General features: G+C 31.5%; 53 protein-coding genes and 1 tRNA gene (1 of these 54 only partly in view). 24 read left to right on the forward strand and 30 right to left on the reverse strand.

Annotated elements, in window-relative coordinates; genetic code table 11:
* Nucleotides 1-49: 49 nt before the first annotated feature.
* Together B4H69_RS00825 and B4H69_RS00830 are read left to right on the forward strand one after the other, a co-directional pair.
* A tRNA-Val gene (locus B4H69_RS00825) sits at nt 50-124 on the forward strand.
* Nucleotides 125-205: 81 nt separating this feature from the next.
* Nucleotides 206-742, forward strand: a complete 537-nt coding sequence (locus B4H69_RS00830; RefSeq protein WP_180905027.1) for a hypothetical protein — start codon at nt 206-208, stop codon at nt 740-742.
* A 215-nt stretch (nt 743-957) separates the two neighbouring features.
* Here B4H69_RS00830 and B4H69_RS00835 read toward each other — a convergent pair whose 3' ends face one another.
* The 5 genes from B4H69_RS00835 to ileS form a co-directional block, all read right to left on the reverse strand.
* A complete protein-coding gene (locus tag B4H69_RS00835; RefSeq protein ID WP_180905028.1) occupies nt 958-1,158 on the reverse strand; it encodes a hypothetical protein in 201 nt (66 codons plus the stop codon).
* A 2-nt stretch (nt 1,159-1,160) separates the two neighbouring features.
* Entirely contained in the window at nt 1,161-1,454 is a 294-nt protein-coding gene (locus B4H69_RS00840) for a hypothetical protein (protein ID WP_180905029.1), read from the reverse strand.
* A 122-nt stretch (nt 1,455-1,576) separates the two neighbouring features.
* Nucleotides 1,577-2,221: a lipoprotein signal peptidase gene (locus tag B4H69_RS00845; RefSeq protein WP_038331916.1), complete on the reverse strand. Its 645-nt coding sequence runs from the start codon at nt 2,219-2,221 to the stop codon at nt 1,577-1,579.
* Nucleotides 2,222-2,230: 9 nt separating this feature from the next.
* Nucleotides 2,231-2,617, reverse strand: coding sequence for a TraR/DksA family transcriptional regulator (locus B4H69_RS00850; RefSeq protein WP_115001530.1), 387 nt, complete (start codon nt 2,615-2,617; stop codon nt 2,231-2,233).
* A 4-nt stretch (nt 2,618-2,621) separates the two neighbouring features.
* The gene (gene ileS / locus B4H69_RS00855; protein WP_180905030.1) at nt 2,622-6,029 is read right to left on the reverse strand and encodes an isoleucine--tRNA ligase; all 3,408 of its coding nucleotides are present in this window, start codon (nt 6,027-6,029) and stop codon (nt 2,622-2,624) included.
* A 213-nt stretch (nt 6,030-6,242) separates the two neighbouring features.
* Between ileS and B4H69_RS00860 the strand changes: the two genes are divergently transcribed.
* The 3 genes from B4H69_RS00860 to B4H69_RS00870 are packed head-to-tail and all read left to right on the forward strand — an operon-like array spanning nt 6,243 to nt 9,688.
* Nucleotides 6,243-7,862, forward strand: coding sequence for a DUF4836 family protein (locus tag B4H69_RS00860; RefSeq protein WP_291092388.1), 1,620 nt, complete (start codon nt 6,243-6,245; stop codon nt 7,860-7,862).
* Nucleotides 7,852-8,493, forward strand: a complete 642-nt coding sequence (locus B4H69_RS00865; protein ID WP_291092390.1) for an ATP-binding cassette domain-containing protein — start codon at nt 7,852-7,854, stop codon at nt 8,491-8,493. The genes B4H69_RS00860 and B4H69_RS00865 overlap by 11 nt, the downstream gene beginning before the upstream one ends.
* Nucleotides 8,477-9,688, forward strand: a complete 1,212-nt coding sequence (locus B4H69_RS00870) for an ABC transporter permease (protein ID WP_291092392.1) — start codon at nt 8,477-8,479, stop codon at nt 9,686-9,688. The genes B4H69_RS00865 and B4H69_RS00870 overlap by 17 nt, the downstream gene beginning before the upstream one ends.
* A 76-nt stretch (nt 9,689-9,764) precedes the next feature.
* On the opposite strand, the gene B4H69_RS00875 is transcribed toward B4H69_RS00870, so the two are convergent.
* The 3 genes from B4H69_RS00875 to B4H69_RS00885 all read right to left on the reverse strand — a co-directional run bounded on the left by B4H69_RS00875 (nt 9,765) and on the right by B4H69_RS00885 (nt 14,915).
* A complete protein-coding gene (locus tag B4H69_RS00875; RefSeq protein ID WP_291092395.1) occupies nt 9,765-10,427 on the reverse strand; it encodes a porin family protein in 663 nt (220 codons plus the stop codon).
* Nucleotides 10,428-10,630: 203 nt separating this feature from the next.
* Nucleotides 10,631-11,140 carry a hypothetical protein gene (locus tag B4H69_RS00880; protein ID WP_180905034.1) on the reverse strand — a complete coding sequence of 170 codons (510 nt, stop codon included), beginning with the start codon at nt 11,138-11,140 and terminating at the stop codon, nt 10,631-10,633.
* Nucleotides 11,141-11,330: 190 nt separating this feature from the next.
* Complete coding sequence (locus B4H69_RS00885; protein WP_180905035.1) at nt 11,331-14,915, reverse strand: DUF2723 domain-containing protein; 3,585 nt, start codon at nt 14,913-14,915, stop codon at nt 11,331-11,333.
* Between the two features lie 251 nt (nt 14,916-15,166).
* On the opposite strand from B4H69_RS00885, the gene guaB reads away from it, so the two are divergent.
* Complete coding sequence (guaB, locus tag B4H69_RS00890) at nt 15,167-16,627, forward strand: IMP dehydrogenase (protein WP_291092470.1); 1,461 nt, start codon at nt 15,167-15,169, stop codon at nt 16,625-16,627.
* A gap of 73 nt (nt 16,628-16,700) precedes the next feature.
* Here the strand turns inward: guaB and B4H69_RS00895 are convergent, their stop codons facing one another.
* The 3 genes from B4H69_RS00895 to B4H69_RS00905 form a co-directional block, all read right to left on the reverse strand.
* The gene (locus tag B4H69_RS00895) at nt 16,701-17,408 is read right to left on the reverse strand and encodes a hypothetical protein (protein WP_291092397.1); all 708 of its coding nucleotides are present in this window, start codon (nt 17,406-17,408) and stop codon (nt 16,701-16,703) included.
* Between the two features lie 109 nt (nt 17,409-17,517).
* Entirely contained in the window at nt 17,518-19,116 is a 1,599-nt protein-coding gene (locus B4H69_RS00900) for a SusD/RagB family nutrient-binding outer membrane lipoprotein (RefSeq protein ID WP_291092399.1), read from the reverse strand.
* A gap of 13 nt (nt 19,117-19,129) precedes the next feature.
* Nucleotides 19,130-22,273 carry a SusC/RagA family TonB-linked outer membrane protein gene (locus B4H69_RS00905; RefSeq protein ID WP_291092401.1) on the reverse strand — a complete coding sequence of 1,048 codons (3,144 nt, stop codon included), beginning with the start codon at nt 22,271-22,273 and terminating at the stop codon, nt 19,130-19,132.
* A gap of 102 nt (nt 22,274-22,375) precedes the next feature.
* Between B4H69_RS00905 and B4H69_RS00910 the strand changes: the two genes are divergently transcribed.
* Nucleotides 22,376-22,972, forward strand: a complete 597-nt coding sequence (locus B4H69_RS00910; RefSeq protein WP_291092403.1) for a ribonuclease HII — start codon at nt 22,376-22,378, stop codon at nt 22,970-22,972.
* A 53-nt stretch (nt 22,973-23,025) separates the two neighbouring features.
* On the opposite strand, the gene B4H69_RS00915 is transcribed toward B4H69_RS00910, so the two are convergent.
* The 3 genes from B4H69_RS00915 to B4H69_RS00925 all read right to left on the reverse strand — a co-directional run bounded on the left by B4H69_RS00915 (nt 23,026) and on the right by B4H69_RS00925 (nt 26,771).
* The gene (locus tag B4H69_RS00915) at nt 23,026-25,224 is read right to left on the reverse strand and encodes a M12 family metallo-peptidase (RefSeq protein ID WP_291092405.1); all 2,199 of its coding nucleotides are present in this window, start codon (nt 25,222-25,224) and stop codon (nt 23,026-23,028) included.
* A 108-nt stretch (nt 25,225-25,332) separates the two neighbouring features.
* Nucleotides 25,333-25,794, reverse strand: coding sequence for a pantetheine-phosphate adenylyltransferase (gene coaD / locus B4H69_RS00920; protein ID WP_115001540.1), 462 nt, complete (start codon nt 25,792-25,794; stop codon nt 25,333-25,335).
* Nucleotides 25,782-26,771 (reverse strand): D-alanine--D-alanine ligase, encoded by a 990-nt coding sequence (locus tag B4H69_RS00925; RefSeq protein WP_280045265.1) that lies wholly within the window; start codon nt 26,769-26,771, stop codon nt 25,782-25,784. The genes coaD and B4H69_RS00925 overlap by 13 nt, the downstream gene beginning before the upstream one ends.
* A gap of 91 nt (nt 26,772-26,862) precedes the next feature.
* On the opposite strand from B4H69_RS00925, the gene B4H69_RS00930 reads away from it, so the two are divergent.
* The 3 genes from B4H69_RS00930 (at nt 26,863) to B4H69_RS00940 (ending at nt 30,246) form a co-directional block, all read left to right on the forward strand.
* Nucleotides 26,863-27,831, forward strand: coding sequence for a PASTA domain-containing protein (locus tag B4H69_RS00930; RefSeq protein WP_125348649.1), 969 nt, complete (start codon nt 26,863-26,865; stop codon nt 27,829-27,831).
* An 11-nt stretch (nt 27,832-27,842) separates the two neighbouring features.
* The gene (locus tag B4H69_RS00935) at nt 27,843-28,934 is read left to right on the forward strand and encodes an RluA family pseudouridine synthase (RefSeq protein WP_180905042.1); all 1,092 of its coding nucleotides are present in this window, start codon (nt 27,843-27,845) and stop codon (nt 28,932-28,934) included.
* A 76-nt stretch (nt 28,935-29,010) separates the two neighbouring features.
* Nucleotides 29,011-30,246 (forward strand): DEAD/DEAH box helicase, encoded by a 1,236-nt coding sequence (locus B4H69_RS00940; protein ID WP_180905043.1) that lies wholly within the window; start codon nt 29,011-29,013, stop codon nt 30,244-30,246.
* A 65-nt stretch (nt 30,247-30,311) separates the two neighbouring features.
* Here the strand turns inward: B4H69_RS00940 and B4H69_RS00945 are convergent, their stop codons facing one another.
* Both B4H69_RS00945 and B4H69_RS00950 read right to left on the reverse strand, forming a co-directional pair.
* Nucleotides 30,312-31,472, reverse strand: coding sequence for a dicarboxylate/amino acid:cation symporter (locus tag B4H69_RS00945; protein ID WP_180905044.1), 1,161 nt, complete (start codon nt 31,470-31,472; stop codon nt 30,312-30,314).
* A gap of 170 nt (nt 31,473-31,642) precedes the next feature.
* Nucleotides 31,643-32,317 (reverse strand): YiiX/YebB-like N1pC/P60 family cysteine hydrolase, encoded by a 675-nt coding sequence (locus B4H69_RS00950; protein WP_244957962.1) that lies wholly within the window; start codon nt 32,315-32,317, stop codon nt 31,643-31,645.
* 43 nt (nt 32,318-32,360) lie between these two features.
* Here B4H69_RS00950 and B4H69_RS00955 point away from each other — a divergent pair, with 43 nt between their 5' ends.
* Both B4H69_RS00955 and gcvT read left to right on the forward strand, forming a co-directional pair.
* Nucleotides 32,361-32,723 carry a hypothetical protein gene (locus B4H69_RS00955; RefSeq protein WP_180905045.1) on the forward strand — a complete coding sequence of 121 codons (363 nt, stop codon included), beginning with the start codon at nt 32,361-32,363 and terminating at the stop codon, nt 32,721-32,723.
* Between the two features lie 78 nt (nt 32,724-32,801).
* On the forward strand, nt 32,802-33,878 hold the full coding sequence (gcvT, locus tag B4H69_RS00960; RefSeq protein WP_115001576.1) for a glycine cleavage system aminomethyltransferase GcvT: 1,077 nt from the start codon (nt 32,802-32,804) through the stop codon (nt 33,876-33,878).
* 284 nt (nt 33,879-34,162) lie between these two features.
* Here the strand turns inward: gcvT and B4H69_RS00965 are convergent, their stop codons facing one another.
* The 9 genes from B4H69_RS00965 to B4H69_RS01005 all read right to left on the reverse strand — a co-directional run bounded on the left by B4H69_RS00965 (nt 34,163) and on the right by B4H69_RS01005 (nt 45,158).
* Nucleotides 34,163-34,663: a DinB family protein gene (locus B4H69_RS00965; protein ID WP_038332119.1), complete on the reverse strand. Its 501-nt coding sequence runs from the start codon at nt 34,661-34,663 to the stop codon at nt 34,163-34,165.
* A gap of 89 nt (nt 34,664-34,752) precedes the next feature.
* On the reverse strand, nt 34,753-35,193 hold the full coding sequence (locus B4H69_RS00970; RefSeq protein WP_244957963.1) for a hypothetical protein: 441 nt from the start codon (nt 35,191-35,193) through the stop codon (nt 34,753-34,755).
* Complete coding sequence (uvrC, locus tag B4H69_RS00975; protein WP_180905049.1) at nt 35,174-36,982, reverse strand: excinuclease ABC subunit UvrC; 1,809 nt, start codon at nt 36,980-36,982, stop codon at nt 35,174-35,176. The genes B4H69_RS00970 and uvrC overlap by 20 nt, the downstream gene beginning before the upstream one ends.
* The gene (locus B4H69_RS00980; protein WP_291092413.1) at nt 36,982-40,092 is read right to left on the reverse strand and encodes a UvrD-helicase domain-containing protein; all 3,111 of its coding nucleotides are present in this window, start codon (nt 40,090-40,092) and stop codon (nt 36,982-36,984) included. The genes uvrC and B4H69_RS00980 overlap by 1 nt, the downstream gene beginning before the upstream one ends.
* A gap of 125 nt (nt 40,093-40,217) precedes the next feature.
* Complete coding sequence (locus tag B4H69_RS00985; protein ID WP_180905051.1) at nt 40,218-40,832, reverse strand: porin family protein; 615 nt, start codon at nt 40,830-40,832, stop codon at nt 40,218-40,220.
* Nucleotides 40,833-40,886: 54 nt separating this feature from the next.
* Complete coding sequence (locus B4H69_RS00990) at nt 40,887-42,521, reverse strand: M56 family metallopeptidase (RefSeq protein ID WP_291092415.1); 1,635 nt, start codon at nt 42,519-42,521, stop codon at nt 40,887-40,889.
* A gap of 84 nt (nt 42,522-42,605) precedes the next feature.
* Nucleotides 42,606-42,983: a BlaI/MecI/CopY family transcriptional regulator gene (locus B4H69_RS00995; RefSeq protein WP_038331851.1), complete on the reverse strand. Its 378-nt coding sequence runs from the start codon at nt 42,981-42,983 to the stop codon at nt 42,606-42,608.
* Nucleotides 42,984-43,117: 134 nt separating this feature from the next.
* A complete protein-coding gene (locus B4H69_RS01000) occupies nt 43,118-43,753 on the reverse strand; it encodes a porin family protein (protein ID WP_052217537.1) in 636 nt (211 codons plus the stop codon).
* 148 nt (nt 43,754-43,901) lie between these two features.
* Nucleotides 43,902-45,158: a 3-deoxy-D-manno-octulosonic acid transferase gene (locus B4H69_RS01005; protein ID WP_291092418.1), complete on the reverse strand. Its 1,257-nt coding sequence runs from the start codon at nt 45,156-45,158 to the stop codon at nt 43,902-43,904.
* A 100-nt stretch (nt 45,159-45,258) separates the two neighbouring features.
* On the opposite strand from B4H69_RS01005, the gene B4H69_RS01010 reads away from it, so the two are divergent.
* The 3 genes from B4H69_RS01010 to B4H69_RS01020 all read left to right on the forward strand — a co-directional run bounded on the left by B4H69_RS01010 (nt 45,259) and on the right by B4H69_RS01020 (nt 47,892).
* Complete coding sequence (locus B4H69_RS01010; protein WP_180905055.1) at nt 45,259-46,374, forward strand: DegT/DnrJ/EryC1/StrS family aminotransferase; 1,116 nt, start codon at nt 45,259-45,261, stop codon at nt 46,372-46,374.
* Between the two features lie 96 nt (nt 46,375-46,470).
* Complete coding sequence (galE, locus tag B4H69_RS01015) at nt 46,471-47,484, forward strand: UDP-glucose 4-epimerase GalE (RefSeq protein ID WP_115001563.1); 1,014 nt, start codon at nt 46,471-46,473, stop codon at nt 47,482-47,484.
* 3 nt (nt 47,485-47,487) lie between these two features.
* Nucleotides 47,488-47,892: an NUDIX hydrolase gene (locus B4H69_RS01020; RefSeq protein WP_115001561.1), complete on the forward strand. Its 405-nt coding sequence runs from the start codon at nt 47,488-47,490 to the stop codon at nt 47,890-47,892.
* Nucleotides 47,893-47,946: 54 nt separating this feature from the next.
* Here B4H69_RS01020 and B4H69_RS01025 read toward each other — a convergent pair whose 3' ends face one another.
* Nucleotides 47,947-48,402 carry a copper resistance protein NlpE gene (locus tag B4H69_RS01025; protein WP_180905056.1) on the reverse strand — a complete coding sequence of 152 codons (456 nt, stop codon included), beginning with the start codon at nt 48,400-48,402 and terminating at the stop codon, nt 47,947-47,949.
* An 85-nt stretch (nt 48,403-48,487) separates the two neighbouring features.
* On the opposite strand from B4H69_RS01025, the gene B4H69_RS01030 reads away from it, so the two are divergent.
* From B4H69_RS01030 to B4H69_RS01060, 7 genes are all read left to right on the forward strand, one after another.
* Entirely contained in the window at nt 48,488-48,994 is a 507-nt protein-coding gene (locus B4H69_RS01030) for a methylated-DNA--[protein]-cysteine S-methyltransferase (protein WP_180905057.1), read from the forward strand.
* 39 nt (nt 48,995-49,033) lie between these two features.
* Entirely contained in the window at nt 49,034-49,903 is an 870-nt protein-coding gene (gene lipA, locus B4H69_RS01035) for a lipoyl synthase (RefSeq protein WP_180905058.1), read from the forward strand.
* An 81-nt stretch (nt 49,904-49,984) separates the two neighbouring features.
* Nucleotides 49,985-50,743 (forward strand): GLPGLI family protein, encoded by a 759-nt coding sequence (locus tag B4H69_RS01040; protein ID WP_180905059.1) that lies wholly within the window; start codon nt 49,985-49,987, stop codon nt 50,741-50,743.
* 120 nt (nt 50,744-50,863) lie between these two features.
* Nucleotides 50,864-51,505, forward strand: coding sequence for a GLPGLI family protein (locus tag B4H69_RS01045; protein WP_180905060.1), 642 nt, complete (start codon nt 50,864-50,866; stop codon nt 51,503-51,505).
* Between the two features lie 50 nt (nt 51,506-51,555).
* Nucleotides 51,556-52,815 (forward strand): CinA family nicotinamide mononucleotide deamidase-related protein, encoded by a 1,260-nt coding sequence (locus tag B4H69_RS01050; RefSeq protein WP_180905061.1) that lies wholly within the window; start codon nt 51,556-51,558, stop codon nt 52,813-52,815.
* A 38-nt stretch (nt 52,816-52,853) separates the two neighbouring features.
* Nucleotides 52,854-53,174, forward strand: a complete 321-nt coding sequence (locus B4H69_RS01055) for a hypothetical protein (protein ID WP_180905062.1) — start codon at nt 52,854-52,856, stop codon at nt 53,172-53,174.
* Between the two features lie 16 nt (nt 53,175-53,190).
* Nucleotides 53,191-53,373 carry a hypothetical protein gene (locus tag B4H69_RS01060; protein WP_180905063.1) on the forward strand — a complete coding sequence of 61 codons (183 nt, stop codon included), beginning with the start codon at nt 53,191-53,193 and terminating at the stop codon, nt 53,371-53,373.
* On the opposite strand, the gene B4H69_RS01065 is transcribed toward B4H69_RS01060, so the two are convergent.
* The 4 genes from B4H69_RS01065 to B4H69_RS01080 are packed head-to-tail and all read right to left on the reverse strand — an operon-like array spanning nt 53,370 to nt 55,498.
* The gene (locus tag B4H69_RS01065; RefSeq protein ID WP_180905064.1) at nt 53,370-53,822 is read right to left on the reverse strand and encodes a peroxiredoxin; all 453 of its coding nucleotides are present in this window, start codon (nt 53,820-53,822) and stop codon (nt 53,370-53,372) included. The two genes, B4H69_RS01060 and B4H69_RS01065, sit on opposite strands and share 4 nt — an antisense overlap.
* Nucleotides 53,819-54,229 carry a 6-pyruvoyl trahydropterin synthase family protein gene (locus tag B4H69_RS01070; RefSeq protein WP_180905065.1) on the reverse strand — a complete coding sequence of 137 codons (411 nt, stop codon included), beginning with the start codon at nt 54,227-54,229 and terminating at the stop codon, nt 53,819-53,821. Before B4H69_RS01070 ends, B4H69_RS01065 begins: the two co-directional genes overlap by 4 nt.
* Before the next feature lie 12 nt (nt 54,230-54,241).
* A complete protein-coding gene (idi, locus tag B4H69_RS01075; protein WP_180905066.1) occupies nt 54,242-54,757 on the reverse strand; it encodes an isopentenyl-diphosphate Delta-isomerase in 516 nt (171 codons plus the stop codon).
* A 27-nt stretch (nt 54,758-54,784) separates the two neighbouring features.
* Nucleotides 54,785-55,498, reverse strand: coding sequence for a biotin--[acetyl-CoA-carboxylase] ligase (locus B4H69_RS01080; RefSeq protein WP_125350509.1), 714 nt, complete (start codon nt 55,496-55,498; stop codon nt 54,785-54,787).
* Nucleotides 55,499-55,591: 93 nt separating this feature from the next.
* On the opposite strand from B4H69_RS01080, the gene rsfS reads away from it, so the two are divergent.
* A complete protein-coding gene (rsfS, locus tag B4H69_RS01085) occupies nt 55,592-55,960 on the forward strand; it encodes a ribosome silencing factor (RefSeq protein ID WP_038331822.1) in 369 nt (122 codons plus the stop codon).
* A gap of 22 nt (nt 55,961-55,982) precedes the next feature.
* Nucleotides 55,983-57,671 carry the 5' portion of an ATP-dependent zinc metalloprotease FtsH gene (gene ftsH / locus B4H69_RS01090; RefSeq protein ID WP_038331821.1) on the forward strand. The gene runs 324 nt beyond the window's last position, so only the first 1,689 of its 2,013 coding nucleotides appear in the window; the start codon lies at nt 55,983-55,985; its stop codon lies off the right edge, out of view.

The raw sequence follows: 57,671 nt of genomic DNA on the forward strand, positions 1-57,671 counted from the left end.
TAGGGACCACATAAAGACAATAGAAAGTCTTTCAAATAAAATTCTAAAAGGTCTCTTAGCTCAGTTGGTTCAGAGCACCTGCCTTACAAGCAGGGGGTCACTGGTTCGAATCCAGTAGGGACCACAACAGAACTCCTTTCAAGAAATTGAAAGGAGTTTTTTTATTATAAATAGTTTTTTTGTAATTTCATATAAATCAACTCTTATGAAAACTACCAAATTATTATTTCTAATATTCATTGTTATTTCTAATATTTCCTTTGGGCAAAATAAAAAGAAAACAACTTTAGCACCTCCTAAAATAAAGAAAGTTCCATCTCTTCCAGAACCTCCGAAAGCTAAGTTATATCAACCAACTTTTAACAACGAATACTTTATTTGGAAACTAGAAAAAGACACATTATTACCAGCCGAATCTCCTTATGAAATAATTTTACAAGTCAATGATTATTCTGCTTTTATAAGAACAAATAGTTACCCTGAAGAAACAGAGTATAAATCGAAAATCGTACCTGATGAAAATGGAGATATTATCGCTAGATCTATATTAATGCAAGCTGATAATTATGATGTTAAAATAGTAAATAATATTCTTGAACTGAAAAATCGGAAAACGAATGAAGTTTCAAAATTAAAAATCATCAAGAAGAATGGAAAAATTACAGAATTACAAGATCTAAATTCGAAGTTGATTTACAAAAAAGATGATGATTATACGTATGCTCCGTCTCCTTCGATGTAAAATATTATAATCATCTAAAAAATATTTTGATGAAGGAAAGTTTAGTTTTTATTATTTAATAATATGTCCAGAACAAGTTATTAAAATTTTCGAAATTTAAAAATAAATTCTCCTTCATTTTTTATTAAAATAAGAGAATCTGAATATTCTTTTTTTATTATTACATCTCCTTCTTTTAATATATGATCAAAAGTAATCCCTTTGTTTGTATAAGGTTAAAAAATAAATCTTCTATTATCAACTAAAGTTATTCTCGTACCTCCTGTTCCTGCAGATATAGATTTTTGTTTTGAATTTATTGACGTTGAATAAAAAAATTCGAATTCTTTTTTTCCTACATGTCTATATCTAATTTGTATTAACGCTAATACAGCAATAATAAAAATCACAAATGGTAAATATTTTTTCAATTTCATAATCATTTGACTTTTTCTGAATTGATGATAAACTGATTCTTCAGTTCTTCATTAATATTAGAAATTACTTTATAAACGTAGGAATTCTCAAATAATTCGAAAGGATTATATGTTACGATTAAATCACTTATATCATCTTCCTTTATTACTACAAATATTTCCAAAATATCATATTGAATATTAATAGAATCTTTATTAATGATTGATATTATATTATCTAAAGAAATACTTTTACCTATAAAGCTCTTATCATAAGAACAACTTTTGATATGATAAATCGTGACATATTTAAACAAATCATTCTTGTCACAACTTTCATTTCAGTTAAAAGATTAAACCAACTATTCATAAAAATCAATTCTTGTTCAAATAAATATAATAAAAAATCCCTCAGTGTTTGAACTGAGGGATTATCTTTTTAAAATCTTAATCTTACACCATTTTCGGTTGTAAAGGCTTTTTTACGGAAAAGGAACAAAGTAAGTCCTCCAATAAAAATAGCCGAATCTGCGATATTAAATACAGGCTGAAAGAACTTATAATGTTGTCCACCTATAATTGGAATCCAAGAAGGCCAATCAAACTCCACAATTGGGAAATAAAGCATATCTACGACACAGCCCGTAAACCAACCAGAATAACCAGCAAAGTTTGCTTGTGCGACACCTTGATACCCTACCCAATCCTGAAACATTTCATTGTAAGTAGTTCCTTTATCGAAAATAACGCCATAAAAAATTCCATCAAGCACATTCCCTATAGCACCTGCCAAAACAAGCGCAATCGGAATGATAAAGAAATTATTATTTAGTTTTTTCGACCATGCATTAATATAGTAGATAATCATTCCGATTAGAGCAATTCGTAGAAGTGATAAAACGATTTTACCTGTTTCTCCTCCGAAATGCATTCCATATGCCATTCCAGGATTTTCTACAAATGCTATTTTAAACCAACCCAAAACATCTACGTCTTCACCTAAAAAAAAGTGTGTTTTCACGTAAAATTTTGAGATTTGGTCTATGATTAAAACCAAAATGGTAATGAGTACTACTTTTTTCAAAATACTTGATTAACGTTGCATATTTTTAGCTTCGATGCTTAATGTAGCATGCGGAACTAATTTCAAACGATCTTTGTTAATTAATTTTCCTGTTACACGGCAAATACCGTATGTTTTGTTCGAAATACGTAACAATGCATTTTTCAGGTCACGGATAAATTTATCTTGGCGTGCTGCTAATTGTGCATTTTGTTCTTTCGACATGGTTTCAGAACCTTCCTCAAACGCTTTGAACGTTGGAGACGTATCGTCAGTACCATTGTTACTATCGTTTGTGTAAGCTTCTTTCAATAATTCGTAATCTTTTATCGCTTGATCTAATTTCTCTTGAATTATTGCTCTAAACTCTTCCAACTCTGCATCAGAGTACCTTACTTTTTCATCTGTTGTTGCCATACGCTTACAATTTAGTAATCGCAATTTGCGTCATCAATCCATTAATTTCAACCTCTGACCCATTTGCAACTTGGTCTTGTAAAACAAGATCTTCTGCTAATGTCTCAGAACAAATGTAATCTTTGTTTTGCTCGACTGCATTTACGATTGATTCATCATTTTTTAAGTTAAGTATAATTTTGTCGGTTACTTCTAGTCCGGTTTCTTTACGTAGATTTTGAATTCTGTTTACCAATTCACGTGCAACACCTTCATTAATTAACTCTTCAGTTAATTGTAAATCAAGTGCTACTGTCAATGTAGAATTAGACGCTACAGTCCATCCTGGGATGTCTTTTGTAGCAATTTCAAAATCTTCTAAATCTAAAGTTAATGTTTTGTTGTCAATTAACAAATCTATTTTACCTGATTGCTCTAATTTAACAATTTCTTCATTCGTCAATTCTGCTGTAGCAGCCGAAATAGCCTTCATTTCTTTTCCATATTTCGGACCTAAAGTCTTGAAATTAGGTTTGATAGATTTCACTAAAAGATTTGATGCTTCTTCGTTTGTTAAAAGTTGAATTTCTTTAACGTTAACTTCTTGTTTCAATAATTCTGATACAGCTTCCAAATTAGCTTTCATCGTATCATTCAACACAGGAATCATTACTTTTTGTAATGGTTGACGTACTTTATTATCACTCAACTTACGTAGTGATAAAATCATACTTGTTGCCGTTTGTGCTAAATGTGTTTGCTCTTCTAATTCGGCTTTAATCAATGATTCGTCTGCAACTGGGAAATCTGCTAAATGCACAGATTCTGCTGCATTTTTACCTGTAGCTGCGTTCAAATCTTTGTATAAACGATCCATGAAGAATGGTGCGATTGGCGAACCTAAAATTGAAACAGTTTCTAAAACTTTGTACAATGTTTGGTAAGCTGCAATTTTATCTTTCGAATAATCACCTCTCCAGAAACGTCTTCTTGATAAACGAACGTGCCAGTTTGATAAATTATCAATCACAAATTCTTGAATTGCACGAGCTGCTTTTGTTGGTTCATAATCAGTTAAAAATGCATCAACTTTTTTCGTTAATGTATTCAATTCAGAAATAATCCATTGATCCAATTCAGCTCTTTCATTTACAGGAATTTCTTCTTCCTCAAATGTAAATCCGTCTACATTCGCATATAAAGCGAAGAATGAATAGGTATTGTATAATGTTCCGAAGAATTTACGACGAACTTCGTCAACTCCAGCAATATCAAATTTCAAGTTTTCCCAAGGTTGCGCATTCGCAATCATGTACCAACGCGTTGCATCAGGACCATAAGTTGCCAATGTATCAAATGGATCGACTGCGTTTCCTAGACGTTTAGACATTTTTTGTCCGTTTTTGTCTAAAACCAATCCGTTTGACATTACATTTTTGTACGCTTTCGAATCAAAAACTAATGTACCGATTGCATGTAATGTATAGAACCAACCACGTGTTTGATCGACACCTTCTGCAATAAAATCAGCTGGATACATTGTTCCGTTATCAATCAATTCTTTATTTTCGAATGGATAGTGAACTTGCGCATAAGGCATTGCTCCAGAATCAAACCAAACGTCAATCAAATCAGCTTCTCTTTTCATCGGTTTTCCAGATGCAGAAACTAATGTAATTTCATCTACTACATTTTTGTGTAAGTCGATCAAATCATAGTTTTCTTCTGTCATATTTCCAACTTCGAAATTTTGGAAAGGATTAGAAGTCATTACGCCTGCCGCAATTGATTTTTCAATTTCAGCAACTAATTCTTCTACAGAACCAATTACAGTTACTTCGTCCCCTTCTTCAGTTCTCCAAATTGGCAATGGAATTCCCCAATAACGAGAACGAGATAAGTTCCAATCGTTCGCATTTTCTAACCAGTTTCCGAAACGTCCTTCACCAGTTGCTTTAGGTTTCCAATTGATTTCTTTATTCAATTCAACCATACGGTCTTTTACATCCGTTACTTTGATGAACCAAGAATCTAATGGATAATATAAAATCGGTTTGTCGGTTCTCCAACAATGTGGATAACTGTGTTTATATTTCTCTACTTTGAACGCTTTATTCTCCTCTTTCAATAAAATCGCGATTTCTACATCAACCGATTTTTCAGGAGCAGTTCCATCATCGTAATATTCATTTTTCACATATTTACCTCCGTAACCTTCTGGTAAGTCAGCCACAAAACGACCTTGTAAATCTACTAAAGGAACAGGATTTCCATGCGTATCTAATACCAACATTGGAGGAACACCTGCATCTTTTGCAACACGCGCATCATCCGCACCAAAAGTAGGCGCAGTGTGTACGATACCTGTACCATCTTCTGTTGTTACGAAATCTCCAGGAATTACTTGGAAAGCATTCTCTACATTTTCGTAAGGCAACGCCCAAGGTAATAATTGCTCATAACGCGTTCCAACTAAATCAGCACCTTTGTATTCTCCAACAATTTTGTAAGGAATTGTCTTATTTCCTGCCGCATAAACTTTGAAATCTTCTTCTGTTTCTGCTAAGAAATATGGTTTACCGAATTGTTTAGCAACCAATGGTTTTCCTAAAATTACGCGAATTGGCTCGAATGTATATTGATTGAATGTTTCAACTACAACATAATCGATAGTTGGACCAACTGTTAACGCTGTATTTGATGGCAACGTCCAAGGTGTCGTTGTCCAAGCTAAGAAATACACATCTCCATCAAAATTATTGAATAGAGTCGTAGAATCTTTCTTTACTTTAAATTGAGCAACAATCGTTGTATCCGTAACATCTTGATAAGTTCCTGGTTGATTTAACTCGTGTGAAGATAAACCTGTACCAGCTTTCGGAGAATATGGTTGAATTGTATAACCTTTGTACAACAAATCTTTGTTATAGATTTGTTTCAACAACCACCAAACAGACTCCATATATTTTGGTTTATATGTGATATATGGATCTTCCATATCCACCCAATAACCCATTTTTTCAGTCAAATCATTCCACAAATCTGTGTAACGCATTACTGTACGTTTACACGCTTCGTTATATTCTTCAATTGAAATTTTAGTTCCAATATCTTCTTTAGTAATTCCTAATTCTTTCTCAGTTCCCAACTCTACTGGTAAACCGTGCGTATCCCAACCCGCTTTACGAAAAACTTGTTTTCCTTTCAAGGTTTGGTAACGACAAAATATATCTTTGATAGAACGTGCTAAAACGTGGTGAATCCCTGGCTTTCCGTTTGCAGAAGGAGGACCTTCATAGAACACAAAAGATGGATTTCCATCGCGCGTAGAAATACTTTTCTCGAAAACATTATTTTGTTTCCAATCTTCTAACGTTTCTTTTGAGACTTGTACCAAGTCTAAGTGCTTATATTCTCTAAACTTTTTTGCCATCGAATTCTTTCTTATTTCTTCTAAATCAAGGAGTGCGAATATAAGAAATTTTTACATATTTTTATTGTTATAGAAACGAAAATCATATTAATAATTGCTTAAATTTATCCCGATATTATAGATTTAACAATTCTTGAATAAAAATCAGATGTTTTCAGATTTAATTCAGCATTAACCAAATAATTAACAACAATTTTTAAAGATATTTTTTCGATGAAAAAAGGCTTCAAATATTACTCGATTCTATTCATTATTTTGCTTTTTGCAAGTTGTTCCAAAAACGAAGATTATACGGTTTTGATTCCAACAGATGCAGATTTTGTTGCGTTGATAAATCCAAAATCAATTGCAGAAAAAGGTAATTTTCAGAAATTAGAACAATACAAAATTTATCAATTAGCCGAAGGCGAACTTAAAAATCAAGATCCGACTTTTGATCAATTATTAAATGATATCAAAAACAATCCGACCTCAGCAGGCGTAGATATTATCAGTCCTATTTACCTTTTTGGGCAAAAAATTAATGGAAAAAATATGGTTGCGTTGATTACAAATATGCGCGACAAAGATCAGTTTGAAAAACATTTATCAACCATTTACAAAGGTTTATACAAAAAAAATATTTCGTTTGAAAAGAAAGATGGTTTTACGACGATTTCTGGATTCAATAAACCGTTTATGGCTTGGAATAAATCTCAATTTTTATTGATTGTTTCTGAATTTGGTGTTGGAGAAAAAGCAATTCAAGATTATTTTACGAAAATTATCAACGATAAACATTCACTTGCGAAGGAAAATAATAGTTTTGGAGATTTTGTTAAAAACTCGCAGGATATCAACATTTGGTACACAGGAAATTTCTTGAAGAACTTTTCAAAACATGAAAGTTCTGAAAAGAAAAACCTTGATTTTACAAAAAGTTCTTGGGTTAATTTTATTTCATTTACTTCGGACGGAATTAGTTTTACGCAGAAATTTCATCCAGATGCGATTACAAAAGTTGAATTGCAAAAACATCCGATGTGGAAATCAAAAATCAATACTGATTTTTTTAAATATTTTCCTGCACAAAGTTACATGAATATTGGACTTGGTATTTATCCTGCAAACACCCGTTATGTGTTCGAAAATCAAAATTTCTTGACTACTTTTTTAGAACAATATGACATTGATTTGAACAAATTAGAACAAAGTTTCGAAGGCGAAGCTTTGTTTAGTGTATATGATTTTGAGATCGGAAAAGCATTTAATCCAAATGATTTTTTTGGTAAGAAAGAAGCTTTTATTAAGCAAGTTGTTTATCCGCAATTTGTTTTGGGAGGAAAAATGAAAAACGATCTTTTCTTCAACGAATTTATTAAAGCCCATCAAGAAAATATTCAGAAAATTGGACCTTATTACATGCTGCCAATTTCCACAAATATGAAGATTTATATGACGTACAAAAACAATTTGATGTACATCACAAATAATCAATCGATCATGAATCAATATTTGAACAACATGGTAAGTTCTTCAAATTTTGTTACGTCAGAATATGCTACAAACGCTTCAAATCCGATGTTTGGTTACGTGAATTTAAATTTTGATCAATACCCAAAAGAAGTTCAAAATTATATTTATCAACAAATTCCGTTCGGAAATACGAAAGAAATGCAAACGGTTTTATCCAATTTTGATCACATCGATTACCGCGTTTCGAATGAATACACAAAAACAGGAAAAATACATATGAAAAAGACGGATAAAAATAGTTTGGAAGTGATTTTCTTACTTTTAGACCAAGCTTATTCACTATTTTTCAACCAAGCTGCACAACAAAATGGAAATTAAAATCAGTCAACTTGTTCCGCATCCTTTGAAAGAATTTGGGTTCGAACAATCTGAAATTTGGAAAAATACATACACTTTTTCGAGCGGAAATATTTATCAAATCGTTGCACATTCTGGTGTTGGAAAATCGACGTTGATTAATATTTTGTACGGTGATAGAAAAGATTATGACGGAGAAGTTTTATTTGATGGACGAAATATTAAGAATTATTCTTTGAATGATTGGACAAAAATTAGACGTGAAAAAATCGCCTATGTTTTTCAAGGTTTACATTTGTTTGAAGAATTGACTTTGATGGAAAATATTCAATTAAAAAATGTATTAACGCAACATCAATCCGAAAATCAAATTATTGAATGGATTGAAAAAGTTGGTTTAAAAAGTCATTTACATCAAAAAGCGATTCATCTTTCTTATGGTCAACGTCAACGAATTGCGGTGATTCGTGCACTTTGTCAACCATTTGATTTTTTACTTTTAGACGAACCTTTTAGTCATTTGGACGAAGTGAATCAACAACTTTTGATTGATTTGGTTACCGAAGAAGCTGCAAAAAATAACGCTGGAATCATCTTTACAAGCTTACACGAAATTCACGATAAACGCCTTGCAAATGTCATTCAACTCTAAAACTTTAATCGAAAAATTAGTTCGTAAAAACCTAAGTTTTTTGCGAATTACAACCTTTTGTTTTTTCTCTATTATCGGATTTTTTATCTTGATTTTAGCTGGAACAATTTATTTGGATTATGCCAAAAATTTTGGAGAAGATAGCTCAGTTTGGAAAGCAAATTATGTAGTTTTGAACAAAAAAATATCGTCTTTACAAACGTTAACTGGAGAAAAGCCAAGTTTTAGTGAAGATGAAATTAACGATTTGAAATCGCAAAATTTTGTTGCGAAAGTCGGAACATTCAAAAGCAGTCAGTTTCCTGTAAAATTGCAAGTTGGTGGTGTTGCTGGAATTCGTGGTTTTTCGACTGATTTATTTTTCGAATCTGTTCCAGAAGATTTTATTGATGTCAAAGAATCGGATTGGAAATGGCAAGAAGGACAAGATTTTATTCCGATTATTATTCCGAAAAGTTATTTGAATTTGTACAATTTTGGTTTTGCAACAAGTCAAGGTTTACCACAAGTTTCGGAAGGATTATTTACTAAAATTCCTTTTCAATTGATTTTAGGAAAAGGAGAAAATCAGAAAGTATATCAAGCAAGAATTGTCGATTTTACGACTAAAATTAATACGATTTTAGTTCCTGAAAACTTTTTGGAATGGGCAAATCAAACTTATGCGCCTCAAAAAAATACAGAACCTTCGCGAATTGTTGTTGAAACGAAATCTCAAGGAGATGAAAATGCTTCGACTTATTTTGAGCAACAAAATTATGATATCAACAAAGATGAATTGAAAAATAATGAATTGACGTATTATCTAAAATTAGCTTTTTCGTTGGTTTTATTTATTGGTTTAATCATTGTTTTCGCAGCGATTTGGTTGATGATTATTAACTTTCAATTGATGATTGAAAAGAATAAACACAAAACGAAAGATTTATTTTTGATTGGATATAACATCAATCAATTGGCTCGTCCGTATCTTAAATTTTCAATTATATTCATGTTGATTAGTTATCTTATTTCGATTCCGTTAGTTTATTTTGTTTTAGATATCATCAAAGAAAAAGTCGGAAAATTTATGGCAACAGAAACTTCTCACATTTGGGAAGTGTTCAGTTTTGGATTAATCATCGTGATCATTTTATTCATCATTAATAAAATAATTTTGACACAATCCATCAAAAAAATTGCTTTGAAAGATTAATACTAAATTTTATAAAAACACAAAAAAGGATTCTGAAAATTTTCAGAATCCTTTTGTTTATGCTTAATATTCTCGATTAGAACGAATATCCAACTCCTATAGAAAACGAATGATTTTTTACATCTCCAACTTCTACATTGTTATTGTTTTTATTATCTCCTATTTTAGTTAATCCCATATAATATCTCGCTCCAACATTGATATTGTCTGTTACATTATATCCCAAACCGAAGTTAACACCAAAGTCAAAGTTTTTTACATCATCTTTTACATCAAACTTTTGTTCTGTTGTGTAAACGGTATTATTCGCATATGTACTTGTAGATTGTTTGTTGCTCGCATACAGATTAAATCCAAATTGTGGACCAGCCTCTATATTAAAACGAGATGCAGCAGGATAGTATTTGAACATGATTGGAACTTGAATATAATCTAAAGTCGTTTTGTTTTTACTTTTTACAGTTGTATTTCCTACTTCCATTACTTCATCTTTGTACTTTCCTCCCATTCTTGTAAAATTTACCTCTGGTTGAACAGCAAATTGATCAGTAATTGGAAAATGTCCATAAACACCTGCACTAAAACCAACTTTATAATCATTGTCCTTTACATCATCTCCATTAAAAGAAGACATATTAACACTCGATTTTATACCAAATTGTGACGATGTTGTTTTTTCTTGTGCGCTCAAACTTACAACTCCTAACATTGCAGCAGCAATAAAAAATATTTTTTTCATCTTTTAAATTTTATAGTTCTAATTATGATGTATGCATAATTTCAAGTCTTGTGCCAAATAATGTTAAAAAAGAGTACTACAAATATTAATTAACTCATATTAAATATATTAATCATTTAATTTTAACATTCATAAAAGCATATTAATAAAAAAAAGCTACATCTTTCGATGTAGCTTGTATCAAGTATAAGTTGTTCTTGTTATTAGAATTTATAAGCAAATCCTAAAGAAACTGCATCTGCATTAAACTTTTTATCAAATCCATAGTTATTACTTGTAGCAATTCCTTTATATCCAGCATATACATCAAAGTTAGCTCCTGAATAACCAAATTTTGGTTGCCAGAATAAACCTCCGTCCATATCACTTTTCGTAGCAATTGCATAACCTAAATCTCCACCAATAAATAAATTGTTACTGAATTCGTATTTTGCAGTTGCTGCTAATGGAATAAACCCAAAATCTTCTCCTCCTAAATCTTTAAAATCACTTTTAGCAATAAAATGGTCATACCCGACTTTCGCTCCTAATTTGAAATTATTTGCAATAGGATGTAAGTAAGCTAAGTCTACTCCAAGGTTAAAAGAAGAAACATCTGATGCATTACCTACTGGAATACCCACGTGTACTGTACCTTCTACTCCTGACGTTTGTGCTGAAACTCCTACCATACCTGCTACTGCTAAAGCAGCTGTTAATAATACTTTTTTCATTTTTATAATGTTTTAAAATATTTACAATTTTGTTAAACTTATTTGTATAATTTCAATTTTTGTGCCAAACTCTAAAAATCAATAATGATAAAACATATTAAAATTAACAATTACTTAATATTCAAAACTTTATTATACAAAAAAAGCTCCAAAATAATTTTTGGAGCTTTTCTGTTTTTATTGATTTGACTTATTGTCCGACCATTTTGTATAAAATATTCTGTTGTTGTTTCGCATAATTGGTATCAATTTCTGCTGCTACACCAATCATTTCGTCTAAATAATTAAACTGATTCATGATTTTTGCTTGATCAGCTGCATCAACTTTTCCGTCTGCAACAACTTCTTTATATAAGGTTTCGAATTTCTTCAAAACAGGATTATAAGCAGATTCAAAAACTTTCAATGCTTTTTCTTTGTCACCTCTTTCACCTAAAGCGGAAGCTTCATTGTAGATTGACATCATCAAATCATTTTTAGCCGCGGCTAAATCTGAACCAATTGAATATCCTTTTCCTGAAGGTAACGACTCGAAGAAAGCAATTTTTGCATTCGCTTCTTTACGAACATGTGCAAACAATTCTTGTGCTTTTTTATCCTCACCAGCTTTCAAATAAATTCCGGCAATTCTACTCACTCCATAACCAATATCGTATTTCGCTAAAGCAGGAATTTCTAACATCACTTTGTCTAAAACTGCAATCGCTTCTTTTTTGCGTCCAGCATTCAATAAATCATCTGCCAAACGAACAGCAGTATTTCTATAAGAAGATGTATAATTACGCTCTGTCAAACTAAATGAAGCATCAGGGTTATTATATCCAGACCATTTATACGAATTGAATGTTCTTAATAACATGTCATTATCAGAAGCACCAATAATTCCTCCTTTACCAAAAGGCGTATAAATAGGAACTAATTTATAACTCATTCCAGCATTCAATAAATAATCATTCATGTAGAATGTATTTTCTGGATCAGAAATTCCTCCTCCACTAAAGTAAATAGGACGATCCCAATTGTATTTCGCCATCATTGACAACAACAATAAATTGTTTTTGAACAAACTTGACGCTTTTATATTAATTGTGATTGAATCAACCATTTTATCGGCATCTTTTGCACTTACAATTCCGTATTTTAGAGCGTTTGCTTTATTTACTGGAACTACAATTTTAGAAACAGGTAAATAATTTGCTTGTCCAATTGAATAACCAAAATAATCTGCTAAAGCTTGTTTTTCTGGAGATTTATTATTTAAAATAAAATCCATCGCTTCTTTAGCGGTCATACTGTCTGTCGTTAAATATTTTTGTAAAGGTTTTAAACTTTTATAAACTGACATCACTTGATTTGGATCAATTTCAGGATCAGATAAATATTGAGCAACTTGTTCAATTGGCATTTGACTTAACGTTTCTAATGTTTGATTAGATCCTGGTTTGATGAAACTATTCAATTGATCAAAAATATTTTTAATAGAACCTCCAACAACAAAAATTTGATCGTTAGTTCCAGATTGATAATCTTTCGGTTTCAAATCACTTGGAAGAGGCGCTGCATTGTACGTTCTACGTAACAATTGTTCTAAATTCCATGGAGAAGCAGCCAACGTTAAATTCGCAATTTTTACATCATCACGGAAATTTTCGGTTTCTTGTAATCCCCAAAGTGGATAAGTATCATTGTCTCCATAGACAAAAAGAATAGCGTTTTTATCGAGCGGATTCAGATAATTGTAAGCTAAAGAATAAGCTACAGAACGCTCTGAACGATCGTGATCATCCCAGTTTTGAGCTCCCATTAAAATTGGAATACCAGCTAAAATAACTGTCGTTCCAATTGCTAAAGATGGTTTCAATTCTTGCTTCATCAATTTCTGAAGTAATAAATAAACTCCTTGTACACCCAATCCTGCCCAAATCGCAAATGCATAGAAACAACTTACCAATGCATAATCACGTTCACGAGGCTCGAAAGGTTTTACAGATGTGTAAAAGATGATTCCGACACTTGTTAAAATAAACAATGACAACAATGACCACCAGTTAACAAAATTTCTGTTTAATTGTGTAAATAACCCGATTAAACCTAAGAATAATGGTAACATGAAATATACATTTGTTCCATCATTTCTATATTCATCTGGTAATTTTGATTGATCTCCTAAACGTGGATTATCAATAAATGGAATTCCTGAAATCCAATTACCTTTTGTAATCTCAAAATTACCTTCTAAATCATTTTGACGACCAGAGAAATTCCACATAAAGTAACGAATAAACATATAGTTGATTTGGTAATCAATAAAGTAATTAAATTGTTCACCAAATGTAGGTGGTTCGATATCTAAAATCTCACCATATTTCTTAAGTTCTGCAACTTTTAATTGTCTATTTTGACGCTTTTCTACCAATTGAGCGTACATTTGTTGCGCTTCTTTATCACCAGCATATTGTGCATTCAAAGAGAATTTTGGAAAAGCATAAACTGCCGCATAATTCTCCATTACACCTGGATCTGGACTAAACATTTTAGGGAAAAACTTTACATATTTATCTTCGTATGTATAATCTAAACGATCCGAAACTTTCAAATATTTTCCTGTACGTTGATCCTTGATATATTCAGAACTACGAACTGTACTTTCTGGCGCTCCGTTAGTATCACGTTTGATTCCATCACTTGCAATATGAGCCGTAAAAACTGGTCCGTACATCACAGGCCAAGAACCATATTGTTCGCGATTAAAATAATCTAAAACACCCAAAGCTGTATCAGGATCATTCAAATTCATATGAGGATTTGCGTTTGCACGAATCGGAATAACTAACCAACATGAGAAACCAATCAACATAAAAATCACACACCACGAAATTGTATTCAATAATGCTGAACCATATTTCTGAGTTAATTTAATCGCAAAATAGAAAACTGCAATTAAAATGATAGCGGCGATAATTGTTCCTGAATTAAAAGGCATTCCCAAATTATTTACTACATAAATCTCTGTTCTTCCAAAGAATGTCATCACAACTGGGAAAATTATTTTGAATACAAAAGCTAAAATAATCAACGTAATTACATTTGCGATTAAGAAACTTTTGATTGTAAATCTATATTTTCGAGCATAATATACAAAACAAACTGCTGGAATTGCTAGCATTGCCATTAAGTGAACACCAATCGATAAACCAATCACCAACGAAATAATTACTAACCATTTGTTTCCTCTAGGTGTATCTGCTACTTGATCCCATCTTGTAATCAGCCAAAATAATAGCGCAGTAAAGAAAGATGCCATTGCGTAAACTTCTCCTTCTACCGCAGAAAACCAGAATGTGTCGCTAAACATAAAAATTGCAGCTCCAACTAATCCACTTCCTAATGTTATAATTTTTTGAGAAGCATTTAGTTCAATCGCATCAACATTCATTGGATCTTGCGTTTTTGCAAACATTTTTCGAGCAAAATATGTAATTGTCCAAAACAAAAACATAATTGTTCCTGCACTATACAAGGCAGATGTACTGTTGATTAATATGGCGTATTTGCTTCCGTCACCAAAAGCTAAACCAGACCAAACTGCTCCCATTATTTGGAACAAAGCTGCCCCTGGTGCATGCGTAATTCCCAATTTTGCTGATGATACAATGTACTCACCACAATCCCACAAACTCAGGTAACGCTCCATCGACGCCAAATACAATATTGTCGCTATCAAGAACATCGCAACACCCAAGATGTTGTTCCACTTTTTGAAATTTATATCCATTTTGTTTTAATAAACTATCTTGCGAAAATAAGATAAAAAATTGATATAGCTTAGGATTGAAATGATTAAATTCTGATTAGAATCTCATCTAAACAATATAGATTTATCGAATATTTTAAAATTAATTTTAAATTTTCTAATCGATTCATTTACATATTAACAAAACATCAAATCCTTCAAAATTAAGATACATTTTCTCAAATAGTTTTGATTCTAAACTTTTTTCATCTAAATTTGCAATGCAAAAAGCAATGCCTTTAACAGACAAAATTCTACAAACGGGCTTCACTTTTGACGATGTGTTATTAGTGCCTGCCTACTCAGAGATATTACCGAACCAAGTATCTCTACAAACAAGATTCACAGACAATATCACCCTTAACATTCCGATAGTTTCTGCAGCAATGGATACTGTATCCGAAGCAAGATTAGCTATTGCATTAGCGCGTGAAGGAGGTTTATCTTTCGTTCACAAAAATATGTCGATCGAAGAACAAGCGAATGAAATTGATATGGTAAAACGTTCGGAAAACGGAATGATTTCTGATCCAATTACTTTATCTCGTCATCACAAGTTACAAGACGCAGTAAACTTAATGGAGAAATATAAAATCTCTGGTTTACCTGTTGTTGAAGAGGATAGAACATTGGTTGGAATTATTACAAATCGTGATATTCGTTACCAAGAAAACTTCGATCAATTGGTAGAAGATGTGATGACAAAAGAAAATATCATCACTTCTGATATTGATACTGACCTTAAGAAAGCAAAAGAAATTCTTTCTCGTTACCGTATCGAAAAATTACCAATCGTTGACGAAAACAATAAATTAATTGGATTAATCACGATTAAAGATATTGACAACTTAACAGAATTCCCTAACGCATGTAAAGACACAAAAGGTCGCTTACGTGTTGGAGCAGGTGTAGGAGTTGGTGCTGATACATTAGAACGTGTTCAAGCTTTAGTAAACAAAGGTGTTGATATCGTAGCGTTAGATTCTGCTCACGGACATTCAGCTGGAGTTATTAGTAAAGTTGCTGAAGTTAGAAATGCTTTCCCTGAATTAGATATTGTTGGAGGAAACATTGTAACTGCAGAAGCTGCAAAAGCTTTGATTGATGCTGGAGCAAATGCTTTAAAAGTTGGTGTTGGACCTGGTTCTATCTGTACAACTCGTGTTGTAGCTGGTGTTGGTGTACCTCAGCTTTCTGCTATTCATGACGTGCATTCTTACGCAAAAACAAGAAACGTTTCAATTATTGGAGATGGTGGTATCAAATTATCAGGAGATATTGTAAAAGCAGTTGCTGCTGGTGCAAACTTGGTCATGTTAGGAAGTTTATTTGCTGGTACAGATGAAGCGCCAGGAGAAGAAATTATTTTCCAAGGTCGGAAATTCAAAGCATATCAAGGAATGGGTTCTTTAGCTGCAATGAAACGCGGTTCTAAAGATCGTTATTTCCAAGCTGATGCGAAAAAATTAGTTCCAGAAGGAATTGAAGGTCGTGTTCCTCACAAAGGTTCTATTGCAGAAGTTGTTTACCAATTATGCGGTGGATTACGTGCTGGAATGGGTTACTGCGGAACTCCAAGTATTCAAGATTTAATTGAAAACGGAAAATTTGTACGTATCACAGGTGCTGGTTTACACGAATCTCACCCACATGATGTTGTGATCACAAAAGAAGCTCCTAATTATTCGAATTAAGAATTATCAATATATTAAACAAAATAGCAAGCNNAGCAAGCCAATTGGCTTGCTATTTTGTTTAATATTCATCTTAAAGTTTATTCATATAATCAACAAGTTTAATTTTATCTTTCTCTAAACTTAGATTCAAATTATTCTTATTTACAAAATCTACTAATTCTGGACTATTTTGAATTTTATTTAATTGTTTTTCATTTGTAGGAAAAACATAAAACTTATCTTCTTTATGTCTAATTAAATATAAGTCACTGTCATTCACCAATGAGAATTTTGTATTTGCTTTATTTGCATTATTTTTAAATTCTCCGTGAGTAATAATTTTTTTATTCCTTTTATATAAAGAATATTTTTCTTTATCATAAACTAAAACCTCTAAATACCCTTCAATTTTTCCATTTTTAGTTGGATATTTAAGAAATTGATATTGAGTTAAAGGAAAATAAATCATCAATTCAGGAACTTTTGTTAAATTAAAAATCTGTCCATCTTTTTCAAATTCCATTTCATCTGAATAAGCATTGTATCTAAGTTTAGAAAAGTCTAAATTAAAACCTTTTATTTCTATATCCTCAAAATTTGGATTAAAATACTGGCTACCTTCATATTGAGTTATCACTTCACCTTTATTTCTTAAAGCAATTTCATTTTGAATATTACTTATTTGATGGGATATTCTTTCATTTAAAGTTCTATCAACCCCATCTGTTAATAAATTTTGTTGAGCATTGACACCTAAACAAAAAGAAGCAAAAAAACAAAATATTTTAATTTTTAACATACTCATAATATTTACTATCCAATATACAATTTATTTCATTAAAAATCAATAAAATAAAAAAAGCAGCAAAAATAATTTTGCTGCTTTTATAAAGAAAATGGATATTATATTATTTAGTCATCCACCATAATTTTCCATTAATTGGATCCTTTCCGCCATAAGCTGAAACTGCTTCATTCCAATTTGTAGTATTAAGAGTTTGTTCACCTAATGGATATGAAATTCTATACGGAATATCAGTCATACCTGCTACTAATGGAGTGAATACGTATGGAGTACCATCTATTTCATATCCAGTTTGACCAGGTAATAATAAAATACTACCATTAGGATATCCTGTACGTCTATATTCTACCCAAGCAGTTTGAGGCTGCATATACAAAGCAATATACTTTTGAGTAATTACATTTTCTTTATTTGCAGCTGGTAATGCAGCTACATAAGCATCAATTTTAGCTTGATCTACTCCCCATTTTTGCATAGATGCTATCACACCATTCACATAATTAGTTTGGTTCCAACCATTAGCTTCTGATAACAAGAATTCTACTTCAGAGTATTCCATTAAAACCTCAGCATAATCTGCAGAGAAAATAGTTTTTGAAAATGGAGATACTTTAGATACCTGATTATTTGATGATAAACGATCAGAAGGTAATCCATAAGGAATTCCTTGATATTTTGTAATATCATCCGTTTCTACATAGTTACCTGAACCAGCGTTAGCTTTTGATGTTCCTAAAGGTGCAGCATATTTTTGTAAACGTGGATCAACTCCATAATTACCAGATTGTCCTTTTAATAATCTTATTAATTGATTATTCACATAGAAGTCATTTCTATTTCCTACAAAAAATTCACTCCAAAATGGAGAACCTTCCACAGCCGATGTTCCATAATGTTGCAAAGCATTGTCTTCATTTGAGGTAAAAATTCCTTTTGCAATAGCATCTTGCATTTCAGCTTTCGCTTCAGGATATACATCTTTAATTTGGTTAGCAATTCTTAAACGTAACGAGTTTGCAAATTTTTTCCATTTAGATGCATCTCCAAAATAAATTTGGTCACCAATTTTATTCTCAGGACTTGTAAATACATTCTTTTCAGTAATATCCAATTGCGCTTCAGCTTCTTTTAGCTCTTGTAACAAATTTTTAAAGATAACTTCTTGCTTAACATATTTAGGTTGAGCATACGTATCAATTTGTAAAGCTTGAAAATCTGGATTCTTTGCACCACTTAATGACCAATATGGAACATCTCCGAAATAATTTGTTAAATCTAAGAATTCGTAAGCCATCATAATACGTGCTACAGCAATCTGTGTATCAACATCTCCGTAAGCAGCTTGTTGTGGTCCTAAAACAGGATCTGTACAAATACTTATTACCTTTTTTAAGTTTGATAAAGATCGATAACTTGCGTTCCATGCTTGATCTCCTGTTGTCGTACGATAAGCGTATTTATCCTCTTCTGTATAGTTTCTCTGTGCTGAATATTGTACCCAAGGCAATAACATACGTCCAGACACCCATCCATCTCTCATTTCATCAACAAATATTTTAGTTGCAATTGGAAAGATTGTATATGTAGGCGCATTTTCGGGTGCATTAGGACTAATATTCATTTCTTCAAATCCATTATCGCAAGAAGATAATAAAGCACTTCCTAGTAATGCTGATAATATAATTGTTTTATTGATTCTCATAATAATTTAATTTTTAGAATTGTAACTTAAGATTCATACCATAAGTTCTTGTAGATGGTAAAGACCCTCCTTCAATACCTTGTATATTTCCAGAACCATAAGAAGCCATTTCAGGATCAAATCCTTTTTTATCTAATCCCCATGTAGCTAAGTTTCTACCAAATGCAGATACAGTAACGTTAGCAAAAGGCCCTGCCCATTTTTTAGGGAAAGTATACGATAAAGTTACTTCACGTAATTTGATGTAGTCTGCATCAAAAACATTTCGGCTATCTACACCATTATAATATGCTTTATAATAATCGTAAGCAGAAACTTCAGTTGTATTTTTAACATATGATTTTGTTCCTTCATCCCACATTACACCATCTGCAACAACTCCATTCTCACGCACTCCATTTGCTGCTGTTTCTTCTAACATTCCAGAGTACATTCCCCACATATGTGAAGTAGAGAAGAATTTACCTCCTTTTTGAATGTCAATTAAAGCTGATAAAGCAACACCTTTGTATGTAAATGTATTTCTAATACCCATGTTATAATCAGGAATAATTGATCCTAAGTTTGTTACTGCTGATTTTTCATAAAATCCATTTGCATCAACAACTTTATTTCCATTATCATCATAAACAAAATCTCTACCCATAAGCTGTCCATATTTCTGACCTGATATAGCCCATAATTGAACACTAAATGGTGCAGTTGATAAATTGTATGAATCCATTTCATCAGAAACTTTACCTACTTTATTGTTGTTTTTAGCAAAATTCCACGTTACTTTCCATTCAAAATCTTGATTTCTTAATGGAACAATATTTACTAATGCTTCAACACCTTCGTTACTCATCTCTCCTGCATTCAACCACTTATATCCATTTCCTGTAGACCAAGAGTGCTGAACTGGCACTAATAAATCTGTACGTTTCTCATTATAATAAGTCACATCAAAACCGAAACGATTATTAAACATAGATGCTTCTAAACCAACTTCCCATGTATCTTTAATCTCAGGTTTTAATAACGGATTCATCTTAGTATTTGACTGAATAAATGTAGGCGTTCCATTAAAGTTTATACTTGAACCTAATACATCCCCTGTTTGATATGGAGTTAAATCAGATGAAACTTGCGAAACACCTGCTCTTAATTTACCAAAATTTAACCAACTTGGTTTAAATACTTCAGAGAATACAAAACTCCCTGTGACAGATGGATAAAAATAACTATTATTTATTATAGGTAATGAAGAAAACCAGTCATTACGGCCCGTTGCCTCTAAGAATAACATATTCTTATATCCCAAAGAGATCATACCATATATAGAGTTCACTTCTGAAGTTTCTCTAAAACTCGATGTTGTTGGATTATCTAAACTATTTCCAATAAAATAATAATTAGGAACAACTAATCCACCATTTGTAGAAGATGATAATCTACTTTGTGTTTTGTGTCTTCTGTTCACCCCTGCAAAAGCATTTAAGGAGAAGTCTCCCCATTTTTTATCAAAATGTATACGTCCTTCATAGTTCATCTCAGTAAACTTATAGTACGCTTCAGAATACTTTGACATTGCTTGAGATCCTACAGCAACACGTTCAGACACTTGCATATCATAAGTATCTCCCATTACATTTGCAACAGCATAAAGTCCTGGTGCGATGTCATATTTAAACTCTACATTTCCATAAAAACGATCTCTTTTATCTTTTGATGTATTTTCATACACTACCCAATATGGATTATCAGAATATGCAGGAGTTCCTTCATCCCAAGATGTTCTATTCCAAGAACGTTGGTTACCATTAGCTAATTTATAATCTTTTAATTTATTATAATCCAATTGTCTTTGTCCCCATTGGAACATTTTTTGAGCAACTGAGTTATCCCCGTATCCTACTTCTGGTCTATTAAAACCATCCGTTCTTGTATAAGTTAAATTAGTCGTTACAGTAAATACATCACTAAATTTATTAGATAAGTTAATACCTGCTGTTGTTTTCTTTAATGTAGAATTAGGTACAATACCTGTTTGATTGACATTAGATAATGAAACTCTAAAATTAGTTGATTCATATGATTTTGCAAAGGATACACTATTAGTATAAGCAACACCTGTATTAAAGAATGATTTAGCGTCATTTTTTGAAGCTCTCCAAGGCGTTGTTTTCATGTAATCGCTAGCAAACTCAGGATCAAAAGCATACCATTGTAAAACTTCTTGATTGTTAAATCTTGGTCCCCAAGATTCATCTGTAGCATAATCTACAATTTGATAATCTTTACCTCCAATATTTACAGTTTCAAAGGTATCAGAAGCTCCACCCCCATATAAATTTTGAAGACTTGGAATTTGATTAATTGATTCAAAAGCAACACCAGTATTAACAACGATATCTTCTCTACCTTTTTTACCAGTTTTCGTTTTGATCATGATTACACCATTCACAGCACGAGAACCATATAAAGCTGATGCAGGACCACCTTTCAAGACGTTGATAGACTCTACGTCATCTGGGTTAATATCAAAAGCTCCATCACCATAATCACGTCCTCCAGCACCACGTTGCGTATTACTGTCATTAACATTATTATTAGCTAATGGAATACCATCAATAACTATTAATGGCCTGTTTTCTCCTGTAATAGATCCAATACCTCTTAAAGTAATACGAGTAGATCCTCCTAAAGAAGAAGGTGCTGTAATCTGAGCTCCAGCTACGTTCCCTGATAAAGATTGTAATGCATTACTTCCTCTACCTGCTTGAATAACATCTCCTTTTACCTCTTGAGATGCATATCCTAATGATCTTTTATCACGAGTAATTCCTAATGCTGTTACTACAGCCCCTTCTAACTCTACCGTTTCAGAAGGCTTAAGAGTTACTTTATATTCTGAACCTGCACCAACTGAAAAAGTTTGAGTTGGTAATCCCATTGCTTCTACTGTTACTAAATCTCCTTGTTTAGCTTCAATACTAAACACCCCATTTTCGTCAGTGTAAGCTTCTTTTCCTGATGTTGTTTTTACAACAGCATCAGCTACTGGAAGTCCATCAGAGTCTGTTACAGTTCCTGTAACTGTCTTTTCTTGCGCATATAAAGAAGCTCCTAAAAGAAGTCCTCCTAATACAAACAAGTTTTTTAAATTTCTCCTCATCTGTTAAAACATTTTTAAAACTTTCATAAACTTAAGATTTCTCTAACATTTACAAAACTTTTTTATGCTAAATTTTGATAACTTTGTTAAAAAAATAAAAAATTGTATAAAGTTTTATCAAATCACGAATATGAAATAGGTTGTGATGAAGCAGGAAGGGGTTGTTTGAGCGGTCCTGTTGTAGCAGCAGCAGTTATTTTAGGAAGAGATTTTGAAAATGATATTATTAATGATTCAAAACAATTATCTGAAAAGAAAAGAAATTCGTTGAGAACATTTATAGAAGAAAATGCTAAATATTGGGCAATTGGAATTGTTTGGCCGAATGAAATTGACGAAATAAATATCTTAAACGCTAGTTTTTTGGCTATGCATCGAGCTATTGATCAATTAGATTGTCCGAAAGATTTGATTGTTGTTGATGGAAATCGTTTTAATAAATATCATGATGTCCCACACAAATGTATTATAAAAGGTGATTCAAAATATATGAATATTGCGGCAGCATCTATTTTAGCAAAAACGTATCGTGATGAATATATGGAAAGAATACACGAAGAATTCCCCATGTACGATTGGAAAAAAAACAAAGGTTATCCAACAAAAGCTCATCGTTTAGCAATAAAAGAATTTGGAGCTACTCCTTATCACAGAATGACATTTAAATTATTACCAGATCAATTAAATTTAGATTTATAAAGAGGTTGTTAATAAATTAACAACCTCTTAAAACTTAAAAAAATTAGTACAGTTTATTTCTTAGTCACTTTTTGCGAATAAGATTTTTTATCTGTTTTTATATTTAATAAATATACTCCTTTTGGATATTTAGATAAATCTATTTTTGATTCTTTTTTATCTATCTTATTTGTTTCTACTAACAATCTACCTGACATATCAAAAACTTGATAGCTAACAATTTTTTCTTTACTTGATAGTGTAACAAAATCAGTAGTAGGATTAGGGTAAATATTAAATTCAACTTTATTTAAATCTTTTAATCCTAAAGAATTACAATTAATTTGTGCTGCCCATCCTCTTAATTCTAATCCACCATCTGATCTAAAACGAATAGTAATTGCTCCAGAATCATCCGTAGAAACGAATGGTCCAGGAATTTTATTTCCGTTTAATTCTTTTCCATTTTCAAATAATTTTGAAGCATTACTAGATGTTCCATTATAAACATTCATATAATCATAAACTCCATTTTCATCAGCAGGTTCTACATCAAATTCTGTAAAAGTGATTGACACTTTTTCGCCCGCAACAAGAGGTTTAAATACTTTTATAAAATTCTCATTAGGCGAATAGTTTCCATTTGCTCCACCAGAATCATAATAAATATCTCCATTACAATAATCTCCAGGAATTTCAATAATTGATGTTACAGAAGAAGAATTAGATGTTGCTGTACATTTATTTGCTACTTCAATTCTGTAATATGCATTTCGATCTAAATTTTCAAACTTTAATATTTTTGATGTCGTTTCTTTCCATTGAGCTTCTGTATCACCAATTTTCTGAAACTTATAAATCCAAACAGTACCTACATCATCATTTAACGTATATGTAATATTTTGTCCTTCAAGAGAACCTGTTACAGATTTTATCGTTTGTTGACAAGTCATACTACAATCTGTACTTAAACAAATTTTACCATCAACAGTAGCACGAATTAAATTCCCTGGTTGTTCTCCGAAACCATTAGAAAAGTTAATACCTACTCCACCTACTAAATGACAATAACTCATAATTGTACCTTTATCAGCGTAAGGTATTGGTCCTGTAGGACAAGTCCCTTCTGCTAAACTAGGATCATAAGTTGGAGCACAACCATCTATTGCAGTATTATCTCCATTCCATGAACATGCATGTGTATGAGGCGAACCTAATGCGTGCCCCATTTCATGTGTCATAGCCATAATTGTCCAAGAATAAACAGGCACATTATTATAAGTCATGTTAATTCCTGAATAAGCAAAATGATATTCATTGTTACACATTGAATTTAGATAAGCAACAGAAGTTGTAGATGGATAATTAACCAAATGCGCTAAATCTCCATCAAATTCTGTTCTTGTTGTTCTAAATTTATTTAACTGAGCACTATAATTACCCGTATATGGATCTTGCTCTTTCCAAATCATTACTTTAGATAAAGAAGTTCTGATGTAATCATTTGTATAAAGTGTCGCAATATTATTATGGATAGCTGTTAACCAATTCAGTGTTTTTGTTTCGTCTAAACCATTTTGCTTATATGGAGCATATGCAATCTCATAATAAACACGAACACATTTTTCAGTCATTTCATTCGCTGTTTTTTTTAAGATTTTTGGATCATAATTAGGTTTATAATTTTTATTTTCTTCTAATAGATCTACAGCACACTTTACGTTACTTTTTGCTTCCACATTATATGAAGAATACGTTACATATTCTTCAGAATTTTGTAATTTACCAATAACCACATCTCCTAGAGCAGTAGATGAAGCAACACCAATCACTTGATCTTCAAAAATAGAAATTGCAACAACAGACGTTTTATCTCCTTGGATAATTCCTTGATAATACAATCCTGGTTTGTAATTAATTAATTTATTATTTTGATCGACTGCTTTAAAATTATCCGTAAACAATGCATCATTCTTTACTAATTCTAAACTAATTTGACGCCCTTCAAACGGAACATCTAATGTTAAAGAAGTTGGTTTTGATTGATATAATTTAGTTAATTCTGCTTTTTCTAAATTAAAAACAGAAACTCCTTTTGCAAAGTCTGCAAATTGATTCCCTTTTTGTTGAATTACATCGCTGAATACATCATACGATTTAAAACTGCGACTCGTTAATTTAGCTTGCTCTACTTTTTTAGCAATCGGCCTTTCTTGACCAAAAGTAAGCGTACTAAATACGAACGCAATTAATAGTAAAATTAATTTCTTCATATTTATTTTGTGTTAATTGTTGTAAATATATTGCTTTTCAAATTTTATAGCACAAAAAAAAAGTAGATAAATTATCTACTCTTTTAATATTTAACAGAAAAAATCTTCTTAAATCCTCACAACATCTGGAACTAATATCTCATATTTTCCTCCGTTTCGCATGACATCACGAACAATACTTGAACTGATGTAAGCTTTACCAGAAGATGTTAATAAAAAGATTGTTTCGATATTATGATTTGTAATTGCTCGGTTTGTGTGCGCAATCGCTTTCTCAAATTCGAAATCGGCTGGATTACGAAGTCCACGTAAAATAAATTGTGCATTTACCTCATCACAAAAATCTACAGTTAGACCTTTATAAGCCATCACTTCTACATTTTCGAATTTCGCAACAGAATCTTCAATAAACTTAATTCGTTGCTCCAAAGAAAACATATAATTCTTCGATGAATTTGTTCCAATAGCAACAATAATCTTGTCAAATAAAGGAACTGCACGCTCTATAATATCTAAATGTCCTAAAGTAATTGGATCAAAAGATCCAGGAAAAACAGCTATTCTATCCATGCTGAAGGTCTATTTAAAGCAAATTCTATTTCACTATCCATCAAATCTTCCAAAGCAATTCCTGCGTGTGCAGCTTGCTGAGGAAAAATACTTGCAGGAGAAAAACCTGGTAATGTATTCATTTCAATAAAATGCGGTTCTCCATTCACAATAATATATTCCGAACGCGAAAAACCAGACATATTAATACATTTATATGCTTTTGCTGCAATTTCTCTTACTCTTGCTTCAACTTCTGGCGTTAAACGAGCTGGCGTAATTTCATCAGACAAACCATTATATTTTGCATCATAATCAAAGAATTCTGTGTGCGAAACAATTTCTGTAATTCCCAACACCATTGTTTCTCCTTTGTAATTTAAAACTCCGACCGAAACCTCTGTTCCATCTAAAAAAGATTCAATCAAAACTTCTTTATCTTCAAGAAAAGCTTTTTGCATGGCTCCTTCAAATTCTTCTTCTTTATGAACTTTCGAAATTCCTAAACTAGATCCTGAACGATTTGGTTTTACGAAACAAGGTAAACCAACTTGATCAATAATTTCTTTTGCAGAATATTGATCTCCTTGATTAATATAAATTGATTTCGCATGCGGAATCCCATATTTGCTCAATACTGCAATACAATCTTTTTTATTAAATGTTAAGGCAGATTGATAAAAAGGACATCCATTGTATGGCAAATCAATCATTTCAAAATACGCTTGCAAATAACCATCTTCTCCTGGCGTACCATGAATTGTATTAAAAACGACATCAAACGTAATTTTTTCTCCATTCTTTTCAAATGAGAAATCACCTTTATTGATTGGATATTTTTCGCCATCAATTTCGGCAAACCAACCTTCTTTTAAGATTCGAACCCTTGTTCTGTCGTACTTTTCTGGATTTAGACTTGAGTAAATTAACTCGCAACTTTTCAACGAAATCACGCTTTCATCCGTATATCCACCTGCTACAACTGCTACTCTTAACATGTTTAATTTAAAATTTATTCAAATATAGAACTTTGACATCAATCATAAATATTATTTTTAAACTATATTTGTGCGACAATTTATCATTTCAATGAAAGGAGTAAAATCAATCATTCAAGTTTTGCTGAATGTAGCTATTGTAATAGCGCTATCATTTGGGCTTTACCATTTTATTTTTAACGTTTGGTTAGATTCGTATACAAATCACAATGAATTTGTTGAAGTTCCGGATTTATCTAAAATGAATATTACTGATGCTACAGCTAAGTTAGAAGAACTTGGTTTGACATACGAAGTAGATAGTTCTCGTTTTGATCCAAATACGAAACCTTTTGCTATTATGGATTTTTATCCAGCAGCAGAATCACGTGTAAAAGAAGGTCGTCGTATCTTTATTAAGTCAAATCCGAAAACATATCGCCCGGTTGAATTACCAGATTTAGTTGGAAAATCAAAACGTTTGGCTTTTACACAATTAGAAATTTCTGGTCTTAAAATCGGAAAAATAATTTACGAGCCAGATTTAGCAAAAGATGCCGTTCTTAAAATATTATACAACGGAAAAATTGTAAAAGCAGGCGAACAATTACCTCGTTTTGCGACAGTTGATTTGGTATTAGGACGCGGAATGTTATCTGGTGTTAGAATGCCTAATTTGGTTAATTTAACATTGACAGAAGCTAAAAAATCAATCAAAGATAATTTCTTCGAGATTGGTCAAATCAAATTTATTGGAGCTTCTCATGATACAATCAACGCAAGAGTTGTTTATCAGTTCCCATTTGCTACGGATACTTACGATCAAGGTCAACCAATTGATATTTGGTTATCAACAGAACCTCGCGATAAAATTAGAACACAGTTAAAAGAATTAGATGTTCAGTACAAAAACTTTGGCGAAGATACAATTAGCGGTTCTCAATATAGAGATATTATAACACAAAAAGCTGAACAGCAGATCAAAGATATGCAACAACAGCAACAACAAAATAATCAGCCTACAGAGCAACAAAAGCCTACAGAAGCGCCTAAAGCTCCAGAAGAGATTATTATAGAATAGAAAGAGAATAAATGACAGAAGATTTAGAAGATTTCTTACAAGAGGAAAACGACAATAAATTATACGAGCATTTTTCAATAACGGTTGACAAAGGTCAATCGTTATTGCGTATAGATAAGTTCTTAATGGTTAGAATTGAGAACGCGACAAGAAATAAAATTCAACAAGCAGCCGATAACGGAAACATTTTAGTGAACAATGAATCTGTAAAATCGAATTACAAAGTAAAGCCTGGAGATTTTATTCAGATTATGTTAGAAACTCCTCCACGTGAGAATGAAGTTATAGCAGAAAATATTCCGATCAAAATTATTTACGAAGATGATCAAGTTGTCGTAATTGATAAAGAACCTGGAATGGTTGTGCATCCTGGACATGGAAATTATACAGGAACTTTGGTAAATGCCTTAAAGTTTCATTTTGATAATTTACCATCAATGTCAGATCAAATGGAACGTCCTGGTTTGGTACATCGTATCGATAAAGACACAAGCGGACTTTTGGTTATTGCGAAAACAGAAGTTGCAATGACAAGTTTAGCAGAACAATTTGCAGCTCACACAACAGACCGTTTGTATAATGCATTGGTTTGGGGAGTTTTGGCAGAACAAGAAGGAACAATTACGGGACATATTGGTCGACACTTAAAAGATCGTATGCAAATGGCTGTTTTTCCTGATGGAGATCAAGGTAAACATGCGGTGACACATTATAAAGTAATGGAGAATTTTTCTTACGTTACATTGGTCGAATGTAAATTAGAAACTGGTCGTACACATCAAATTCGAGCACATTTCAAACATTTGGGACATCCATTATTCAATGATGCTCGTTATGGTGGAGATCGCATTTTGAAAGGAACAACATTCAACAAATACAAACAGTTTGTTGACAATTGTTTCGCAGCTTGTCCACGCCAAGCTTTACACGCACGTACATTAGGATTTGATCATCCTACAACAGGAGAACGTATGTATTTCGAATCTCCGATGCCTGCTGATATGATAGATATTTTAGAACGTTGGAGAAATTATTCGGTAAACTCTGTTCATGCAACAGAACCTGATGAAAAAATTGATCGCAACGCAAAAGAAATGGAATAGATTTATTTTTAATTATAAAGCACTTCGACGGAAGTGCTTATCTATTTCTATATAAAAACTTACACGATTTTAATCAATGAATTTTTCAGAATTAAATATAATTGAACCAATTTTAAAAGCAATTGAAGAGGCTGGATATACAGAACCAACCGAAATTCAAGAGCAATCTATTCCTTTAGTTTTAGAAGGAAATGATATTATTGGTTGCGCGCAAACAGGAACAGGAAAAACGGCATCTTTTGCGATTCCTATTCTACAAAACTTAACAAATTCTCCGAGTAAAAGAAGAAAAATTAGAACATTAATTTTAACGCCAACGCGTGAATTAGCCATTCAAATCAACGAAAGTTTTAAATTATATGGTAAAAATTTACCGTTAAAACATTTGGCGATTTTTGGAGGTGTTAATCAAAATCCACAAATTGGAGCCATCAAAAATGGTGTTGATATTTTAATTGCAACGCCAGGCCGTTTGTTAGATTTGATTGGACAAGGACATCTAAAAATTAATCAAATCGAGATTTTTGTTTTAGATGAAGCCGATCGTATGTTGGATATGGGGTTTGTTCATGAAATCAAAAAGATTTTAGAAATCATTCCAAAAGAAAGACAATCACTTTTCTTTTCGGCAACAATGCCAAAAAACATTCGAAAATTTTCTCATTCAGTTCTTCGTCGTCCAAAAGAAGTCAGCGTAACACCTGTTTCTTCGACTGCCGAAACGGTTGAGCAATTTGTTTATCATGTAGACAAAGACATGAAAGTAAAACTTTTGGTTAGCATTTTAAATGAACATCCAGAAGATCGTACTTTGATTTTTACACGAACAAAACACGGCGCAAATCGTTTGGTAAGACACTTGGAAAAGGCTGGAATTCCAGCCGCTGCAATTCATGGCGATAAATCTCAAAATGCCAGACAACGTGCTTTGAATGATTTCAAAGAAGAAAAATTAAAAGTATTAATTGCCACTGATATTGCTGCTCGTGGAATCGATATTGATCAATTACCTTATGTGATCAATTACGAATTACCGAATATTCCTGAAACATATGTACACCGAATTGGACGTACTGGTAGAGCAGGACGCGAAGGAAAAGCGATTTCTTTATGTGCTGCCGATGAAAGAGGCGATTTGGCAAATATTGAGAAATTAATTGGTAATTATGTAACAGTGATTAAAACACCAAAAGAGTTTTATAAATTACCTGACGCGAATAGTAACAATAATAATTTCAAGAAAAATAATACTGGTTTTAAACCAAAAAAAGATACAAAACCAAAGAATCCTCATCGAGGAAGAAGAAAATAATTCATAAAAAAATCACTTCGAAATGAAGTGATTTTTTTTTTATATTTTTCACAGATGAGTTGAAATTATTTCTCTTCAGCATATTTATCTACAATCATGCTCAATGCACCATCAGTTGTAATGTTACACGCAGTTCCAAAACTATCCTGTAATGCGAAAATAGTCAAGATTAAAGCGACTCCAGCTTCATCAAATCCTAAAACATTTGATATTAATCCTAACGAAGCGACAACTGTTCCACCCGGAACTCCAGGTGCACCAACAGCAAAAACGCCTAAAAGCAAGACAAAAATTACCATTGTTCCAACATCTGGAATATGACCGTACAATACTTGCGAAACCGTCATTACAAAGAAAACTTCCGTCAAAACTGAACCACATAAGTGTGTATTCGAGAAAAATGGAATCGTAAAATTAGAAATCGTAGATTTAATTACCTTACTATCATTCACCGCTTTTACCGCAACCCCCAAAGACGCCGCCGAAGACATTGTTCCAACTGCCGTTAAATAAACAGGTGGATAATATTTTAAAAGTTTGAATGGATTTGTTTTATGATAAAATCCTGCGATTGTATACATTAATGTCATCCAAATAAAATGACCAACAATAACAATCAAAATTACTTTCAAGAAAACTGGCAATTGCTTTTCAATAGAACCTTCGTAGCTTAAAATTGCAAAATTCGCAGCAATGAAAAAAGGTAAAATCGGGATCAAAACTTTGTTTACCAAAAGAATTACAATATCTTTGAATTGATCAAAAATCTTTTCTAATTCCTTCGCTTTTGTAATCAAAATTCCCATTCCCAACATCAACGAAATAACCAATGCTGTCATTACCGAAAAAATTGGCGGAATATCTAATTGAAATAAAATTTTTGGAACTTCTCGCAACGAATCAACAGAAGTTGGAATAGATAAATTTGGAATAATTTGATAACCTGCAATCATCGAAAATAACCCCGCTCCTATAGAAGATAAATAGGCAATTAATAATGAAAAACCTACTATTTTAGCTGAGCCTTCGCTTAATTTCGTAATTGAAGAAACAATAAAACCGATTACAATTAACGGAACCAAAAAGAAGATTAATTGTCCTGTAAAATATTTTAAGGATAAAACAATTTGAATTGTATTTTCATTCAGATAATTTCCTAAAACCAAACCGGCAATCACACCCAAAAGCAATCGAAATAATGTATTGCTCGCAATCTTTTTTAACATTTGACACAAAATTTGCGACAAATATAAACTCTATTAATTTAATAGACTAAATATGTTTTAGAAAATATTTAAATCTCTTTACTAAATTATATGACATTAAAAAAGTACAAAATAAAAATATACTGTCATTCTGATTTCTACAACAAGCATATTAGTTTTTCAAAATTATTTTAAAGTTTCACCTCTCCAACCTTAATTAATTTCTCAGAAGTAGCCAATTGATTTGGATTTGTTCCAGGTTCGTCTTGCGGAACTTCTTTTCCTTTTTTACGATAAAAATCTATCCAAAAATTATCAATAATTCCGGTTTCTTTGTTTTTAAAATTCATCGGAATTAGTTCAAAAACGTTATCATCACGAAAGGCTCTTTCCACAAAATCGGAACAATATAATTCGTCATCATTCAAAATATATAACCAATTATAAGGTTTTCCGAGCATTGTTTTAGCTTTTTCAATTGCATGAGGAATCGTTGATTGATATTCTTTTTTGAGACGATAAATAACAATTTTATTATTCTTTTCGGTTTGAGAAATGTAAAAATGATGAATTTCCTCTCGTTGTGATCCGCCCATTGGAGCAGCGTGTAAAACAAAAATAGAATCAGCCGTTTTTTCGATCAATCCAACATGATCAAAATTGGTATCGTCATTTATTTTTGTCACTCTATTTATTGCGCCCGAAAGTTCTTCTGTTTGCGCACCAACAAAAATCAAATCACCATTTTGAATATTTTGTAATGAAATTGAATGTTTTTCTTTTAATATTTTTGATTTTGTACAACTATTCATTTTCAATGTAAATAGAAGTAAAAAGATAGGAAATAAAACGAATATTTTTTTCATTCAGAATGAATTATTACTTTTAATCTACGAATTAACCAAAAAGATGGATTTTAAAAAAATTTTGACCATATCAATTGTCGTTTTATTGATTTTAGTTGGTGTTGCAATTATTATTGGAAGTAACAAAGATCGACGTGTTTTCTTTATTGAAAGCTTCGATAAACCAATTGAAAATGTTATTAATTCTCGTTTGGATACAGATTATTCGTACGAAATTGTAAAAGTAAAAGGTAAAACAAACGATACCATTTTGATTATTCCTTGTGAAGGTTGTCAACCGTTGAAATTATCAGGAAAAATAAACGAAAAGTTTATGAACAAATTTGGTAAAGGAAAATCGGTTATGCGTTTCGAGCCGTATAAAGCGACGGAAGGGAATTTAAAAATTATTCACAAAATTAGATAATCTTCTATTTAAGAAATTTTCCTAACAATTAATTCCTTATTTTTGGGAGAATTATAAACTTATCAAAGCAAACAAACAATGAAAGTAACTGCATTAAACCAAAAGCACAAAGATTTAGGTGCGAAAATGGTTCCTTTTGCTGGATATGAAATGCCAGTGCAATACGCAGGTGTTAACCAAGAACACTTTGCTGTTCGCGAAAAAGTTGGTGTTTTTGACGTTTCTCACATGGGACAATTTTTTGTAAAAGGAGAAAAAGCAACAGACTTATTACAACACTTATTGACGAATGATGTAACGAAAGTTGCCATTGGTCAAGCTCAATATAATGCAATGCCAAACGAAAAAGGAGGTATTGTAGATGATTTAATCATTTATAAAATCTCTGATGATGAGTGGATGGCAGTTGTAAATGCATCTAACATCGATAAAGATTGGGAATGGATGAACAAACACAATACGTTTGGTGCAGAATTAACAAACAAATCTGATGAGATGTCTTTGTTAGCAATCCAAGGTCCAAAAGCAATCGAAGCGATGCAGTCGTTGACAGATGTTAATTTAGCTGAAATTCCGTTCTATCATTTCGCAATTGGTACGTTTGCAGGTATGGAAAATGTGATTATTTCTGCAACTGGTTACACTGGTTCTGGAGGTTTCGAGATTTATTTCGCGAATGAGCAAGCAAACGAAATGTGGGACAAAGTAATGGAAGCTGGAAAATCTTTCGATATCGAGCCTTGTGGTTTAGCTTCTCGTGACACGTTACGTTTAGAGAAAGGTTATTGTTTATACGGAAATGATATCAACGATGATACAACTCCATTAGAAGCTGGTCTTGCTTGGGTAACGAAATTGGATACAAATTTTATTTCTTCTGATATTTTGAAAGCTCAAAAAGAAGCTGGAGTTGAGAAGAAATTAGTTGGTTTCAAAATGATCGAAAGAGGAATTCCTCGTCACGATTATAAAGTTGTAGACGATAACGAGAATACAATCGGTATTGTAACTTCTGGAACGCAGTCTCCAATGTTGAAACAAGGAATTGGTTTAGCTTACGTTCATACAGATTTTGCAAAAGTTGGAACAACAATCAGAATTCAGATTCGTGATAAAAATGTATTAGCAGAAGTTGTAAAAACTCCTTTTGTTTAAAACAATATAAAGTCAAAATATAAAAAAGCTTTCGAGGATTTCGAAAGCTTTTTTTATGAATTCATATTAATTGATACATTTATTGATGTCTTTTTTAGATAAAATTAATAAAATAGATTATTAACTACGAATATTATAAAATTGTTAATATTTCTTAAAAAAAACACAACTTAGATTTGTTTAAATATGATATATGTTATATTTTTGAGATAACAATATTACTGATCAGTAATACAATTAACACTAATTATGATTTTAAGACCTCTTATTTAAGAGGTCTTTTTTTATTGAAACTTTTGAGAATCAGCACTTGGCCCATAACTCGAAGGTAAATCTATTCCCAATAGACGATAAAATACCCCTAATTGAGCGCGATGATGCGTGATTTGATTTAGCGCATGACGAATTGCTTCATATTTTGTAAAATCTGCAAAGACTGTATCACCAGCAACAATTTTCCAATTATCTTTCAATTGTTCGTCTGTTGCGTTTTTTAATGCATTTTCACCCGATTCATAATCATCGTCTAATTTCTTTTGAAAATCTTGCACAGAAGTAAAACTTGTTGGTTTGTAATCTCCTGTAGCAAAATCTAATTTATCAGTTGTTAAAATCAAAGCTGGCCACGCAAATATTTCGACAATATGATTTGTCAACATTGTAATGTCCATACTTTTTTCATGAGGTTTGTATGTCGTTTTATCCTCAGGAAATCTAGCAATAAATTCTTTGGTAATTTGATACTCGTTTTGCAATTCTTTTGCTAATAATTCTACTATTTTCATGTTGTTTTGATTTGTAGTTAAAAGGTACAAATTTTTGAAATAATTCATAAAAAAAACTGCTTTACTAAATTGTAAAGCAGTTTATATTTTTAGATATCGTCTGTATATAAATCAATAATTGGACGAGGTTTTTTTCGCTTGATTTGAGTCAGCCAATAGACAAAAATTCCGATTCCATTTCCAAAAATAATAATCGTAATCCAGACCAAACGATCATCACTTTTTATCAAATTTGGATTCTTTAAAGCATGCACAATAAAGTATACAAAAGAAATCACGCCAGTGAAAAAACTCATCAATACCAAAAAGATAAAAATGATAAGATTTCCTAATAACGCACTCAATAACGATTTAGAACTTCCTAAATGTCCTAGCTGCGCATCGAGCGTGCTAAACATAGAATAAAAAATTCCAAAATAACTTAACAAGCCAAGTACAAATAAAGTGATAGGAACAATTGCCAAAGTGGCTTGTAGCTTTGGATTGTTCAAAAGAGACGTTAAATCTCTGTCAATTAGTAGATTTTTCATCATTCGAAAAATAATCTTTTATTTTTTTTGCTTTAGATTTTCCTATACAATCGGTTAATTCTAACAAAGATGCATTTTTTATTCGTTCGACCGATTTAAATTTTGTTAATAATTCTTTAATTGTTTGCGGACCGATACCTTCTATTTCTTCCAAAACCGAATTATAAGCGTTTTTGCTTCGTCGATTTCGGTGGCGTGTAATTCCAAATCGATGCGATTCATCTCGCACATGTTGAAGCACTTTCAAGGTTTCAGAATTTTTGTCCAAATATAACGGATAAGGATCATCTGGATAATAAATTTCTTCTAAACGCTTCGCAATTCCAATCACCGAAACTTTTCCGCGTAAACCCAAACGATTAATCGATTTTAGAGCCGAACTTAATTGTCCTTTTCCACCATCAATCAAAATTAATTGAGGCAAAGATTCTCCTTCAGCCAAAACTCTCGAATATCGTCTTTCAATCACCTCTTCCATTGTTGCAAAATCATTTGGTCCTTCTACGGTTTTTACATTGAAAATGCGATAATCTTTCTTACTTGGTTTTCCATTTTTGAACACCACACAAGCCGAAACAGGATTCGTTCCTTGAATGTTAGAGTTATCAAAACCTTCTATATGTCGAGGTTCTGTGGGTAAACGCAAATCAACTTTCATCTGATTCATGATACGATTTGTATGACGATCAGGATCGACGATTTTAGTTTGTTTAAGCTGTTCTAAACGATAAATTCGGGTATTTTTTAACGATAAATCGACAATATGTTTTTTATCTCCAATTTTTGGAACTGTAATTTTTCTGAACGGAATTTCTAAACTCAATTCGAATGGAACATAAATTTCTTTCGAAGTTAAATTAAATCGATCTGAGAAATCAATAATTGCGCGTTCTAATAAATCTTCGTCCGTTTCGTCCAATTTCTTTTTCCATTCCTCCGTATGCGACTGTATAATTGCACCGTGATAAATTTTCATGAAATTGACATACGCATATTCTTCGTCCGACGTAATCGAAAAAACATCAACATTGGTAATCGTAGGCGAAACAATTGTAGAACGAGATTGATAATTCTGTAACGCTTCGATTTTTTCTTTAATCATTTGCGCTTTTTCAAACTTCAAATCCGATGCATATTTTGTCATTTGGTTAACCAAATATTGCTTTGGTTCGTTAAATTCTCCTTTGATGATATTACGAATTGCCGAAATTTGCTCGTTGTATTCTTCCTCGGTTTGATAAGCTTCACAAGGCCCAAGACAATTACCAATATGGTATTCCAAGCAAACTTTGAATTTATGATTTTCGATATTTTTCTCACTCAAATCATACGAACATGTTCTTAGTTGATACAATTCTTTGATCAAACCTAACAAAACTTTCATCGCTTTTCCGTTAGAATATGGTCCAAAGTATTCCGAACCATCTTTGATAGCATTTCGAGTCGAAAAAATACGTGGAAATCGTTCATTTTTGATGCAAATCCAAGGATAGGTTTTGTCATCTCTTAACAGGATATTGTATCGTGGCTGATGCTCTTTAATCAAATTATTTTCCAACAACAACGCGTCATATTCAGAATTTACGTTGATGGTTTCGATGTTATCGATATTACTCACCAAAACACGCAAACGTTTCGAATCGTGTTGTTTATTGAAATACGAATTCACGCGACGCTTCAAGTTTTTCGCTTTACCAATGTATAACAAATCTCCTTTTTTGTTATAATACTGATAAACACCGGGTGTTTCGGGTAAACTCGCTAATTTTAATTTTACATTTTCATTCATCAAAATACCTCTACAACATTTATTTTTTGCTGTTCATCATCAATATAAATCAAGATTTTGGTCTGAATATTATAACCTAAATTTCTAAAAAAATCGGCATATCTATTCACTTGAAAATGATGATCTAAATCGGGTTGACCAGTTTTATAATCGATAATCGAACAATTATTTTCTTCATCAATTACCACACGGTCGGCTCTGAAAATTTGTCCATTTTCATCAATAAAATCGCGTTCATTCAAAACCGTTAAACCTCTAGCAAAATATGGAACTAATTTAGCATCTTGTAATAAATTTTGCAAGGTTTTTTGCAGATGTTCTACATTTTCGGCTGAAATTGTACCACGTTGTTTTTCACTTTCAATGATTTTTGGTAAATCATTTTGTGTCACAATTTGCGATAAAATGTTATGAACTGTATTTCCAAATTCGGTGAATTTCAACTTTTCCTGTGCTTTTTCCGAATTGGTATTAATTACTAAACGCGTATTCCAATCCGAAGAATAAATTTTTAATTCAGCCGAAGAATTTTCTATAATTTTTGGAATTGAAATTCGTTCAGGAGAACCTTTCAAAATAACTTCATCTTCAGAAAAACCTTTACTGAAAACAAATTCGTGTAAATAATTTGCAATATTTTTAGATTTCGAAGACTCTTTTGGTTTTTGCGCAATCATATACAATTGCTCTTTTGCACGCGTTGTTGCAACATAAAGCGTATTAATTTCATCCAATTGAACCAAATTTTCTTCTTCGTCAATCTTCGATTTTATCGCTTCATTTTTGATTGATTTTAATTCATTATTAATTCCAACATAAAATGTTTCAAACGGATTTTCTTCATCTTTTTGTAATGGAATCCAAATTTTAGAATTCTTACTTTGCCAATCTAAAAACGGCAAAATTACAACTGGAAATTCCAATCCTTTTGATTTATGAATCGTCATAATCTGAATTGCATCGACACCTTTTGGCGTTTTGATACTCGCTTTATCTTTGATTGTCGACCAAAACTCGAGAAATGAATTCAGATCAGATTCATTTTTTGATGAATATTCTAAAATAACATCTAAAAAACTTAAAATATAAGCGGGCGAACGTTCTTGTAAATGTAAAGTTCGAATCGCTTTTTCTGTAAAATCATACAACGAAAGGTTTTGATCTTGAATAAAATCTAAATCAATTCCAAGTGATTTGATTAATTTTAAAAACTTTGGTAAATCACCTTTTAATGCTTTTTCAACTGTGATTGTTAAATCATCCGTTTTGAATAATTCTAATTCATAAGCCACCATCAAAAAACGAATTTTCGATTGTTCGTCTTGTGGATTTGATGTGATTTTGAATAAATATTCAATCAACTGAATTTCGAAAGAATTCTTTAACAACAAAGCTTCATTAGAAATTACAACCAAATTATTTTCGGTCAAATATTTCGCTAACAAAATCCCTTGCGCATTACTACGAACCAAAATCGCAATATCGTTTAATGAAAAACCATTTGCTCGACAATCTTCAATTGTTTTTAGAACCAATTCTAAATTTTGTTCTTTAAATAAATCTTTCGAACGACCTTCTTGTTCAATGAAATTTATTTTGACAAAACCATTTTTTTGATGATTAGTCAATTGTTTATTTCCGATTTCGTACAAATATTGAAAACTCGGCAAATTGAGTTGCGGCGCGATAAACGAATACAATTCATTGTTAAATTGAATAATATTTTCGTGACTTCGCCAGTTTTTTTCTAATTCTTCAACTTTAATATTTTCTTCCTCTTTTCGATCAATTAAATCAATCATTTGCGCAGGATTTCCACCTCGCCAACGATAAATAGACTGTTTTGCATCGCCAACCAACATAATTGTGTCAGATTGCGCGCGTGCATTTTCGACCAACGGATTCAGATTATTCCATTGTAACGTCGATGTATCCTGAAATTCATCTATAAAATAATGATTGTAGCGCGAACCAATTCGTTCGTAAATAAAATTGGCTGGCTGTTGTTGCAGATTTTTACTGATAATGGTATTAAATTCATTAATCAATAAAACATTTGAATCTTTTTTGATCGAATCCAATGATTTTTCAACTTCATTAATCAATGAAATCGAGGATATATTTTTTTGAATTGAGGTTAACAAAAGTAAGTGATCATTGATGTTCGCAGCTTTTTCGAACAAATCTTTCACTTGAGGAAAAATAGATTCTGCTGTTGCATCTTTCACTTTCGAAAGATAACCTTCTTCCAAAATATCTTTTGTATTCGCATCGGTTGGTAAAATCAAACCAAAACCATCAAAGTTTTTTAATTTCTGGAAAAAAGCAGCAATTCCTCGACTTTTTCCTGGTAATTCATTTACCGAAATTCCATTGTTTGCAAGCAATTCGAAAAACTCATTTCCAATTGTAATCAAGCCATCTTTCAAAGTTTTTATATCATCAAAAATGACTTTTCGATAACGAATAAATTCGTCTAACGAAATGTTTTTTAATTTTTCTAAATCTTGTAAATGGCGATCATTAGAAATGTCCGAAGTGTCTGAAGAAAGCGTTTTTCGAATATCCCACGATTTATTTTCGTCCATATTATCCAACGCAATTTTGATCATTGTTTGCGTTAGTTTTTCGTCTTCACCAATTTTTGAATACAACAAATCAACGGATTCATTAATGATTTCATTTGTATTCATTTCGACATCAAAATTCATGGATAAACCTAAATCTTGCGCAAAAGATTTCATCAATCGAAGATTAAATTTATCAATCGTAGAAATCGAAAATTTAGAATAATTATGAAGAATTGCAATCAGAATATTGTATGCTTTTGTCTTAATGATTTCAGGCTTCAAATTCAGTTCCGAAGCTAATTCGAGAATATATTGATCTTCTTTTGGGTTAGGATTTTTTGCAATTTCTTCTAAAGTTTCGATGATACGTTCCTTCATTTCACCCGCCGCTTTATTCGTAAACGTAATAGCTAAAATGTGTTCGAAATGATAATCGCTTTCATTCGTCAATAACAACGAAAGAAATTCCTTTACCAAAGTGTAAGTTTTACCTGCTCCAGCGGAAGCATTGTAAATTTTGAAATCGCCTGCTTGTAACAAATTCTGAATTTTTAGGAAAGTTAAACAATCTTCTCAAAAATAAGAAATCAGAATGCCAAAACATGACGTACAAAAAAAGGAAACTCGTGCGAGTTTCCTTTTTTGAATATGTTATAAAAGAATGATTAGAATGAATATCCTAAACCAACTGAAAATACAGAATTTTTTATATCTCCTCCGTTTTCATCAGAGATATTTGAAAGTCCAAAATTGTAACGAGCTCCTGCATTAAGACCATTAGAAAATTCGTATCCTAATCCAATGTTTAAACCAAAATCTGTAGATTTTAAGTAATCTTTCATGTCTTGATCAGTGTCTATTTTTTGTCCTAAAGCTGTTGTTTTAACGTTAGCTTTTGCATTAACTAAGAAACCAATTTGAGGTCCAGCTTCAATATTAAAATTTTGAGTTGGATAGAATTTGATCATTAATGGAACATTAATATAATCTAATTTATATTTCACGTCTGCATTAACATTTCCAATTTCTTGATTAACATAAATTTGTCCTGACTCTTTAGCTCCTTGAGCTGAATATAACAATTCAGGTTGAAACGCAAATTTCTCAGCAAATTTTATATTAGCATAACCTCCAACATGAAAACCTACTTTTGCATCAGCATTTTGGTTATCTCCAGATAAATTTGATACATTAAGACCTGCTTTAGCTCCAAATTTAGTTTGAGCATTTGTATTAATAGCGAAAGCTAATAATGGAATAAAAAATAAACATTTTTTCATATAAGTAAAATTTTAAAGTTTGAGTAAAGATATAACAATAATGTAAAAAAGGTACTAACTTTTATTCTTTTTACGCTCTCCTTTTTGTAGTATTTCGATTTCTTTTATTTGCTTTTTAGTATTTTGCTCATCAAGCTTCAACTCTGTTCGCTTTTTATCTAATTGTTTAGATAATGATTCATTAGATTCCGTAAATTTATATTCTACTGAATATCCATTCTTTGGAAGAATCGTAATATTCACATCATCACTATTTATATTATTAACTTTTAAACTTGTAATTGTTTTAGGAGATTTGGATAAATCAAATTCACCATTTTTATTATTTGTAATATAAACCTTATCAATTTCTGAACTAATAATTCTATGCTCAACGCCGTTTTTGTCCGTGTAAATTGAATAACCATTTTTCAACGTAATATTATTTTTTACTGTTGGCATTTTAGCTGTTTTTACTTTTTTATTGATATTCGGAATATCTTTTTCTGAATTGAAAATTTTGATGATACTTGAATCTTTTTTGATAACTTCAATAAAATCTTCACCTCCGCTTTTTCTTACAAAAACTTTTTCGATATCTTTTGGATCAATTTTTTGCAAAATTTTTCCGTCCGTTCCATATAAAATCGTTGGAGTCAACTCTTTTTTCAAGACAATATCTTTTATTTTGATAGAATCATTCAGAATAATATCTCCAGCATCATTCAAGATAATTTTGTTTTGTGCATTACTTTTCAAAATCGTTTTTAACTCATCTTTCGTAATCACTTTTTCTATTGGTGTAGCTGTTTTGACTTGATCAGTTTTGAGAAGCGAATCTCTTAAAGTAGTTGCTTGTCCAAGAAGAATTTGGGCTTGCGATTGAACAGGTTTTTCCAACGCTTGTTCCACTTTTTGAGCTTTTTTCTCTACTTCTTGCGCAAACGATTTTTGACTAAAAAGTACAAAAGCACTCAATATAAAAGGCAAAGAAGCAAAAGACAGAATTTTTACTTTTCGTTTTGATGTATTTTTTGTCATCATAAGTAGGCGTTTTTTGGTTAGAATAAAATTGAAATTACTCGCCATCATCGATGGATTTTGCGTTGCAATACAATCCAAAATTTGATGTTGGTAAGTTTTTAAATCTGAGTTTCTTTTCAATACATATTCATCTGCCAAAAACTCGTGATTTAGTTTGATTGATTTTTTATAGAAATAAATAAACGGATTGAACCAAAAAAGAATTTGAAAAATTTCAATTAACAAAATGTCCAAACTATGTTTCTGAATGCAATGTGCTTTTTCGTGATCAATTAAATTTTGATGTAAACTTTTTAGTTGCTTTTTCGGAATAAAAATATATTTCCAAAAACTATACGGCTGATTCGAATCTAAATCAAGAATATATGTAATTTCTTGATCTTTGATTTTTTCCTCAGTCTTAATTTTGAACATCAATTCGTACAAATTGTAGATAAATCTTACAAGAAATATTACACCAACAAAAATGTAAATAACATTCAAAATATCACCAAAATTGATTCCTTTTTCTTGTTGCAACAATTCAGGATTTTGCATTAGAAAAGCCAATAATTCGGGCGAAATATTTGTTTCTGTCGCTGTGATAGGCAAATCAATTTTGTACAAAGGCGCGATTAACGAAAATATCAACGAAAACAACAGATAAAATCGATTGATTTTATACATGCTTTCACGTTCCAAAAAAAGTTTATAAAAGGAATATAAAAATCCGGAACAAAGAATAAATTTTATAAAAAACGCAACCATAGGCTATTTCTTTTTACGGTCTATTTCATTGTCAATTATGTCACGTAATTTTTCTAATTCTTCGACCGACATATTGTTCGATTTTGCAAAAAATGAAGCAAATTGTGTTGCCGAATTATTAAAGAAGTTAGAAATCATTCCTTTTACTTCTTTTGAAAAATAATCATCTTTTTTTACCAAAGCATAGTATCGACGCGAGTTTCCCATTTGCTCGTAATCAATATAACCTTTGTCATGCATCCTTTTTAATAAGGTAGAAATTGTAGTATTCGCTGGTTTTGGATCGTCGTAAGAATCGATAATATCTTTTGCAAAAACTTGTTTTCCGCTCCAAATAACTTCCATTACTTCCTCTTCTCTTCTTGATAATTTAACTTTCATATCTACAACTGTATTTTCACTACTACAAATATAGAATTTAATTTAACATGACAAAGTTTTTTTAGAATTATTTAACGATAAAGCACAAAAAAAGGAGCAAAAAAGCTCCTTCCTATATTTAAATTCGAAATAAATTACATTTCAGCTAATTTATATGCTACACCAACGCTAAAGTAAGTATTTGTCAATTTAAAGTTATTATCAATTCCTGTTGGATAATAATCATTAATGTTTGATAATCCTTTTGTAAAACGAGCATTAATTTCTAATTCATCAGTAATTTTGTATGCAGCTCCGAAGTTTAAACCAAAATCAAATGTTTTGAAATTGTCTGTAGCTTTTATTTTAGTATCTGTTTTTCCTTCTTCAGTTTTCATTTTAGCAGAAACTAAAAATCCTAATTGCGGACCAAACTCAACATTTAAACCATCCATAATTTCATAACGTCCCATTAAAGGAATATTAATATTATGTGTTACAAATTTAGCTTTTGAATTGTCATTTGTTTTTAATCCAGCTCCTTGTTTAGAATACAGAAGTTCTGGTTGAAAACTAATTTGATCCGTTATTTTGTAGTTTGCATAACCACCAACATAAAAGTCTGTTCTTAATTTAGTCCCTAAACCATTTCCTTGACTATCAGAGTAAATTTTTCTAGAATCACCAGATAAAGTTGGAAAGTTAAGACCTCCTTTTACTCCTAAATCAATTTGCGCGTTTGCTGCACTTAATCCACCAAAAAGTGCTATTCCTAAGATTAGTTTTTTCATTTTTTTTATTACTTAAGTCTGAGTTATAATATTTAATTCAAAAGTAAAGTTTTATTCATACAGAAGATTGATTTACACTTTAAAAAAATCAATAATGCTTTTTTGATTCACAATTTCTGTGCCTTTTTTGTTAAAAATTGATAAAATTTTAAGATTTACAAATATCATCTAAATATTCTAAAATAATTTTAGTTGCATTTGGTGAATTTTGAACAAAATCTCTAGCTTTTTTTCCACTTTCTTTTCGGAAATTTTCATCGTTCATCAAACGATTCATAATTGTATCAAATTCATTTTGATTAGCAATAGAAAATCCTCCGTCAACTTCTATTAAATCCACAGCTTCCTGAAATTTTTTGTATTTAGGTCCAAAAACGACAGGATTTCCGAAAGTTACCGCTTCTAAAGTATTATGAATTCCTGCACCAAAACCTCCGCCAATATAGGTAATATCTGCATAAAAATAGACTTTTGATAAAATCCCAATTGTGTTGAGAATAAATATTTTCGAATCGATTAAGTATTGTTGCGAAGTTTTTTCTAAATCAGAGAATTTAACTGCTTTTTGATTGATTTTACTTAGAAACGAATTGATTTCAGTATCATTCAAATTATGTGGCGCAAAAACAATTTTCCAATCATCAGTTAATTTTTGATTGATTAAATTCACAAATAACTCTTCATCTTTTGGCCAAGAACTTCCTACCACAATTAATTTCGAATTTTGTTTAAAATCATTCATAAAATCCAATTGATTATCTTGATGAATGATCTGTTTGACACGATCAAATCGCGTATCGCCCGCAATTGTATTTTGAGTGATTTGAATAGAATCTAATAAATCTTTTGACTTTTGATTTTGAACAAAGAAATGATTTATCAAACTTAATTTTTTCGCAAACCAATTTTTTCCATGTTTTTTGAAAAAGTTTTGACTTTCTCTAAAAATAGACGAAACCACAATTGTTGGAATGTTTTGCTGATGTAATTCTGTAATCAAATTGAACCAATATTCGTATTTCACTAAAATCAAAATCTCTGGATGAAGTACTTTTATCAACTTTTCTGCATTCGATTTTGTGTCTAAAGGCAAATAAAAAATAACATCTGCGCCTTGATAATTCTTTCTAATTTCATAACCAGAAGGAGAGAAAAATGAAACAGCAATTTTATGTGTTGGATATTTTTCTTTCAACGCTTCGATCACTGGTCTACCTTGTTCAAATTCGCCTAAAGATGAACAATGCACCCACAAAACTTTATCGGTTTCTGAAATTTTAGAAGCTATTTTTTCTTCCCAATTTTTTCTTCCATCTACCCAAAGTTTTGCCTTTTCATTAAAATTCGAAGCCAATTTTAGCGCCATTCCGTACGCCTTAATTGATGTGTTATAAAATCCTTGCACAATGTTGCAAAGTTAAAAATTTAGAATGAGCTTTTTTTGTACATTTGTTGTAATAATAACGACTTTTTAAAGTTGTAGATTTTGAAAGATTCATTAAGTTATGAAAAAAATACAAATGGTTGACTTACAAAGTCAATATCAAAAAATAAAAGGAGACGTTGATGCAGCAATTTTGAATGTTTTGGATTCGGCTGCTTTTATTAATGGACCAGAAGTAAAACAATTCGAAACTGAATTGCAAGATTACTTAAATGTAAAACACGTAATTCCTTGTGGAAACGGAACTGATGCGTTGCAAATTGCTTTGATGGCGCTAGGTTTAGAGCCAGGTGACGAGGTGATTACGGCAGATTTTACATTTGCTGCAACAGTAGAAGTTGTTGATTTATTGAAATTAAATTCAATATTAGTTGACGTTGATTATGATACTTTTACAATTGATACAGAAAAATTAAAAGCGGCAATCACGCCAAAAACAAAAGCAATTATTCCAGTTCATTTATTTGGTCAATGTGCGAATATGGACGAGATTATGGCAATTGCAAAAGAACATAACTTATATGTTGTAGAAGATACTGCACAAGCTATTGGAGCGGATTACAAAGGTCGAAAAGCTGGAACAATTGGTCACATTGGTTGTACATCTTTCTTTCCTTCAAAAAACTTAGGTTGTTATGGTGATGGTGGAGCAATTTTTACAAATGATGATGATATTGCACATCGTTTACGTGGAATTGTAAATCACGGAATGTACAAACGTTACTACCACGATGAAGTTGGTGTTAACTCTCGTTTGGATTCTGTTCAAGCAGCAGTTTTACGTCGTAAATTACCTTTCTTAAATGATTATAACGCTGCTCGTAACAAAGCTGCGGCTTATTATACAGAAGCTTTTAAAGATATTGATGCATTATTAACGCCTGTAAAAGGAGAAGACACAACTCACGTATTCCATCAATATACGTTACGTGTAACAAATGGTAAACGTAATGAATTACAAGCTTTCTTGACTGAAAAAGAAATTCCTGCGATGATTTATTATCCTGTTCCATTACGCAAACAAAAAGCGTATGATAACGGGCATTATAATGATGCAGATTTTCCAAATACAAACAAATTGGTAGAAGAAGTAATGTCTTTACCAATGCACACAGAGTTAGATGAGGAGCAATTGGCTTACATCACTTCTGCTGTTCGCGAATTTTTTGGAAAATAATTTATCCTAAAAATAATACGAAAAAGCTTCTGATTAGTTTCAGAAGCTTTTTTATTTTCCTAAATTTGATTTCACTATAAAAACTAAATATTAAAAATGAGTAAAATATTAGTAACTGGAGGTTTGGGTTACATTGGTTCGCACACAGTTGTAGCTTTACAAAATGCAGGTTATGAAGTTGTGATTATAGACGACTTATCGAACACAGAAATTAGCGTGTTGGATAAAATTACTTCTATTACTAGAACAAAACCAACTTATTTCGAGATTGATTTAAAAGATCAAGAAAAAGTAAACGAATTTTTCAAAACAAATAAAATAGATGGAATTATCAACTTCGCAGCGCATAAAGCAGTTGGAGAATCTGTTGAAAAACCGTTGATGTATTATCGAAATAATCTTTTAGGTTTAATTAATCTTTTGGATGCAATGAAAGATTTTGATGCTAATAATATTATTTTCAGTTCGTCTTGTACAGTTTACGGACAAGCGGATAAAATGCCTATTGATGAGCAAACTCCACTGAAAAAACCTGAATCTCCTTATGGAAAAACGAAACAAATGGGAGAGGAAATTTTAGAAGATTTCTCAGCAGCCTTTGATAAAAATGTGATTTGTTTACGTTATTTCAATCCAGTAGGTGCGCATCCAACTGCTAAAATTGGAGAATTACCAAAAGGAATTCCAAATAATCTAATTCCTTATGTTACACAAACTGCAGCTGGAATCAGAGAAGCATTATCGGTTTGGGGAGATGATTATCCAACGCGTGACGGAACGGCAATTCGTGATTATATTAATGTAAATGATTTGGCTGATGCACACGTAAAAGCGGTAACTCGTTTGATCGAAAATAAAAATAAAGCAAAGCTAGAATTCTTTAATCTTGGAACGGGAACAGGATCTACGGTTTTAGAAGTTGTTCACGCATTTGAAGATGCCAATGATTTGAAATTGAAATACGAAATCAAAGAGCGTCGCGCAGGAGATATTATCGAAGCTTATGCAAATAACTCTTTAGCAGAAAAAGAATTGGGTTGGAAACCTGAAACAAAATTATCAGAAAGTATGCGTACTGCCTGGGAATGGCAAAAAAGTTTAGAAAAATAAAAGATGATTCAATTACCAACAGCGGGTTTATTAGTTATTAAAAATAATAAACTGCTTTTGACATTTAGCAAAAATAAAAAAGCGTGGTATTTACCAGGTGGAAAAATTGATAAAGGTGAAAATTCTGAAACAGCTTTGGTAAGAGAAATAAAAGAAGAATTGAGTTTGGATTTGGTAAGAGAAGAGCTCAATTTTTATTGTCATATTACAGCTGAAGCATATGGAGAACAGGATCTTATGATGGAACAAGATTGTTTTTTGTACGATTTGAACGAAGAAATAAAACCAACAAATGAAATTGAAGCTTACAACTATTTTACTTTTGAAGAATATTTACAAGAAGAAATTCAAGTAATTGGTGTAATTAAAGTTTTTGAAAAATTAACAAAAGATCATTTATTGAACTAAAATAATTTCAAAAATAGAAGGCAATCCGTAATCGAGATTGCCTTTTATTTTTTATTATTTAGTCTTTTTCAAGATGTATTTATCTTTCAAATTTCCTGTAATTTCTTTTCCTTGTTGATCCAAAACTTTCAATCTATTTTCTTCAACTTTCAACACTAATGGATTTACATTAGAATTTAAATGTAAAACATTTCCAGAAGCATCCCATTTATAAAATCCTTCGTCTTGATAAACTGTTTCTTTTCCTAAATATTCTTGCTCAATAAAAAAGTTACCATCTTTTTTCAATTCAACAATATATTTTATTCCTTCGCAATCGGCACAAGGTAAAATTCCTTCATATTTTCCTACCCAATTCAAAGAGTTTTTAGAATTATGTTCTGCCATAGCTACAATAGCAGGAATAGCATTATCAATACTATTGTTTTTTTGTTCTTGTTGAACACCTTTTGATTGGCAAGAGAATATAATGAAGGATGCGAAAATACTCGCGAATATAGATTTTTTCATAAATTAATTTTATGATATTTTTAACAACAAATTTGATACCAAATTACGACTATATTTTTCTAACTTTCAACTAAAATTTTATAAAATGTTTCGCTCAAAAAAAATACAAACACCTCTTGGAGAAATGCTTGCAATAAAGTCGGAAAAAGGACTTTGTATGTTAGAGTTTTTTGATGGAAAATCGACCGAAAAACAACTCAAAGAAATAGAAAACTTAGGTGAAATTTTAGAAAAAGATGATGAAATTTTGAATCGTTTAGAAAATGAATTGAACGATTATTTTAAAGGAAATTTAAAAGAATTTACCATTCCACTTGATTTGATTGGAACAGATTTCCAGAAAAAAGTTTGGAACGAATTAATTAAAATTCCGTTTGGAGAAACAAGATCGTACAAAGAACAATCGATAGCTGTTGGAGATTTATTAGCGATACGAGCAGTTGCAAATGCGAATGGAAAGAATAAAATTGCAATTGTAGTACCTTGTCATCGCGTAATTGGCTCAGATGGTTCGTTAACTGGATATGCAGGCGGAAAGAAACGTAAACAATTTTTGTTGGAATTAGAATCGCAACAATTGAATTTATTTTAGAAAAATAAATTGTAAATTAGCCAATCAGAAAAGTAATGTATGAGTGTTGAGCTATTACCAGATGGAAGAGTAAAAAAACCTGAATGGTTGCGTGTAAAATTGCCTACAGGGAAAAAACATCGTGAATTAAGAGGTTTAGTTGATAAATATAAATTGAACACAATTTGCCAAAGTGGAAGTTGTCCTAATATGGGCGAATGTTGGGGTGAAGGAACAGCAACATTTATGATTTTGGGAAATGTGTGTACACGTTCTTGTGGTTTTTGTGGCGTAAAAACTGGTCGTCCAGATCAAGTGGATTGGGCAGAACCTGAAAAAGTAGCGCGTTCTATCAAATTAATGCAAATAAAACATGCGGTTTTAACGTCTGTTGACCGTGACGATTTAAAAGATATGGGATCTATTATTTGGGCAGAAACGATACATGCTGTTCGTAGAATTAGCCCAGGAACAACGATGGAAACTTTGATTCCAGATTTTCAAGGAATTGAAAAACACATCGATCGTATTGTAGAAGCTGCACCAGAAGTGCTTTCTCATAATATGGAAACGGTTCGTCGTTTAACACGAGAAGTTCGTATTCAGGCAAAATATGATCGTTCGTTAGAAGTTCTACGTTATGCAAAAGAAGCAGGTCAACGTCGTACAAAGACTGGAATCATGCTTGGTTTAGGTGAGTTTGAAGACGAAGTTTTTGAAACAATTCAGGAAGTTGCTGATGCAAATGTAGATGTCATTACAATTGGTCAATATTTACAACCAACGAAAAAACATTTACCTTTGAAAGAGTTTATCACGCCAGAACAATTCAAAAAATACGAAGATTTCGCACGTGGATTAGGATTCCGTCATGTAGAATCTGGACCATTAGTTCGTTCTTCTTACCACGCAGAGAAACATATTTTATAAATAGATTTATTTCATCATATTTTAAAGAGACACAAGCTATTATGTCTCTTTTTTGTTATATTTAAATCTTAATAACTAAATATGAAAAAACTAATTACACTTATTATATTATTTTCAAGTTTTGCAAATGCTCAGATTTATGAAGTAGAATATGAAACCCAGATTAAAGTAAAATACAATGAAAAAGGTTTAGATTTTTATAAAGAGATTTCTGATCCTGAAGTAAGAAAACAAAATATTGATCAGAATGAAAATCCTCTTGCTTTAGATTTTAAATTTATTTTGAATAAAGATGAAGCAAATACAATTGAATTACCAAAAGTTCAGAATGGGCAAGGACAGATTGTTTTTATCAAGAAAAGTGCACCATATATGTATTTTGGAACAACTTATTTCAATCATGCAAAACAAGAAACGTTGATGCAACAAGATGTTTATGGAAAAAAATATATTGTTTACGATAAAATAAATAATCTTGATTGGAAATTATCAAATGAAACAAAAAATATTCTCGGATATAAAGTACAAAAAGCAACAGCAAATTTTAATGACAGAATATTTGTAGCTTGGTTTGTTCCAGAAATGAAAACAGATTTGATGCTTATTAATTTCAAAAGTCCAGGGGGTTTAGTCCTTGATCTTGAAATTTTTTATGAAGATGAAATGGGGAAATATTTTGTAGTTTATAAAGCAAATTCCATCAAAGAAAAAACTAAATTCAAATTTATTGTTCCGACAAAAGGAAATAGAATTTCGAGCGATGAATTAGAGATAATTTGGGAAGATCTTGATAAAAAAAGAAATGAAGCTAATAATCAAGGAATAGAAAAAAAGGACTAATATGAAAAAAATAATCGCACTAATTATTCTGATTTCTAGTATTGCAAATGCTCAATTTTATGAAATTGAATACGCGAGGTACAACCTCAAATTCATTTTACGGATAAAGCTTTAGAAAATTTGAAACAATATTATCCAGATCAAAAACAACGTGAAGAATTTTTAGAATCTGCGAAAAAAATTCCTAAACAATTTTATAGTTTCAAATACAATGAAACCAAAAGCCAAACTTCTTATATTTTGAGAGTTGATAATACTCAAGAACCTTCACAAATGTCGATGGGAATTCGACCAGATATTGGGAGTAATCCGATATTTAGTTATAAAGAGAATTTATATTACTACGAAACGGATATGTTTACAGGTAATAAAATGGTGATATATGATTCTTTGCAAAAAGTGAATTTTGTAGAAACTAGAAAAACTAAAAATATATTGGGTTTTGGTGTAAAAGAAGCGATAACGAAATACAAAAACTATGATTTAATTGCTTGGTATGCGCCTCAAATTTCGTATGAATATTCGCCAGATAAATTTTATGGAACAAAAGGACTAATTTTAGAATTACACTATAAATTCATCAAAGATGATGTAGAAGTGATGATTTCTTGGATTGCTGTAAAGAAAAAAGAGTTGAAAAAATCACCAGTTTTCAAAATCAATAATCAATTGAAAAAAGTTTATCAAGCAGAATTTCTAAAAATGATCGAAGATTCAAATCAAATACAACGAGAAGCAGCTAACCAAGGAGTTGAAAAATAATAAAAGAATACATAACAAACTTGCTTAACTTTAAGCAAGTTTTTTTGTGTATGAAAATTAAAGCGACATTACTCACAATTGGTGATGAAATTCTTATCGGACAAATTGTGGATACAAATTCGGCATTTATCGCCAAACAATTGAATACGATTGGGATTGAAGTGGAAGAAATTATTTCTGTTCAAGACGAAATGAATCATATTATTGAAGCTTTCGAACGAGGAATTTCTAAATCAGATATTGTAATTGTTACAGGAGGTTTAGGACCGACAAAAGATGATAAAACCAAAGTAGCTTTGTGTCAATTTTTAGATTGTGAATTAATTCAAGAACCAAAAATTTTAGAGAATATTGTTCAATTATTTCAAACAAGAGGTTACACAAAAGAATTAAATAGTCTGAATCAAGATCAAGCTTTAATTCCAGAAAAATCTACATTTATTCAGAACAAATACGGAACGGCGCCATGTCTTTGGACTACTATTAATGATAAAATCATCATCAATTTGCCAGGTGTTCCTTTTGAAATGAAAGGTTTGATGCGCGATGAAATTATTCAAAGATTACAAAACCAATTTCAATCAGAAACTATTGTTCATCGTGATATTTTGATAAGTGGAATTCCTGAAAGTGATTTAGCAATTTTGTTAGAAGATTGGGAAAATAATTTGCCCGAATTTATTCATTTGGCGTATTTACCGAATCGAACTTCTATTGATTTACGATTTTCAGCGTTTGGAACAGATAAAGAATTTTTACAAAATGAAATTCAGCATCAAATCAATCAATTCAAATTAATTGCAGGAGAATTTCTAGTTTCTGAAAATTCAGGAAATGCGCAGCAAATTTTGGGTGATATTTTAAAAGAAAAAGGATTGACAATTTCGACTGCCGAAAGTTGTACTGGAGGAAATATAGCAAGTTTGATCACTTCTGTTTCGGGAAGTTCTGCTTATTATTTTGGAACAATAGTTTCATACGACACTTCGGTAAAAGTAAATTTGCTAAATGTGAATCAATCTGATATTGATGAATTTACAGTAGTTTCGGAACAAGTTGCTGAACAAATGGCAAAAGGTGTTCGAAATCAATTAAAAACGGATATTAGTATTTCTACAACTGGTGTCGCTGGTCCAAATAAAGGTGAAGATGGAAAAGAGGTTGGAACAGTTTGGATTTCGATTACAAATGGTCATTCAACATGGAATAAAAAATATTTTTATCCCTATTTAGATCGAGAAGATTTCATCAAAATTGTTTCGAATAATGCACTTAATTTGGCAATTCAGTTTGTGAGAGAGGAGTGTTAATAATTTTTTAGAAAATCACAAGCATTATGAATTAATAAATGAGAAATCGTAAAAAACTACTAAATAAATCTATCTGCCTAATCCTAGAAAATTCAAATGAAGAAGATGACATAAAAGTATATTATGGTAAAGTTTTAAAAGATAAAAATGAATCATATTATTTTACTGATAATTCATCAACAATACATTTAACTTTAGATGAAGAAGATTTAGACAATGCAAAAGTAATAACCCAAGAAAAACAGAAAGAAAATGAAATATTTAGAAATTGTGATTATTCTATTTGGATTATAGTTAATATAATAGAAATTGATGAACCAACAGATGACATGAAAAAAACTAATATGAAATGGGATTAATCCCTACTTTTACCACATGAAACAAAATATCATTTATAGTATCATTTTCTTTTTTGCGTTATTTGGACTAAAATATTTGTTCGATAAAAGCGATGTGCAAACAATGTTGGTTTATTCGGCAATTGGAACAGTTATCTTTTTTATTTATCGTGTTGTTGTAAGAAAAATGTTATACAAACAAAAAGACCAAGAAAACTAATTTCCTTGGTCTTTTTTTATTGCTTGCATTGCTTCTTCGATGTGCGTTTCGGCTACATTTGAAACAATGTGTTTGATTAATTTTCCTTGTTTATTGAATACAAAAGTTTCTCGTGGTGTGATTAATCCAAATTTCTTTTTAATTCCTAACAATTTCGACAACTTTGCACCTTTATCAGAAAGTAACGGAAAGTTTAGTTGATGTTTTGTATAAAACTTTTCGTGAGAAGATGTTGATTGTCCATTTATTCCAACAATCACAGCATCTAAAGCATTAAAATCTTCATTTACATCACGAAATTGACACACCTCTTTTGTACACATTGGCGTAAAATCCATTGGATAAAAGAATAAAATAAAATATTTTTTGTACAAAAATTCGTCCGAATTAAACCAATTTCCTTTGTTATCCTCCAACGAAAAAGTTGGTATGTGATCGCCTAATTTCATTCGCCTGCGTATTCTACAAAATTACGTGGAGTTTCGTATAAGGTTACTTTCAATTCTAAATCAGTTGCTAATTTTGCTCTAATTTTATTCCAAATCAAAATCACAATATTTTCGGCTGTTGGATTGACATTTTGAAATTCTTCAATATCAACATTCAGATTTTTATGATCCAAATAATCCTCAACTTCAACTTCGATAATTTTTCGTAATTCGTCCAAATTCATCACAAAACCAGTTTCTGGATCAACTTCGCCTTTCACCGCCACAATAATTTCATAATTGTGTCCATGATAATTTGGATAAGAACATTTCCCGAAAACTTCAAAATTCTGTTCATCACTCCAATTCTTGTTAAACAATCGATGCGCAGCGTTAAAATGTGCTTTTCTGTTGACAGTAACTTTCATCTGTATAAATTTTTATTCTTCGATATACGAAACGTAATGTTCAAAAATTATTTTGAACCAAGCTGTATAATTCTGAGGATTTTTTTCCATGTCTTTTTTCAAATCATCCAATTCTACCCAACGATATGCCATCACTTCATCAGGATTTAGCTTTGGTTCATCATCAAATGTTCCGATAAAAACATGGTCTAATTCATGCTCAATCAAATCATTTTCTAAATGTGCTTTGTAGATGAAATTAAATTTATATTCTAATTCACAATCAAATCCCATTTCTTCTCCCAAACGTCTGTGCGCCGCTTGTTCGTAAGTTTCATTATCGCGCGGATGACTACAACATGTATTCGTCCACAACGTTGGCGAATGATATTTGCTCGCAGCTCGTTGCTGAATCATCAATTCTCCTTTAGAATTAAATACAAAAACAGAAAATGCACGATGCAACAAACCAGCTATATGAGCCTGTTGCTTCTCCATCAATCCTAATTTTTGATCGTCCTGATCAACTAAAACTACAAATTCTTCCATAAAACAAAAATAGCCTTTTCTATAGGATTAAAAAAGAAGTTCGATTTCTTTGTGTTTAAATTCTCGCAATTCTTGATTGATTTCAATTAGTAAATTTCCTGCTTCATTTACATCTCTAATAATTCCGTCTACTTCTACTCCATCCAATCTAAAATGTGAGATTTCATCTTTTCTAAATAGATTATCTAAATAAGTTTGATGAATTTGTTCGAAATTTTTCTGTTCTAAAATTGGATATTCATTTTCGAAATGATGCATTAAATCTGCCAAAATTTCCTCGATGTCATATTCTTTGTCAGTTACTTTTCGAATAGATGTTGCTTTTGGTAAGTGATTAAAATCAGCTTGATTGACATTAATTCCAATTCCAATTACAGAATTCATAATTCCATTGGAACGATGATTTTCGATTAAAATTCCGCAAACCTTTTTATCATTTAAAATGATATCATTTGGCCATTTTACGTTGGATTTTGGATGAAATTGTTTTAAAAATAGACAAATAACATTCGAAATCCATTCATTAAAATAAATTAATTCTTGAAAACTATAATCCGTTTTCAGCAAAAAACTAAAGGTTAAATTTTCTCCTGCGACAACTTTCCACTCATTTCCTGCGTAACCTTTTCCTTTTGTTTGATTTTTAGCATGTATGACAGTCCAACTATTGGCATCTTTTTTGGACAAATCCACCAAGAACTCATTCGTATTAGGCAAAGAATCAAAACTAATTAAATACATTTTTTTTACTATTTTTATAGAGTGGTTAAAGTTATTTTAAAAAGTTTAAACTTTAATAAGGATTCACTAAATTTGCGAATTACAAAATAAAAGATGATAGATACTCAATATACAAAAGACTTGCTAGATAGCATTGTTGACGGAATTACAAATGTTAAAGGAGAAGAAATTACAATTCTAGATTTACGCGAAATTGAAAATGCATTTTGTCAATACTTCGTTATTTGTACCGGAAACTCGAATACACAAGTTAGTGCTTTAGCTGGTTCGATTGAAAGAACTGTAAAAACAGAAATGTCAGAAAGACCTTTTCATGTAGAAGGAACGCAAAATAATCAATGGGTTTTGTTGGACTACACGAATGTTATTGTCCATATTTTCCAAAAAGAATACAGAGAATATTACGATATCGAAAGTCTTTGGGGTGATGCTGTAGAGACGCGTATCGAAATGGAATATTAATCATAACTGAAACCAAAAAAAATTGAAAAAAAATAATTTTAAACCTTCGGGGTTTAATCCTACATGGATATATGCCATTATTGGATTATTGCTGATTGCCTTTCTATTATTTTCTGATAATATTGGAGGTGCCGGCGGAACTACTAAAAACATAGACCGTACGACTTTCCTTTCTTATGTAGAAAAAGGTTACGTAAAAGAAGCCAATCTAGAAAAAGAATCAGGACGTGTAAGTGTATATTTAACGGACGCAGCTCTCAATACTGAAGAATTTAAAAAGTTTAAAAAATCAAACGAAACTTTAAATCCTTTTGCTACAGGTGCTCCAAACTTTATTTTCAATGTTGCTGATGCAGGAAATTTTGAAAAAGATTTTTATGCTAACGTAGAAAAGAGTCCGAATAAAACTGCCGTTCTTAACACACAAATCTCAAATGGTTTTGGAAGTTTGTTTATGAATCTTTTCATTTCATTAATTTTCTTCGGATTAATTTACTTCTTACTATTCAGACGAATGGGTGGAGGCGGATCTGCTGGAGGAGGCGGAGGAATTTTCTCTGTCGGAAAATCGAAAGCGAAATTATTTGAAGGTGATGATCATATCAAAACAACTTTCAAAGATGTTGCAGGTTTAGAAGGTGCAAAAGAAGAAATTGAAGAAATCGTTGAATTCTTGAAACACCCAGAAAAATTCACAAAATTAGGTGGACGTATCCCAAAAGGAGCCTTATTAGTAGGACCTCCGGGTACTGGTAAAACCTTATTAGCAAAAGCTGTTGCTGGAGAAGCAAAAGTTCCTTTCTTCTCATTATCAGGATCAGATTTCGTAGAAATGTTTGTTGGAGTTGGTGCATCTCGTGTACGTGACTTATTCAAAAATGCAAAAGAAAAATCTCCTTCAATTATCTTTATTGATGAGATTGATGCAATTGGTCGCGCACGTGGAAAATCAAACTTTACAGGTTCTAATGACGAACGCGAAAATACATTAAACCAATTATTAACAGAAATGGATGGTTTCGGAACAGAATCTAACGTAATTGTGATTGCTGCAACAAACCGTGCTGATGTATTGGATAAAGCATTGATGCGTCCAGGTCGTTTTGACCGTATTATCCATGTTGATTTACCTGAATTAAACGAGCGTAAAGAAATCTTCGCGGTTCACTTACGTCCATTAAAATTAGGTGAAGATGTTGAAATCGAATTTTTAGCAAAACAAACGCCAGGTTTCTCTGGTGCAGATATTTTCAATGTTTGTAATGAAGCCGCTTTAGTTGCTGCTCGTAAAAACAAAGAAGTCGTAGAAAAACAAGACTTTTTAGATGCTGTTGACCGTATTATTGGTGGATTAGAGAAAAAAAGTAAAGTGATTAAACCTTCTGAGAAAAAACGTATCGCTTATCACGAAGCTGGTCACGCGACAATTGGTTGGTTAACAGAACACGCTGCGCCATTGGTAAAAGTAACTATCGTTCCTCGTGGACGTTCGTTAGGTGCCGCTTGGTATTTGCCAGAAGAAAGACAAATTACAACGACAGAACAATTGTTAGACGAAATGTGTATGACAATGGGTGGTCGTGCTGCTGAGGAAGTTGTTTTCAATAATATTTCGACAGGTGCATTAAGTGATTTGGAAAAAGTAACAAAACAAGCTTCTGCAATGGTAAGTATTTACGGATTGAACAAAGAAGTTGGTAATGTTTCTTAT

This window comes from Empedobacter sp. UBA6745 (assembly GCF_002453775.1).
In the GTDB taxonomy this organism is placed as follows: domain Bacteria; phylum Bacteroidota; class Bacteroidia; order Flavobacteriales; family Weeksellaceae; genus Empedobacter; species Empedobacter falsenii_C.

Bases quoted from the DNA above. Each gene is read 5' to 3' on its own strand.
- B4H69_RS00830 (WP_180905027.1), top strand. From the start codon at position 206: ATGAAAACTACCAAATTATTATTTCTAATATTCATTGTTATTTCTAAT.
- B4H69_RS00835 (WP_180905028.1), bottom strand. From the start codon at position 1,158: ATGAAATTGAAAAAATATTTACCATTTGTGATTTTTATTATTGCTGTA.
- B4H69_RS00850 (WP_115001530.1), bottom strand. From the start codon at position 2,617: ATGGCAACAACAGATGAAAAAGTAAGGTACTCTGATGCAGAGTTGGAA.
- ileS (WP_180905030.1), bottom strand. From the start codon at position 6,029: ATGGCAAAAAAGTTTAGAGAATATAAGCACTTAGACTTGGTACAAGTC.
- B4H69_RS00860 (WP_291092388.1), top strand. From the start codon at position 6,243: ATGAAAAAAGGCTTCAAATATTACTCGATTCTATTCATTATTTTGCTT.
- B4H69_RS00865 (WP_291092390.1), top strand. From the start codon at position 7,852: ATGGAAATTAAAATCAGTCAACTTGTTCCGCATCCTTTGAAAGAATTT.
- B4H69_RS00870 (WP_291092392.1), top strand. From the start codon at position 8,477: ATGTCATTCAACTCTAAAACTTTAATCGAAAAATTAGTTCGTAAAAAC.
- B4H69_RS00875 (WP_291092395.1), bottom strand. From the start codon at position 10,427: ATGAAAAAAATATTTTTTATTGCTGCTGCAATGTTAGGAGTTGTAAGT.
- B4H69_RS00880 (WP_180905034.1), bottom strand. From the start codon at position 11,140: ATGAAAAAAGTATTATTAACAGCTGCTTTAGCAGTAGCAGGTATGGTA.
- B4H69_RS00885 (WP_180905035.1), bottom strand. From the start codon at position 14,915: ATGGATATAAATTTCAAAAAGTGGAACAACATCTTGGGTGTTGCGATG.
- guaB (WP_291092470.1), top strand. From the start codon at position 15,167: ATGCCTTTAACAGACAAAATTCTACAAACGGGCTTCACTTTTGACGAT.
- B4H69_RS00895 (WP_291092397.1), bottom strand. From the start codon at position 17,408: ATGTTAAAAATTAAAATATTTTGTTTTTTTGCTTCTTTTTGTTTAGGT.
- B4H69_RS00900 (WP_291092399.1), bottom strand. From the start codon at position 19,116: ATGAGAATCAATAAAACAATTATATTATCAGCATTACTAGGAAGTGCT.
- B4H69_RS00905 (WP_291092401.1), bottom strand. From the start codon at position 22,273: ATGAGGAGAAATTTAAAAAACTTGTTTGTATTAGGAGGACTTCTTTTA.
- B4H69_RS00915 (WP_291092405.1), bottom strand. From the start codon at position 25,224: ATGAAGAAATTAATTTTACTATTAATTGCGTTCGTATTTAGTACGCTT.
- coaD (WP_115001540.1), bottom strand. From the start codon at position 25,794: ATGGATAGAATAGCTGTTTTTCCTGGATCTTTTGATCCAATTACTTTA.
- B4H69_RS00925 (WP_280045265.1), bottom strand. From the start codon at position 26,771: ATGTTAAGAGTAGCAGTTGTAGCAGGTGGATATACGGATGAAAGCGTG.
- B4H69_RS00930 (WP_125348649.1), top strand. From the start codon at position 26,863: ATGAAAGGAGTAAAATCAATCATTCAAGTTTTGCTGAATGTAGCTATT.
- B4H69_RS00935 (WP_180905042.1), top strand. From the start codon at position 27,843: ATGACAGAAGATTTAGAAGATTTCTTACAAGAGGAAAACGACAATAAA.
- B4H69_RS00940 (WP_180905043.1), top strand. From the start codon at position 29,011: ATGAATTTTTCAGAATTAAATATAATTGAACCAATTTTAAAAGCAATT.
- B4H69_RS00945 (WP_180905044.1), bottom strand. From the start codon at position 31,472: ATGTTAAAAAAGATTGCGAGCAATACATTATTTCGATTGCTTTTGGGT.
- B4H69_RS00950 (WP_244957962.1), bottom strand. From the start codon at position 32,317: ATGAAAAAAATATTCGTTTTATTTCCTATCTTTTTACTTCTATTTACA.
- B4H69_RS00955 (WP_180905045.1), top strand. From the start codon at position 32,361: ATGGATTTTAAAAAAATTTTGACCATATCAATTGTCGTTTTATTGATT.
- gcvT (WP_115001576.1), top strand. From the start codon at position 32,802: ATGAAAGTAACTGCATTAAACCAAAAGCACAAAGATTTAGGTGCGAAA.
- B4H69_RS00965 (WP_038332119.1), bottom strand. From the start codon at position 34,663: ATGAAAATAGTAGAATTATTAGCAAAAGAATTGCAAAACGAGTATCAA.
- B4H69_RS00970 (WP_244957963.1), bottom strand. From the start codon at position 35,193: ATGAAAAATCTACTAATTGACAGAGATTTAACGTCTCTTTTGAACAAT.
- uvrC (WP_180905049.1), bottom strand. From the start codon at position 36,982: ATGAATGAAAATGTAAAATTAAAATTAGCGAGTTTACCCGAAACACCC.
- B4H69_RS00985 (WP_180905051.1), bottom strand. From the start codon at position 40,832: ATGAAAAAATGTTTATTTTTTATTCCATTATTAGCTTTCGCTATTAAT.
- B4H69_RS00990 (WP_291092415.1), bottom strand. From the start codon at position 42,521: ATGTATAAAATCAATCGATTTTATCTGTTGTTTTCGTTGATATTTTCG.
- B4H69_RS00995 (WP_038331851.1), bottom strand. From the start codon at position 42,983: ATGAAAGTTAAATTATCAAGAAGAGAAGAGGAAGTAATGGAAGTTATT.
- B4H69_RS01000 (WP_052217537.1), bottom strand. From the start codon at position 43,753: ATGAAAAAACTAATCTTAGGAATAGCACTTTTTGGTGGATTAAGTGCA.
- B4H69_RS01010 (WP_180905055.1), top strand. From the start codon at position 45,259: ATGAAAAAAATACAAATGGTTGACTTACAAAGTCAATATCAAAAAATA.
- galE (WP_115001563.1), top strand. From the start codon at position 46,471: ATGAGTAAAATATTAGTAACTGGAGGTTTGGGTTACATTGGTTCGCAC.
- B4H69_RS01020 (WP_115001561.1), top strand. From the start codon at position 47,488: ATGATTCAATTACCAACAGCGGGTTTATTAGTTATTAAAAATAATAAA.
- B4H69_RS01025 (WP_180905056.1), bottom strand. From the start codon at position 48,402: ATGAAAAAATCTATATTCGCGAGTATTTTCGCATCCTTCATTATATTC.
- B4H69_RS01030 (WP_180905057.1), top strand. From the start codon at position 48,488: ATGTTTCGCTCAAAAAAAATACAAACACCTCTTGGAGAAATGCTTGCA.
- lipA (WP_180905058.1), top strand. From the start codon at position 49,034: ATGAGTGTTGAGCTATTACCAGATGGAAGAGTAAAAAAACCTGAATGG.
- B4H69_RS01040 (WP_180905059.1), top strand. From the start codon at position 49,985: ATGAAAAAACTAATTACACTTATTATATTATTTTCAAGTTTTGCAAAT.
- B4H69_RS01050 (WP_180905061.1), top strand. From the start codon at position 51,556: ATGAAAATTAAAGCGACATTACTCACAATTGGTGATGAAATTCTTATC.
- B4H69_RS01055 (WP_180905062.1), top strand. From the start codon at position 52,854: ATGAGAAATCGTAAAAAACTACTAAATAAATCTATCTGCCTAATCCTA.
- B4H69_RS01060 (WP_180905063.1), top strand. From the start codon at position 53,191: ATGAAACAAAATATCATTTATAGTATCATTTTCTTTTTTGCGTTATTT.
- B4H69_RS01065 (WP_180905064.1), bottom strand. From the start codon at position 53,822: ATGAAATTAGGCGATCACATACCAACTTTTTCGTTGGAGGATAACAAA.
- B4H69_RS01070 (WP_180905065.1), bottom strand. From the start codon at position 54,229: ATGAAAGTTACTGTCAACAGAAAAGCACATTTTAACGCTGCGCATCGA.
- idi (WP_180905066.1), bottom strand. From the start codon at position 54,757: ATGGAAGAATTTGTAGTTTTAGTTGATCAGGACGATCAAAAATTAGGA.
- B4H69_RS01080 (WP_125350509.1), bottom strand. From the start codon at position 55,498: ATGTATTTAATTAGTTTTGATTCTTTGCCTAATACGAATGAGTTCTTG.
- rsfS (WP_038331822.1), top strand. From the start codon at position 55,592: ATGATAGATACTCAATATACAAAAGACTTGCTAGATAGCATTGTTGAC.